The sequence below is a fragment of the Burkholderia sp. DN3021 genome, assembly GCF_049805555.1.
GTDB classification, from domain to species: domain Bacteria; phylum Pseudomonadota; class Gammaproteobacteria; order Burkholderiales; family Burkholderiaceae; genus Burkholderia; species Burkholderia pyrrocinia_C.
This window is the reverse complement of the sequence record NZ_JBNCAB010000002.1, coordinates 112,847-169,105: the sequence shown is the minus strand read 5'-3', so window position 1 is coordinate 169,105 and position 56,259 is coordinate 112,847. Positions and strand designations below refer to the sequence as shown.

53 protein-coding genes, 1 tRNA gene and 3 pseudogenes (2 of these 57 only partly in view) are annotated in these 56,259 nt (G+C 64.2%); 27 read left to right on the top strand and 30 right to left on the bottom strand.

Going from position 1 to position 56,259, the window contains the following annotated elements:
* Both ACPUER_RS01970 and ACPUER_RS01965 read left to right on the top strand, forming a co-directional pair.
* On the top strand, nucleotides 1-384 hold the 3' portion of the coding sequence (locus tag ACPUER_RS01970; RefSeq protein ID WP_425130226.1) for an MFS transporter. 933 nt of this gene lie to the left of the window's left edge; the window shows 384 of its 1,317 coding nt (coding positions 934-1,317); its start codon lies beyond the left edge, outside the window; its stop codon occupies nucleotides 382-384.
* A 12-nt stretch (nucleotides 385-396) separates the two neighbouring features.
* Entirely contained in the window at nucleotides 397-1,638 is a 1,242-nt protein-coding gene (locus ACPUER_RS01965; protein WP_425130225.1) for an amidohydrolase family protein, read from the top strand.
* A gap of 260 nt (nucleotides 1,639-1,898) precedes the next feature.
* Here ACPUER_RS01965 and ACPUER_RS01960 read toward each other — a convergent pair whose 3' ends face one another.
* Nucleotides 1,899-2,195: a hypothetical protein gene (locus tag ACPUER_RS01960; RefSeq protein ID WP_034182176.1), complete on the bottom strand. Its 297-nt coding sequence runs from the start codon at nucleotides 2,193-2,195 to the stop codon at nucleotides 1,899-1,901.
* A 771-nt stretch (nucleotides 2,196-2,966) separates the two neighbouring features.
* Between ACPUER_RS01960 and ACPUER_RS01955 the strand changes: the two genes are divergently transcribed.
* Nucleotides 2,967-4,142 carry a hypothetical protein gene (locus ACPUER_RS01955; RefSeq protein WP_425130224.1) on the top strand — a complete coding sequence of 392 codons (1,176 nt, stop codon included), beginning with the start codon at nucleotides 2,967-2,969 and terminating at the stop codon, nucleotides 4,140-4,142.
* Nucleotides 4,143-4,586: 444 nt separating this feature from the next.
* On the top strand, nucleotides 4,587-6,275 hold the full coding sequence (locus ACPUER_RS01950) for a hypothetical protein (RefSeq protein ID WP_425130223.1): 1,689 nt from the start codon (nucleotides 4,587-4,589) through the stop codon (nucleotides 6,273-6,275).
* A gap of 419 nt (nucleotides 6,276-6,694) precedes the next feature.
* Here ACPUER_RS01950 and ACPUER_RS01945 read toward each other — a convergent pair whose 3' ends face one another.
* The 9 genes from ACPUER_RS01945 to ACPUER_RS01905 form a co-directional block, all read right to left on the bottom strand.
* Nucleotides 6,695-8,650, bottom strand: coding sequence for a DUF3732 domain-containing protein (locus ACPUER_RS01945; RefSeq protein ID WP_425130222.1), 1,956 nt, complete (start codon nucleotides 8,648-8,650; stop codon nucleotides 6,695-6,697).
* Nucleotides 8,650-9,159: a three component ABC system middle component gene (locus ACPUER_RS01940; RefSeq protein ID WP_425130221.1), complete on the bottom strand. Its 510-nt coding sequence runs from the start codon at nucleotides 9,157-9,159 to the stop codon at nucleotides 8,650-8,652. The genes ACPUER_RS01945 and ACPUER_RS01940 overlap by 1 nt, the downstream gene beginning before the upstream one ends.
* On the bottom strand, nucleotides 9,156-10,319 hold the full coding sequence (locus tag ACPUER_RS01935) for an ABC-three component system protein (RefSeq protein WP_425130220.1): 1,164 nt from the start codon (nucleotides 10,317-10,319) through the stop codon (nucleotides 9,156-9,158). Before ACPUER_RS01935 ends, ACPUER_RS01940 begins: the two co-directional genes overlap by 4 nt.
* A gap of 210 nt (nucleotides 10,320-10,529) precedes the next feature.
* Complete coding sequence (locus ACPUER_RS01930; protein WP_425130219.1) at nucleotides 10,530-11,318, bottom strand: hypothetical protein; 789 nt, start codon at nucleotides 11,316-11,318, stop codon at nucleotides 10,530-10,532.
* 103 nt (nucleotides 11,319-11,421) lie between these two features.
* Nucleotides 11,422-13,284, bottom strand: coding sequence for a methyl-accepting chemotaxis protein (locus ACPUER_RS01925; RefSeq protein WP_425130218.1), 1,863 nt, complete (start codon nucleotides 13,282-13,284; stop codon nucleotides 11,422-11,424).
* A gap of 158 nt (nucleotides 13,285-13,442) precedes the next feature.
* A complete protein-coding gene (locus tag ACPUER_RS01920) occupies nucleotides 13,443-14,102 on the bottom strand; it encodes an OmpA/MotB family protein (protein WP_425130217.1) in 660 nt (219 codons plus the stop codon).
* A gap of 39 nt (nucleotides 14,103-14,141) precedes the next feature.
* Nucleotides 14,142-14,906: a flagellar motor protein gene (locus tag ACPUER_RS01915; protein WP_175960529.1), complete on the bottom strand. Its 765-nt coding sequence runs from the start codon at nucleotides 14,904-14,906 to the stop codon at nucleotides 14,142-14,144.
* Nucleotides 14,907-14,918: 12 nt separating this feature from the next.
* Nucleotides 14,919-16,157: a cyclic nucleotide-binding domain-containing protein gene (locus ACPUER_RS01910; protein ID WP_425130216.1), complete on the bottom strand. Its 1,239-nt coding sequence runs from the start codon at nucleotides 16,155-16,157 to the stop codon at nucleotides 14,919-14,921.
* 238 nt (nucleotides 16,158-16,395) lie between these two features.
* The gene (locus tag ACPUER_RS01905) at nucleotides 16,396-17,058 is read right to left on the bottom strand and encodes a glutathione S-transferase family protein (RefSeq protein WP_425130215.1); all 663 of its coding nucleotides are present in this window, start codon (nucleotides 17,056-17,058) and stop codon (nucleotides 16,396-16,398) included.
* 288 nt (nucleotides 17,059-17,346) lie between these two features.
* Here ACPUER_RS01905 and ACPUER_RS01900 point away from each other — a divergent pair, with 288 nt between their 5' ends.
* Nucleotides 17,347-18,684, top strand: coding sequence for a polyhydroxyalkanoate depolymerase (locus tag ACPUER_RS01900; protein ID WP_425130214.1), 1,338 nt, complete (start codon nucleotides 17,347-17,349; stop codon nucleotides 18,682-18,684).
* Nucleotides 18,685-18,823: 139 nt separating this feature from the next.
* Here the strand turns inward: ACPUER_RS01900 and ACPUER_RS01895 are convergent, their stop codons facing one another.
* The 8 genes and pseudogenes from ACPUER_RS01895 to ACPUER_RS01860 all read right to left on the bottom strand — a co-directional run.
* Entirely contained in the window at nucleotides 18,824-19,294 is a 471-nt protein-coding gene (locus tag ACPUER_RS01895; RefSeq protein WP_425130213.1) for a DUF3761 domain-containing protein, read from the bottom strand.
* Nucleotides 19,295-19,356: 62 nt separating this feature from the next.
* Nucleotides 19,357-19,494: an HHHH-motif protein gene (locus tag ACPUER_RS01890; RefSeq protein ID WP_175960536.1), complete on the bottom strand. Its 138-nt coding sequence runs from the start codon at nucleotides 19,492-19,494 to the stop codon at nucleotides 19,357-19,359.
* Between the two features lie 313 nt (nucleotides 19,495-19,807).
* Nucleotides 19,808-20,242 (bottom strand): cupin domain-containing protein, encoded by a 435-nt coding sequence (locus tag ACPUER_RS01885; RefSeq protein ID WP_072439159.1) that lies wholly within the window; start codon nucleotides 20,240-20,242, stop codon nucleotides 19,808-19,810.
* Nucleotides 20,243-20,456: 214 nt separating this feature from the next.
* Nucleotides 20,457-21,224 (bottom strand): ABC transporter ATP-binding protein, encoded by a 768-nt coding sequence (locus tag ACPUER_RS01880; protein WP_175960538.1) that lies wholly within the window; start codon nucleotides 21,222-21,224, stop codon nucleotides 20,457-20,459.
* A 24-nt stretch (nucleotides 21,225-21,248) separates the two neighbouring features.
* Nucleotides 21,249-21,962, bottom strand: coding sequence for an ABC transporter permease (locus ACPUER_RS01875; RefSeq protein ID WP_425130212.1), 714 nt, complete (start codon nucleotides 21,960-21,962; stop codon nucleotides 21,249-21,251).
* Nucleotides 21,959-22,648, bottom strand: a complete 690-nt coding sequence (locus ACPUER_RS01870; RefSeq protein ID WP_175960539.1) for an ABC transporter permease — start codon at nucleotides 22,646-22,648, stop codon at nucleotides 21,959-21,961. The genes ACPUER_RS01875 and ACPUER_RS01870 overlap by 4 nt, the downstream gene beginning before the upstream one ends.
* 68 nt (nucleotides 22,649-22,716) lie before the next feature.
* A complete protein-coding gene (locus ACPUER_RS01865; RefSeq protein WP_175960541.1) occupies nucleotides 22,717-23,490 on the bottom strand; it encodes an ABC transporter substrate-binding protein in 774 nt (257 codons plus the stop codon).
* A gap of 309 nt (nucleotides 23,491-23,799) precedes the next feature.
* Nucleotides 23,800-24,054: pseudogene (locus ACPUER_RS01860) on the bottom strand (winged helix-turn-helix domain-containing protein); the annotation flags it as partial.
* Between the two features lie 172 nt (nucleotides 24,055-24,226).
* On the opposite strand from ACPUER_RS01860, the gene ACPUER_RS01855 reads away from it, so the two are divergent.
* The 3 genes from ACPUER_RS01855 (at nucleotide 24,227) to hutC (ending at nucleotide 26,708) form a co-directional block, all read left to right on the top strand.
* On the top strand, nucleotides 24,227-24,541 hold the full coding sequence (locus ACPUER_RS01855) for a hypothetical protein (protein WP_310131494.1): 315 nt from the start codon (nucleotides 24,227-24,229) through the stop codon (nucleotides 24,539-24,541).
* 161 nt (nucleotides 24,542-24,702) lie between these two features.
* Nucleotides 24,703-25,830, top strand: a complete 1,128-nt coding sequence (locus tag ACPUER_RS01850; protein WP_425130211.1) for a porin — start codon at nucleotides 24,703-24,705, stop codon at nucleotides 25,828-25,830.
* 182 nt (nucleotides 25,831-26,012) lie between these two features.
* Entirely contained in the window at nucleotides 26,013-26,708 is a 696-nt protein-coding gene (gene hutC / locus ACPUER_RS01845) for a histidine utilization repressor (RefSeq protein ID WP_011548284.1), read from the top strand.
* Between the two features lie 9 nt (nucleotides 26,709-26,717).
* Here the strand turns inward: hutC and ACPUER_RS01840 are convergent, their stop codons facing one another.
* Nucleotides 26,718-27,959 (bottom strand): glycosyltransferase, encoded by a 1,242-nt coding sequence (locus ACPUER_RS01840; RefSeq protein WP_425130210.1) that lies wholly within the window; start codon nucleotides 27,957-27,959, stop codon nucleotides 26,718-26,720.
* Nucleotides 27,960-28,056: 97 nt separating this feature from the next.
* On the opposite strand from ACPUER_RS01840, the gene ACPUER_RS01835 reads away from it, so the two are divergent.
* Nucleotides 28,057-28,677, top strand: coding sequence for a TetR/AcrR family transcriptional regulator (locus tag ACPUER_RS01835; RefSeq protein ID WP_175960546.1), 621 nt, complete (start codon nucleotides 28,057-28,059; stop codon nucleotides 28,675-28,677).
* A 286-nt stretch (nucleotides 28,678-28,963) separates the two neighbouring features.
* Nucleotides 28,964-29,317 (top strand): hypothetical protein, encoded by a 354-nt coding sequence (locus ACPUER_RS01830; protein WP_425130209.1) that lies wholly within the window; start codon nucleotides 28,964-28,966, stop codon nucleotides 29,315-29,317.
* A gap of 37 nt (nucleotides 29,318-29,354) precedes the next feature.
* Here the strand turns inward: ACPUER_RS01830 and ACPUER_RS01825 are convergent, their stop codons facing one another.
* From ACPUER_RS01825 to ACPUER_RS01810, 4 genes are all read right to left on the bottom strand, one after another.
* Complete coding sequence (locus tag ACPUER_RS01825) at nucleotides 29,355-30,200, bottom strand: alpha/beta fold hydrolase (RefSeq protein ID WP_425130208.1); 846 nt, start codon at nucleotides 30,198-30,200, stop codon at nucleotides 29,355-29,357.
* Between the two features lie 109 nt (nucleotides 30,201-30,309).
* On the bottom strand, nucleotides 30,310-31,227 hold the full coding sequence (locus ACPUER_RS01820) for a LysR family transcriptional regulator (RefSeq protein ID WP_034182148.1): 918 nt from the start codon (nucleotides 31,225-31,227) through the stop codon (nucleotides 30,310-30,312).
* 184 nt (nucleotides 31,228-31,411) lie between these two features.
* Nucleotides 31,412-31,657, bottom strand: coding sequence for a DUF3717 domain-containing protein (locus ACPUER_RS01815; RefSeq protein ID WP_034182147.1), 246 nt, complete (start codon nucleotides 31,655-31,657; stop codon nucleotides 31,412-31,414).
* 262 nt (nucleotides 31,658-31,919) lie between these two features.
* A complete protein-coding gene (locus tag ACPUER_RS01810; protein ID WP_425130207.1) occupies nucleotides 31,920-33,455 on the bottom strand; it encodes an amino acid permease in 1,536 nt (511 codons plus the stop codon).
* Nucleotides 33,456-34,042: 587 nt separating this feature from the next.
* Here ACPUER_RS01810 and ACPUER_RS01805 point away from each other — a divergent pair.
* The 5 genes from ACPUER_RS01805 to ACPUER_RS01785 all read left to right on the top strand — a co-directional run bounded on the left by ACPUER_RS01805 (nucleotide 34,043) and on the right by ACPUER_RS01785 (nucleotide 39,599).
* A complete protein-coding gene (locus tag ACPUER_RS01805) occupies nucleotides 34,043-35,590 on the top strand; it encodes a sensor domain-containing diguanylate cyclase (RefSeq protein ID WP_175960552.1) in 1,548 nt (515 codons plus the stop codon).
* Between the two features lie 165 nt (nucleotides 35,591-35,755).
* Nucleotides 35,756-36,826, top strand: a complete 1,071-nt coding sequence (locus ACPUER_RS01800) for an FUSC family protein (RefSeq protein ID WP_175960553.1) — start codon at nucleotides 35,756-35,758, stop codon at nucleotides 36,824-36,826.
* Between the two features lie 329 nt (nucleotides 36,827-37,155).
* The gene (argG, locus tag ACPUER_RS01795) at nucleotides 37,156-38,490 is read left to right on the top strand and encodes an argininosuccinate synthase (protein ID WP_321802450.1); all 1,335 of its coding nucleotides are present in this window, start codon (nucleotides 37,156-37,158) and stop codon (nucleotides 38,488-38,490) included.
* 217 nt (nucleotides 38,491-38,707) lie between these two features.
* Entirely contained in the window at nucleotides 38,708-39,205 is a 498-nt protein-coding gene (locus ACPUER_RS01790; protein WP_425130206.1) for a shikimate kinase, read from the top strand.
* Between the two features lie 97 nt (nucleotides 39,206-39,302).
* Nucleotides 39,303-39,599 (top strand): hypothetical protein, encoded by a 297-nt coding sequence (locus tag ACPUER_RS01785; protein ID WP_175960559.1) that lies wholly within the window; start codon nucleotides 39,303-39,305, stop codon nucleotides 39,597-39,599.
* 91 nt (nucleotides 39,600-39,690) lie between these two features.
* Here the strand turns inward: ACPUER_RS01785 and ACPUER_RS01780 are convergent, their stop codons facing one another.
* A complete protein-coding gene (locus ACPUER_RS01780) occupies nucleotides 39,691-41,001 on the bottom strand; it encodes an MFS transporter (protein ID WP_425130205.1) in 1,311 nt (436 codons plus the stop codon).
* A gap of 219 nt (nucleotides 41,002-41,220) precedes the next feature.
* Nucleotides 41,221-42,303 carry a tartrate dehydrogenase gene (locus ACPUER_RS01775; RefSeq protein ID WP_425130204.1) on the bottom strand — a complete coding sequence of 361 codons (1,083 nt, stop codon included), beginning with the start codon at nucleotides 42,301-42,303 and terminating at the stop codon, nucleotides 41,221-41,223.
* A 108-nt stretch (nucleotides 42,304-42,411) separates the two neighbouring features.
* Between ACPUER_RS01775 and ACPUER_RS01770 the strand changes: the two genes are divergently transcribed.
* The 3 genes from ACPUER_RS01770 to ACPUER_RS01760 all read left to right on the top strand — a co-directional run bounded on the left by ACPUER_RS01770 (nucleotide 42,412) and on the right by ACPUER_RS01760 (nucleotide 44,309).
* Nucleotides 42,412-43,371: a LysR substrate-binding domain-containing protein gene (locus ACPUER_RS01770; RefSeq protein ID WP_175960566.1), complete on the top strand. Its 960-nt coding sequence runs from the start codon at nucleotides 42,412-42,414 to the stop codon at nucleotides 43,369-43,371.
* A 161-nt stretch (nucleotides 43,372-43,532) separates the two neighbouring features.
* Nucleotides 43,533-44,045: a helix-turn-helix domain-containing protein gene (locus ACPUER_RS01765; protein ID WP_072439119.1), complete on the top strand. Its 513-nt coding sequence runs from the start codon at nucleotides 43,533-43,535 to the stop codon at nucleotides 44,043-44,045.
* 9 nt (nucleotides 44,046-44,054) lie between these two features.
* On the top strand, nucleotides 44,055-44,309 hold the full coding sequence (locus ACPUER_RS01760; protein ID WP_208457415.1) for a hypothetical protein: 255 nt from the start codon (nucleotides 44,055-44,057) through the stop codon (nucleotides 44,307-44,309).
* Between the two features lie 11 nt (nucleotides 44,310-44,320).
* Here ACPUER_RS01760 and ACPUER_RS01755 read toward each other — a convergent pair whose 3' ends face one another.
* The 3 genes from ACPUER_RS01755 to ACPUER_RS01745 all read right to left on the bottom strand — a co-directional run bounded on the left by ACPUER_RS01755 (nucleotide 44,321) and on the right by ACPUER_RS01745 (nucleotide 46,741).
* A complete protein-coding gene (locus ACPUER_RS01755; RefSeq protein WP_175960570.1) occupies nucleotides 44,321-45,313 on the bottom strand; it encodes a LysR family transcriptional regulator in 993 nt (330 codons plus the stop codon).
* Between the two features lie 95 nt (nucleotides 45,314-45,408).
* On the bottom strand, nucleotides 45,409-45,828 hold the full coding sequence (locus tag ACPUER_RS01750; protein ID WP_425130203.1) for an ATP--cob(I)alamin adenosyltransferase: 420 nt from the start codon (nucleotides 45,826-45,828) through the stop codon (nucleotides 45,409-45,411).
* A gap of 112 nt (nucleotides 45,829-45,940) precedes the next feature.
* The gene (locus ACPUER_RS01745) at nucleotides 45,941-46,741 is read right to left on the bottom strand and encodes an AraC family transcriptional regulator (RefSeq protein ID WP_425130202.1); all 801 of its coding nucleotides are present in this window, start codon (nucleotides 46,739-46,741) and stop codon (nucleotides 45,941-45,943) included.
* 170 nt (nucleotides 46,742-46,911) lie between these two features.
* On the opposite strand from ACPUER_RS01745, the gene ACPUER_RS01740 reads away from it, so the two are divergent.
* From ACPUER_RS01740 to ACPUER_RS01730, 3 genes are all read left to right on the top strand, one after another.
* Nucleotides 46,912-47,538 carry a LysE family translocator gene (locus tag ACPUER_RS01740; protein WP_425130201.1) on the top strand — a complete coding sequence of 209 codons (627 nt, stop codon included), beginning with the start codon at nucleotides 46,912-46,914 and terminating at the stop codon, nucleotides 47,536-47,538.
* A gap of 13 nt (nucleotides 47,539-47,551) precedes the next feature.
* Entirely contained in the window at nucleotides 47,552-48,313 is a 762-nt protein-coding gene (locus ACPUER_RS01735) for a class I SAM-dependent methyltransferase (protein WP_425130200.1), read from the top strand.
* 98 nt (nucleotides 48,314-48,411) lie between these two features.
* Entirely contained in the window at nucleotides 48,412-48,993 is a 582-nt protein-coding gene (locus ACPUER_RS01730; protein WP_425130199.1) for a nuclear transport factor 2 family protein, read from the top strand.
* Between the two features lie 61 nt (nucleotides 48,994-49,054).
* Here the strand turns inward: ACPUER_RS01730 and rtcR are convergent, their stop codons facing one another.
* Complete coding sequence (gene rtcR / locus ACPUER_RS01725) at nucleotides 49,055-50,674, bottom strand: RNA repair transcriptional activator RtcR (RefSeq protein ID WP_425130198.1); 1,620 nt, start codon at nucleotides 50,672-50,674, stop codon at nucleotides 49,055-49,057.
* 337 nt (nucleotides 50,675-51,011) lie between these two features.
* Here rtcR and ACPUER_RS01720 point away from each other — a divergent pair.
* From ACPUER_RS01720 to ACPUER_RS01700, 5 genes and pseudogenes are all read left to right on the top strand, one after another.
* A tRNA-Phe gene (locus ACPUER_RS01720) sits at nucleotides 51,012-51,084 on the top strand.
* A 258-nt stretch (nucleotides 51,085-51,342) separates the two neighbouring features.
* Nucleotides 51,343-52,482: a slipin family protein gene (locus tag ACPUER_RS01715; RefSeq protein WP_425130197.1), complete on the top strand. Its 1,140-nt coding sequence runs from the start codon at nucleotides 51,343-51,345 to the stop codon at nucleotides 52,480-52,482.
* Between the two features lie 68 nt (nucleotides 52,483-52,550).
* Entirely contained in the window at nucleotides 52,551-53,774 is a 1,224-nt protein-coding gene (locus ACPUER_RS01710; protein WP_279610702.1) for an RtcB family protein, read from the top strand.
* A gap of 2 nt (nucleotides 53,775-53,776) precedes the next feature.
* Nucleotides 53,777-53,905, top strand: a pseudogene (locus ACPUER_RS01705) (nucleotidyltransferase); the annotation flags it as partial.
* A gap of 258 nt (nucleotides 53,906-54,163) precedes the next feature.
* Nucleotides 54,164-55,312 carry a DUF1176 domain-containing protein gene (locus ACPUER_RS01700; protein ID WP_425130196.1) on the top strand — a complete coding sequence of 383 codons (1,149 nt, stop codon included), beginning with the start codon at nucleotides 54,164-54,166 and terminating at the stop codon, nucleotides 55,310-55,312.
* 24 nt (nucleotides 55,313-55,336) lie between these two features.
* On the opposite strand, the gene ACPUER_RS01695 is transcribed toward ACPUER_RS01700, so the two are convergent.
* On the bottom strand, nucleotides 55,337-56,005 hold the full coding sequence (locus ACPUER_RS01695) for an O-methyltransferase (protein ID WP_310131374.1): 669 nt from the start codon (nucleotides 56,003-56,005) through the stop codon (nucleotides 55,337-55,339).
* Between the two features lie 115 nt (nucleotides 56,006-56,120).
* On the opposite strand from ACPUER_RS01695, the pseudogene ACPUER_RS01690 reads away from it, so the two are divergent.
* A pseudogene (locus ACPUER_RS01690) lies at nucleotides 56,121-56,259 on the top strand (PLP-dependent transferase); its annotated part runs 23 nt beyond the window's last position; the annotation flags it as partial.

The window sequence follows — 56,259 nt, the reverse complement described above, 5'->3', positions numbered from 1 at the left end:
CGCGTGTTCCTGTCCGGCTCGGCGCTCGCGATCCTCGTGCTTGCGTGGCCGATGTTCGCGTGGATCAACCATGCGCCCGGGTTCACATCGCTGATCGTGTTCCAGGCCGTGTTCGGCGTGCTGATAGCGACCTATACCGGGCCGATCCTCGCGGCGTTTGCGGAGCTGTTTCCGACCAAGGTGCTGTCGACGGGGCTTTCCGTTGCGTACAACTTCGCGGTGACGATCTTCGGTGGGTTCGCGCCGTTCCTGATCACGTGGCTCATCGCCCGCACGGGCAGCAACATGGCGCCTGCCTGCTACGTGATCCTCGCGGCGGCAGTCAGTTTCGTCGGGACGCGCTTCGTGAAGGATGCGAAGCGGGCTGCCGCCATGACTCGATAAGGATATTTCCTCATGACCATTACCGTGCTTCAGGGCGGCAACGTACTCGACCTCGAACGGGGCGTGTTGCTCGAACATCATCATGTCGTGATCGACGGCGAACGGATCGTCGAAGTCGCCGATCGGCCGGTGGATTTACCGAATGCGCAGGTGATCGACGTGCGCGGCAAGACTGTGATGCCGGGGTTCATCGATTGCCACGTGCATGTGCTCGCTTCGAATGCGAATCTCGGCGCCAATGCGGTGCAGCCGAATATTCTCGCGGCGATCCGGTCATTGCCGATTCTCGATGCGATGTTGTCGCGTGGGTTTACCAGTGTGCGGGATGCCGGGGGGGCGGATTGGGGGTTGATGCAGGCGGTCGAGACAGGGCTGGTTTCGGGGCCGCGGATTTTTCCGTCGGGGAAAGCGTTGTCGCAGACCGGCGGGCATGGGGATTTTCGGCCTCGGGGGGATTTGCTGGAGCCGTGTTCGTGCTGTTTTCGGACGGGGGCGATTGCGCGGGTCGTGGATGGCGTTGAAGGTGTGCGGCTCGCCGTGCGCGAAGAGATTCAGAAAGGCGCGACGCAGATCAAGATCATGGCTTCCGGTGGGGTTGCTTCGCCGACTGATCCGATTGCCAACACGCAATATTCGGAGGACGAGATTCGGGCGATCGTCGACGAGGCCGAGGCCGCGAATACTTATGTGATGGCGCATGCGTATACGGGGCGGGCGATTGCGCGGGCTGTGCGATGTGGCGTGAGGACGATCGAGCACGGGAACCTCGTGGATGAAGCGGCGGCGAAGCTCATGCATGAGCACGGGGCGTTTGTGGTGCCTACGCTTGTTACTTATGACGCGCTTGCCAAACATGGGGCGGAGTTCGGGATGCCGGCGGACTCCGTGGCGAAGGTGGCTTCCGTGCAGCAGAAAGGACGCGAGTCGCTGGAGATCTATGCGAACGCCGGCGTGAAGATGGGGTTCGGGTCGGATCTGCTTGGCGAGATGCACGCGTTTCAGTCGGGCGAGTTTCGGATTCGGGCTGAGGTGCTGGGGAATCTGGAAGCGCTCAGGTCGGCGACGACGGTGGCGGCGGAGATTGTGAACATGACGGGGCAACTGGGCGTCGTAGCCGCCGGTGCGATCGCCGACATGGTCGTGCTCGACGGAAACCCGCTCGCCGATATCGGCGTCGTGGCCGGTGAAGGCGAGCACGTCGCCTATGTGATGCAGCGCGGGCGGATCGTGAAGGCGCGGGACGGCGGGCGTTGATGCGTCGTTCGGATGCACGGGAATATTCGGGCCGTCGCTTGAATCCGGATACCTCCGAGTCAATCGAATCCATTCGCTTGTTTCGGCACGCACGGAGCGGCCTCACGGCCGCTGCGGTCGTGACAGTTGTTGAAGGTGGCTGCGGGCGCGAATCACGATATCCGAGGCGATGGCCAGGGCGGCATCGCCCCGGCGGTCAGTCGCGTTCGTGCAAACCCTGCAATCCACTCGCAAGAGCCACATCAAGCGGCCCTTGCTCGTTATGCCGGCGTGTCTTCCGGTTCTGGGTCGTGGTAAGGCTGCTCTCGCAGCGCTAGCTGGCTGTAGTCCGGCGAGATCGTGATTTTCCGGGTGACGTAGTTGACGTCGAGGTAGACGCGATCGCCCGGTTTGAATCCAAAGATCTTGAAATCCAGATCGATTGCCTTCATCCACGGCAGGTAAGGCCAGCCGCGCTTGGGAAGGTCCGGGTAGTTGCGGAGGACCAGCTCAAACGTCTTTTTCATATCGACCGGTTTGTTCTTCCTGCGACGTGTCTTACTATTGGCGTCAGCCATTTCCGACTCCTTGGGTGAGTTGGTGGTGGTCAGCGGGTCGTATGGGTTGCCGCCCATGCGGCCCGCGCTTTTTGTTGCCGTGGATTTCCCTTCTCTCTCCCCCTTCGCTGCGTCTTGTTGGGCAAGACGGTTTTTTTTCGACCATCGATGCGAAGGGTGCTGCGTTCAACTTCCGATGGGCGAGAAGCAAGGCTTCATGACCAGTGTAGTCGTGCTGGCATCTCAGAAATGGGGAATTGGGGGGGATTGGCCGTTAGGCATAGGGATGGGCGGGATGCGGGATTGAGGCATCCCTCTGTGCCCTTCGAATCGCTAAGGCTGGCCGGCTCTGGGCCATTTCAGTCGTGGGAAACGGCCTCGACCATCGCCCTTCTCAAGACCTACGGTACGCGACCGCTAACGCTCTACGCGTTGACGTCGATCGAGCGATAGTGATCGAATCCGGAAGTGCGTCACAGGAATGCCGGTCGGGTGCGGCTGCTTCAAGTGCAAACGCCGGTAGTCGACCCGGAGCCGCCTGTCGTCAATTCGAAGGCCGACGGCGGATTCCGACCCGATAGCAGCCGAATAGCTTCATATTTGGACTGAGGACGTAAAAGCACAGCTCGCCCGTAGCTCCCGCGTCCGCGACGACGGAAGCTACCTGCAAGCAATTGCTGACTTTCGCACTTGCCTTTCGCAGCCGATTTTCATATTGAAACTAGCGCATCAATCTACACTCAGCGTATGACCTCGATATAATCAGCTCTTTACGGCTCGATAGCGTAGATCATGTCGCTGAACGTTTTTTACGAAGGCCTGAACGACTTTTGCCGAAAATTTCTGGTCATCGGCTCACCTACCCAGTCCAATGATCCAGTGCAGTTCATGCGCCAATGGGAAGATGTTGCCGGGACTCTGTTCGAGAGCTTCTTGTTGTTTGACACAGTCTCATTAAAAGTTCACGGTGAAAATCTTCCGTTGGCGATGCTCCTATCCCTGATGGGGGATAGAGCGGTCCTCGACCTGGCCGAAAGCGGCTCTCTCCGATTTGTACTTTGGACGCCCATGGTTGCGCACATCACGGACGACATTCCGGGCATTGACCCGCTGACCTATGGCAATCTTTCCTCAGCTGCACATAGCGACCCTGAGGAATCTCTTGCTCTAGGTTTGTCGCGCTACACCAAAAAGCTAGATCGTTCAAATCGACGTGCGCTCATCCGAAAGCTCCGAGACACTTATACAATTCCCGACATGCAATTGGCCGCTGAGGTTGTAGAGATTTCCAAATCGGCGTACGAAAGCGGTCGACTCAAGGGATATGGCCTTGACCCGAGTGAAATTGCCTACCGGGACATACCGTTGAAGAAAAGGGAAACGCTGTCGAAGTGTGCGGGAAGTTTGCTTGAGTACAAATTTGCGATGTCGAACAACATGACATCGTATTCGAATCGCGACTTCTATGAGTTCCTCAGCCAGTCTTGCGGGCGACTCTCATCCGTGGAAACTCGTCTCTCCGGATTCACTACCCTGGCGCGCCTAGAGAATATACCGGACTTGAAGCAACTGTATGCTCAAATCGAAGTGCCATTTTCGAAGATGATTGCGCTCCGGAAGAAACGAGCTTCCCGCAATTTCCGGGAGTGGCTCTCTCTCGCACCATGCGATGTCGCAGCACCGGAGGGGCTGTCCAAATACTATTTGGATGCACTCATGCAGCCCGTTGGACTCTTTCAGTCCACTGGTGGAAAGCTCGCGAAATCAATTGCCATGACGGCTATCGGCGCTGGCATCGGCATGGCAACCGAATCGCCATACGCTGGCGCCCTCTTGGGCGGCCTTGCGGGCATCGCGTCCGTAGGCGCCGGTTTCGGTTTGGATCTCGTCGACCAGTTTTTGCTCGAGGGAATCACAAAGGGTTGGACTCCGCGAGTGTTCTTCGACGGCGTCCGGACGCTGGAATAGCTTAGACGAAGGGTGTTCATGAACTCCTCTTGCTCGAAAGGATCCTTGAGCAAGGATGGCATAACGAATGTCCGCTGTCAGTGTGCGGATTCAACCCGTCGCTGGCGCATTGCGGGCGGTCGGTAAATTGTCGGCCGAAGCGGCGATTGACCGATCAGCGAAGGCATGTCCGGAAGAAACTTTTGCATGGACGGTCATATCAATCAAGCCGCCACTGCCCTTTCTTGACGCCTCTCGTTCGCCGATCCGTCACTGAGCGTTCAGCGTGGGCCTCTGAACCTCACACTTGACGTGCGGGGAAGACAAAAAAGTGCTGCGCGTACCTCACGGACCAGAATATGTACTATGATTAAAATTTAAAAGTTTGACGATCTTTAACTTCGTCGAAATAACCGATATGATGGATCACGCGCAATTCAATAAACAACGGGAGAGGGGGCGCACATGACCGAGGTAATGGGGCCGAAGCAAAATACCAATTATCTAAAATCGGCGGTGGCACAAATATATGGCGACGACGACGACTTCATCGTAATCGGCCTAACTGGTCGGACGGGTAGCGGTTGCAGCACAGTCGCCAGGATTCTTCAATCTAGACAAAATCAAATTCGCCATAGTCTTTTTTCTGGCAGCGATGCCCACACCAATGAACAGCGAAAAGAGCGCATTTTACTGAGACATTTCGCAGCCACCTGGACTCCGTTCCTCCTCCTGCAAGTTAGAGCCATAATTACCACCTTTCTTTTGGATCAGGAGGGCAGCTTTGCAGCCGACAGATTTTCAAATCTCTTTGAGTCCGATGCTAAACGGGTGGCTTTTGCAGATCTCCTTGATGAACTTCGAACACCTTATATTGCAATAAAATCCGACGACAAATCCACGGATCCCATCGCATATTACACGCAAACACTTCCCACCAGGTGCGAGGCGCTTCGAGAAATTCTAGGGGAAAGCTCTTTTGTACAACTATATCAGAGTATCGGAAAAAATATTCGATTGTCCGGGGACCCTTATACCAAGACCCTAAAGGAAGGTTGTTTTTTTGCATTAGCGGAGCGGATCAACTCCATCATCAAAATAATTCATGATGCGAGAAAACAAAATAAAGAACCAACATATATCGTCGTAGATGCAATTCGAAACCCTCTGGAGGCAGTTTTCTTTCAGGATAGATATTCCGCCTTTTATCTACTCGCAGTCTCCACACCGGAGAATGATCGACTGATGCGTCTCCGTGAATTGAAGTACTCGGACTCCGACATCGAATCAATCGACAAGATCGAATATACGGCACACGACCTAGACGACCCTGATTTTTATTCAGTTCAAGATATTCAATCCTGTCTTCAGCGCGCCGATTTATACGTAAGCAACCCAAACGTTGCTAGCAAAGTTGCTGAATTCCAAGAATTATCGAATCAACTTATAAAATTTGTTTCATTGATTAGACGCCCTGGAATTGTCACGCCCTCTGCAGTGGAGCGATGTATGCAGATGGCATACACCGCGAAGCTAAATTCCGGCTGCATTTCTCGCCAAGTGGGCGCCGTGGTTACTGATCCGAACTATTCCATCAGATCTATCGGTTGGAACGATGCGCCACATGGCCATGTACCCTGCAACCTTCGAAGCCGCGACGACCTTCTTCACGGGGACGATAAAATTGCTTACAGCACTTTCGAGAAAACCGACGAAAAATACCTTGGCCACTTCGAAACTCGAAGCGAACGATTCAAGATAGTTTCTTCGACTGGGCGCAATAATGCTTTTTGCTTTAAGGCAGAATATAACACCTTCAAGGGCGACAGAAATCAAGTTCACACACGTTCGTTGCACGCCGAAGAAAACGCGTTCTTGCAAGTTTCAAAGTATGGGCTTGCATCAATAGAAGGTGGACTGCTTTTCACCACCGCCAGTCCATGTGAGCTTTGCTCGAAAAAAGCATATCAACTTGGCATTAGAAGGATTTACTATATCGACCCTTATCCTGGCATCGCCCTAGATCACATACTTAAGGGCGGGGCGAATAATCCCGAGCTTTTACTGTTCTCGGGCGCAATTGGCCGAGCGTTTCATAAACTTTATTCTCCAATAGTCCCATACAAGGACGAGCTGAATGCCGTTACCGCGTGATCGTTGAAATTTCTCAGCGCCGCGCTGGAGCGTATGCTCAGATCGCTGAGGATTTAACCAGCGACCGCCGATGACCGCTTAGGTAAATAAAATTATGTGCGCCATCGGGCATTTAATGGCGGTTTTCTGGGCGGAACCAGCGTTTAAATGCCAGCGCGACGGTTCAGGAGACGACACTTCATGGCCGGCAAGCGATTGCTGTCGGTCGTGGTCGCAGATGAACTATCGGTCTTGCTTCGCAGCGGTCGCCCGAGAGCCAGCGCCCTCGCCTGCCCGACGGCAGATAGCACGCGTTGGCGTCGCTCTGCTGCTCGGTGGCATTTTAATGGTCTGCCGTTCGCGAGTGCGACACATGCTCTCTCCCAGATGCAGGAATTTGCCGTCGAAGCTGGTCATCGCAGTAGGCATCGCCCTAGAACCTAGATCCATTCAGTCGGCACTAGGCCTTGCCCGCGCCACTCTTCAACACGATGGACATTGGCCAGCCCCCCCCAGACTTCTTCGTCAGCGTGATCAAGTACGACGATCTGTAATCGGCCTGAGGTTTTTGTGATAATGCGATCGAAAAGTGTGAATACCTTTCGTACCGCAGCCACGTCCTCGTTGTTCCATTCCGGATCTAGGTTCTCTTCTAATGCCTTTCCCGCTCGTAGGGTTGGAAAGTAAACTTGGCTTGGTTGATCGTATATTAGCAATCCCGGCACCGGATGATTCAGCTTGCTAAGAAAATAGCCTTGCAGGGAAAGGGTGAGCGCCACATGGTATGCAAGCCAATTTGCACCGCTACCAATCTCCCAAAGGAAATCATCGCGCGTACCACGAATAACCTTTACCGTGAGATCTTGGATATTGAGCCGAATAGGGGCATCTGGCCACTCCCCATCAAGCTGTGGAACTAGCCGCGAAGAAATGGACTGAATCGTATCCAGAGCGTTTTCCGTTTTCCGACCTATTTCGTGTTCAGATATCAGTTTGTTCAGGTCCTCAACTTGCGTCCTCAGCGTTGAAATCTCTTCATTAAGCGCTGAAGACGTGTCGAGCGTTTCATACAACCTCAGAGCTTCTTGCAGGCGGCCAAGGAAACGCGAGATTTCCTCTCCACGAGTTGTCACCTTGCGAGCTTCTTCCGACTGCCCTTCCAATGTCCGTATTTCTTGGCGCACTGCCGCGAGATCCGCAAGGATCGTATCCACTGCTTCGCGCAGACGAAGCGTTTCTCTTCCTAGGGATTCCGTCACTCCCGGGTGCGATCGCAGCCGGAGTTCTATGCCCTCAAGCGCCTCACAGAGTTGATCAATCCGCACTCGTCCAGCATCGCTCGGTTCAAGTACCGCCGCGGGACGTTCAGTTGCCAGTTCGCGAATCCATCTCGATAATTCCAACCGATCGCGCTGGACGTGGAGGCCGTCCCGATACGTGTCACTGCTCTCATCCAGGCGCCGCAGTTCGTGCAGCCGATTACGAGACTGATTGAGATCCATCCCAAGCTTGGACTCAGCCGCTCGCAGTTCCGTGAGCCGCGCCATTATGACATCCATGGAAGCCAGCGTTGGGGTCGCGGCTTGAGCGTCACTTTGCATTGCGGCTCGAAGTAGGTCTACGATCGAGGGCCAGTCGTTCGGCACAGTCGTATGCGTCGGCAGTAGTCCGTACTCAATCGCGAGACGTACCCAAGCGAAGCCCTCTCGTTGCCAAGATGCGCCAGAAGCCTGCCGGGCCTTCAACTCGCCTTCCTTGCGGCGAAGCAGCCGGGCGATGCGCTCCAACTCATGGCGTGCGTGCAGAAGCTCTGGGCTGATTGCACCAAGCACATAAGGAAAGATGGTTTTTAGTTTTTCGCGATGCTCCGTGGTGTCAGCCTTGAAGAACATGACGTCGGGGTTTGCAACGATGTTCTGAGGCTGAAAAATGAAAGCCATCAGATCTCGAAAGCTTGGCCGTGACTTGAACCGATCATCGCTTCCTGGCTCAAATTGCAGGTTTGACAGGCCTGCAAGGCGATTCAGGACTGCCTTGACGTAGTCAACCGTTTGGTTCTTCTCTTGGATGACAGGAGGCGGCTCGACTTCCGCTCCCTCCAAAAGGAGCATGTCGCCAGAGGCCTTCAAATCGCCGGGTTCCCGGCGGGCAATAAGCTTTTGCCCCTCAAGGGTATCGACCAGCACACCAAACCAGGAACAACTCTCGCGAATCACGCCCACCGGAATAGCGCATTTTTCTGACCCTAGGCAGTAGTCAATTATCGGTATCACCGACGACTTGCCGGTCTTCGACGCCCCGCTGATGACGTTGACCACGCCGGGTTCAAACTTCACAATGCGTGGTTCGCCACCGCGTCGTGGCCATAAAATGACTTGTCGCAGTTGGAAATACATCAAAACTCCACTTTCAGTGTGTGCACTACCTGCTGATCGGTGAGACCCGCAAACCAGTAGCCGATCCTTTCACAAGCCGGCCCAAGGCGTCGAATTCGCTCCGGCAGCACAGGTATGCGTAAGTCGTCGTACGGACCGTTTGACCGGATCTTGGCTGTCATCGGATCGATCTGAACGAGACCTGACTGCTCCGCGGACACTAGTGAGTTCAGGGTCAGCCGTCTTAACGCCATCGCTCGACTGTGAATTGCAATGAGATCTTCCCGCTTATCCCCGAGCTTGCCGGCAAACAGATGCAACCCCGATGCTTTATGCGTGCTCAGCACCATCGTCAAGGTCGGGCTATGCAGGATCAGCGGAAGGACAAGAAATGCAAGGGGTAGCGTCGCTGCGAGGCCATCACGATCTTGGTATCCGAGGCCAAACTGCCACAGCGCGTAGGCACCCAGCGCCTCGTTCTGAACCAGCGCCGCCTCGCTAAGGCGGCGTGGCTGAACGACTTCGCTCATGCTTCATCCTCCTTATCCAGAAGGACTTTATGTTCCGGATGCCAGCCAAGCTCTCGCTTGTCCGCCAGATCATTGAACGCTCCGTGGGTGAAATAGTCCGGTACCGTGCGGCTACCTATAGGCACCTGCAAGACCGAGCATCGGCCGTAGACGAGTCGACCTCGCACGGCTTCCGGCTTGTCCGAATGGAGGTCTTTGACCTCGCTGGCAAACGCTTCGTGCCGACGCAGCAGCGAGTCCTCCCAATCCTTAAATGTATCGTCGTAGATAAATCCGGCTTCGGCCCACTTCACCTTGTCGCCGGACGTTCGCATGAGATCACTTGCCGCCCGAAGTTGCTGCGCCTCCGTGGCTTCGATTAACTGCAGTTGCCGTACGAACATCGGTCTACTCGTCAGTACTGCCTTGGTGTCAGCCGTCGTCGGAATCGCAGATAACGAGGCAAGGTAGCCGGGCATATTGTTCTGCTGAACGAAGGCGTGAAAGCTTTTCCGAAACTCTCTGACACCAATCAATGCCGGCATACCATCGCGGATAAGGCGGTCTGCCCGCGCCTGTGCCATACCGATGGCGGCTTCGCAAATGACGTCAATTGATCCGTCCGGAACAGTTGGCTCCAGCAGAGCTCGCAGAGGTTGCACCGGATCTGCATCGCTGCTGAAAACCGAGGTCTTGCAAATGACCTGATTGCGAAGGGCACTTGCCACATCAAGAAATCTCTGTACGTGCGGCATGCATTTTGGTGGTTCGGCCTTCTTGTTGAGCTTGTCTTTGACCTGTTTGAGCAACAGGTCTACGGCATCTGCAGACGTTGCGTCATGAATAGCTGAACTTACCTTTCCGAACTTCGGTGGTGTCACGTACAAGCGAAACGTTGCTTTGCTCCCGTCCACCTTTTTTGATTCGATCGCGTCAAGCCAATTCGCAATGGTCTTCCAAAGGTCCTCGGACCAATCAGAGAGAGGGTTATGGGACAGCGCGCTCTTGCACTGTTCCAAAAGAACATTTCCATCGGAGTAGTGAACGGCGACATCATCCAGAAACTCTAAGGAAACTATGGAATCCGACGGACTGCTGAGCAGGTGATAGCAGAGCCGGACCGGCTGCAATGAGAAACCCAGATAAGGGCCAGGCGCGCTGTGCTTGACTAATGCTGTCATTCACTCTGCTCCAAGTCTTCCCGACTATGGAAAGCTACCCACCTGCAATTCGCGAACTCCATGGTTCTCCCCGCATGTCAGCGTAATTCAGCCTATGGCTGGTCTGCACGTTTTATAACGCGTTGGGTAGTAGCAGCAACGAACAGTTTGAGTTAGACAGCATATTACAGGGAAATTACCAATACCCAACACCCCCGAGACGATTCATTCCTATTGAACAACGTCATCCACCATCGCCGGCCCTTCGGACACAAGCCGCGGATAGCCCTTCTGCCCCGGAAAATGCTTTGCGAAACACTCCTGCCGCTTTTCCTCGGCAACACGCCCGGCACTACAAGCCGCAATCCCAGGCACAGTCACATCCCTCCAGAGGATATAAACCCGCTCCCCCTGCCTGACCGCCACCGCCAACGTATTCGGCCCCTCCGGCACCCCATCCTGGCTTTCACCCAGCAGCAACGCCTTCAACATCGCATCAGCCGGCGTCCGCTTCACCGGCAACTCAGCAAACCAGAACGCGGCTGCATCATCACTGAACACGTTCGTATAAAACGTCTCGTTATCGAAGATAACGGCAACATCATCCGTCGGCTTGAGCCCCGCATCCGCCGTCGTCACCCAAACCTTCAAAAGTGGAACCGTCGTCACAACAAGATTCACCTTCCCGTCATCCGACTTGAAGGACAGCCCGTCCGGCCCCGGCGTCATCCCGTCGTCGGAAACGACGCTTTCCACGGTACTCCCCACCTTCCCGGAAAACCCTTTCGCCTTGACCGTCCCGACAAGCTTTACCAGCTTCGCATTCAACTCGGCGGTGTATTTCCCGTCCAAATCCGCCCGATCTTCCATCCGAGCCGCATTAACTGCCTCGGCAGTCTTCTTCCGATCCGCGAGATAAGAATCGGTCGGCGACGTAACCGCCTTCGCCCCGACAACAGCGATCGGAGCCAGGAGCACAACCGCCCCCACCCCAACTGTCAGTTTGGAAATGCTTTTCATTCTTCTATGACGTCCCGAAACCAAGCCCGGATGCAAAACGGCTGCCGTGACCCCACGGCAGCCGTCCCTCAGAAACGCCTCATTCTAAAACGCGAAGCAGACTTTATTCATCCACCTTGAACGCCGACACCAGCTTGGTCAATTCCGCCGCCTGCTGTTTCAAACTCTCGGCCGCCGCCGCGCTCTCCTCGACCAAAGCCGCATTCTGCTGCGTCATCTGATCGAGCGACTGTACCGCATCCCCAATCTGATCGATCCCGGCACTCTGCTCCAGGCTAGCCTCAGCAATCTCGCTCATCATCGCGCTAACGCCTTGAACCTGCGAGACGACATCCCTCATCACCTTCCCCGCCTCACTAACCAACCGCGACCCGGTATTCACCGTCCCCGCGCTATGTTCGATCAGCGCCTTGATCTCCTTCGCCGCCTGCGCGCTACGCTGCGCCAGATTCCGTACCTCCGAAGCAACGACAGCAAACCCACGCCCCTGCTCCCCCGCCCGCGCCGCCTCCACCGCGGCATTCAACGCCAGAATATTCGTCTGAAACGAGATGCTATCTATCATCACGATGATCTCGGAGATCCGCTGCGACGCGTCGCTGATCTGCTCCATCGTGCTCACCACCTCACCCACCACCTGCCCGCCGCGCGCCGCCGCATCCGAAGCACCGTTGATCATCTGCGCGGCCGTCGTCGCCGTCTCGGTGTTGTTCCGCACCACGGCCGTGATCTCTTCCATCGACGAAGCCGTCCGCTCCAGGTTGCTCGACTGCCCTTCGGTGCGTTCGCTCAGATCCGCATTCCCCGAAGCGATCTGCGCCGACCCGGTTGCAATCGACGCGGAAGCCGCCCGAATCCGGTGAACCAGCGTCGACAGCGACGACACGAACCGGTTGAACGCATCCGACAACTGCCCGATCTCGTCCTGGCTCTCGACCGTCATCCTGCGCGTCAGGTCACCCTGGCCGCTCGCAATCCCCGACAGCAACGTAGCCGCACGCCGGATCGGCGCGGCAATCGCGCGCCCGACCAGCCAGATCACGAGCAGCGCGACACCCAGCCCCACCACGGCCGCGACCAGCGCCGCGCTGCGGATCGCACTCGTCACCGGCCCGAGCAGTTCCGCCTGCGGCACCTCGACGACGACATACGCATTCAACTCCGGAATGAACGACGTCGCGATGAAGCGCGCGCCGCCGTCGCCGTTGTAGCTCAGGTACGCATACGGCTTGCCGGCCAGCAGCGTCGACGACGCATCGTCAGGCAGCCCCGGCTGATCCTTCATGAAATGCTTGCCGTCGATCAGCGACGTATCGCGATGCATCATGATCGCGCCGTCGGGACGCACGAGATACGCGAATCCGGTCTCGCCGATCCGGTAAGCGGCAATGCCCTTCGCGAGCGCATCGACGGACAGGCTCATGCTCGCCGCGCCGACCGGCACGCCGTCGAGTTCGACGCGGCTGTTGATGAACATCATGTAGCCGCCGACGGTCACCTCGTGATCCATGTTCACGTCGAACGCCTTGCCGGACGACAGGAAACTGGTCAGCCACTGATCCTTGTCGGTCACCTTCCGCTGCAGGCCGGCTTCGTTGTAGTAGTTGCCGCTCTTCACCGACACCCACTGCACGGACGCCGCCTTCTGCTCGTCCTTCACGTTCTTCGCGAGCTGGATCCAGTTGCGCGTGCCGGCGTCGGGCTCGCCATCTGCTTCCCATTGCAGCAGGAACGCATCGCGCGCGAGAATGCGGGACGCGGCGATCGGCCCGGCCATCTGACGCTGCACGTCGGCGCGAATGCCGCTCACGGCGGTCGGCAACTCTTCGCGGACGACGCGGTCACGCACCGCGTTGCCGATCAGGCGGATGCTCAGTCCGCTCGAAATCGCGACGAACACGAGCAGGCAACTCGTCATGCTGAGAATCAGCTTGTTCTGAATGGAAAGCTTGCGCCAGAAATGCATGGGGAACCCTCGATAACCGCTCGGTCTGAGCCAGTTTGGGTTATCGGCATGCACGCGCAGAAGCGCATCGCTGATTTCAGATGTCGATCATGCGAGATTCGTTATGTCGTTGACAGGCGGGCATATGCGGCCGCCTATACGTGCACGATCAGCGCGAATCAATACGCAACAAAGATCGTCACGCGCCGATTCCGCGCCCGCGCGGCGGCATCGTCGCCCGTCACGAGCGGCTGCGTATCGGCCCGCCCGATCGCCGCGAGCCGGTGCGGCGCCACGCCGCGCTCGGTCAGATAGCGCACGACACTCCCCGCGCGCGCCGACGATAGCTCCCAGTTCGATTCGTATTTCGCGTTCGCAATCGGCACGTTGTCCGTATGCCCTTCGACGAGAATGTCGCCGGTCGCGTGCTCGCTCAGTGCCTGCGCGATCTGATTCAGCACGGGCGGCGAATCGGGCAGCAAGTGCGCATCTCCGACGTTGAACAGAATCTTCGCGTCGATGCCGATCTCGACGCCGTGCGGTGCCTTCACCAACGAAATCCTGCCGTTCGCCTTCAACTTGTCGAGCAACGCGAGCCAGGCCGGCGCGCGCTCGGGCAAAGCAATACTCGCAGCGCCACCGGCATGTCGCGCGAGCGTCTGGTATCGCGCGTCGAGCGCGTTGTATTTCGCGAGCTGGAGCACATACAGCGCGAGAAACAGCACCATCAGCGTCGTGATCAGATCCGCGTATGAAATCAGCCAGCGCCCGGAGTGCGCGCCTTCGGCTTCATCGTCGTCGCGATCGGCGGTAGCCGCGCCGTCAGTTCGGGCTGTCATACCGAAGATCCCTGTTTGTCGTACCGCAAACGCAGCACATCACGCGAGCGACTCGGCCGCACGCCCGCGCACATCACCGGTCAGCCGCGTTTCGATCGTATGCGGCGACTCCTTGCGCGAGATCGCGAGCAATCCGTCGAGATACAGCTTGCGAAACCGCAGCTCGCTATCGATCTGCGCGCGCAGCTTGCCGTAAAGCGGCAGAAACACGAGGTTCGCAAACGCCAGCCCGTACAGCGTCGCGATGAATGCAACCGCGATGCCCGGCCCGAGTTGCGCCGGTTCGAGAATATGGCTCGTCACCTGCACGAGCCCGAGCACCGATCCGAGAATGCCGAATGTCGGTGCATAACCGCCGGCCTGCTGCCATACGCGCACGGCGGCCAGCCGGCTGCGCTCGTATGCGTCGAGTTCGCGCTGCAATGCATCCTCGAGCACGGCGGTCGACACGCCGTTCGCCAGCAGTTCGAGCCCGCGGCGCGCAAACGGATGAATGCCGCTCACGTCCATCGACTCGAACGCAAGCAGCCCGTCGAGCTTCGCGCGGTCGCCCCATTCGAGCAGGTCGGACAGGTGCTTGCGATCGACCTCTCTCGCGCGCACGAACGCGAGCCGCAACTGCTTCACCGCGTCGAAAAAACGTGCCCAGGTGTTCTGGATCATCACCGCGCCGAGCGTGCCGCCGAGCACGATGACGAGCGCCTCGAACTGGAACAGCATCGAAAAATGCCCGCCTTCCAGCGCGAAACCGAACACGATCGCCGCGCCGCCCAGCACCACACCGGCCAAGGTCAACAGATCCATACGCCTCCCGTGTCACGCATCCGACGCCACGGACGCCGCGCCCGTCGCCGGCGCCTTGGCCGCGCGCACGGCATCCAGCACGCGCTGCTCGATATCCTCGATCTCGATCGGATCGAGCTTGAGCTCGCGGCGCATCACCCACGACACCTCGTTGCGCCGCGCCTCGGTCATCACGGAAAACAGCTTGTCGGCCACCGCGCGATCGTCGAGGTTCGCGATCAGCTTCGCGAGATCGTACGTATCGAACGCGCTGATCACGTCGAACAGCGTGCGCTGGTCGACCCACACGAGATCCTCCAGCGCGCGCACGTCGCCGCCGCGACGCGCGTTGCGCCGCGAGAAATACGCGACGCCCTTTTGCTCGACGTAACTGAGCACCTTCGATTTGCGGAACGCGAACACTTCGTCGGCGATCTCGCCGTTCGACAGCTTGTTGAGCAACAGCGTCTTCTCGACACCGATCAGCGATTCGAGATCGGCCAGTTCGATGAGCTCGAGTTCGCTGTTGATCGACAGGTCGAGATCGTGGTCCGCGACCTGCTGCGCGCGATCGATCACGCGCGAGGCATCGAACGTGACGACCTGGCGCGCATCCGACGAAGCCGCGTAGTCGGCTGCACCGCCGACATGGTCGGCCTGCGCGGCTTCGATCGTGACGAGATTGAGCTTCTCCATGCGTCGCAGCATCGCGAGCACGTGCGGTCGCGAGTGGCCCGCAATCGCGCGGCATTTGCGGATCACTTCGGCGAGCGGCACCGAGGTTGCGGTCGCATGGGCCTGCATCGGCCTGCGCGCCCACCCATCGCCGGATTCGCGCGCATCGGCGCCGGCCATCAGCGACAGCACATGCGCATACGACAGCACGCCGGGCATGAAGTCCGCATGCGTGTAGGTCGCGAGCTGGTCGTCCTTGCGCTTCACGCGCCGGATCATCGTTCGCACGATATGGCGCAGCAGCGCGGACACGCGCTCGATTTCTTCATCGAGCATGCCGGCCGGCACGACCGTGAGTTGACAGAACGAAAGCGCCTTCGCGGTATGGGCGCGCGGCTCGGCGGCGAGCAGCGCCGACTCGCCGAAGAACTCGCCGCGGCCGAGCGTCGCGACGATGACGCGCTTGTCGTCGCATCGCGTGGACAGCTCGACCTTGCCGTCGGTGATCAGAAAGATCACGGGCTCGCCCGCGAAGCCCTCCGAGTAAATGATTTCTCCGGGCGCCGCTGTACGCGTCCACGATTGCTGACGATTCACGTCGATTCCCCTGCTGCGCTGGTTATTGCAGACTGCGCGCCGCACGTCGAAAGCATGCGTGTCGCGAGTCGTCCCCGTGACTCGTTTACGTCATCGGGCTCAACATCCTTTAGGGAATTCGCACTCGGTCTAACCCGGAATCAAGGTAAAACGTTTGCGCATTGCGCAGCTGCATCGAAAACCCAATTTCGATGCTTGCGCGTGTAGTGCAATTGAAAGCACGCCGCGATCGCGCGCATCAAAACTCCATGTCGAGTTCGTCGATGTCTTCCTGCTCCGCCTTCGCCGCGTCGATCCACTCGGCGACGAACGGATGCGCGAGCACACGCATGCAGTACTCGGCGATATCCGGCTCCAGCTTCACGTCGTAGGTCAGGAAGCGCGTGACGACCGGCGCATACATCGCGTCGGCAATGCCGATCTCCGCGCCGAACAGCCAGGGCCCGCCATACGCGGCCAGAGACTCGTGCCAGATCGTCACGATCCGCTCGATGTCGTGCTGCGCGCGCGACCAGATCCGGAAGCCGGGGAAATGCGCGCGCAGGTTCATCGGCAGCGCGGATCGCAACGCGCTGAAACCGGAATGCATCTCGCCGCAGATCGACCGGCAATGCGCGCGCGCATGCCGGTCTTCAGGCAGCAGCCGCGCCTGCGGCCGGATTTCGTTCAGGTATTCGGCGATCGCGAGGGTATCCCACACCTTGTTGCCGTCGTGCGTCAGGCATGGAACGAGGATCGACGGCGACAGCAGCAGCAGCTCCGCGCGCGACGCGGCATCGATCGGTACGCTGACGGTGTCGAACGCAAGCCCGCTCAGCTTCGCGAGCAGCCAGCCGCGCATCGACCACGACGAGTAATTGCGGCTGCTGATGGTCAGCGTCGTCTGTCCGGTGGATTCCATGTCGCTCCCCTGCTGAAAGCCGTTCGTGCCCCTGCACCGAAAGCGGACGCCGCACCCGTCACCCGCACCACGCCTGTGCGGCATATTCGCCGAACTGGCGCGGCGCCGCACGGTATTGCAGCACGGGCCGCGCGCCGGACCGGCGTGGCAATGCATCGCCTTCTGCCGTCCGTCGTCGCGCGCCACCTGCGCCACCGCGTTCCCGAACCGCACGCAACGCGCGTGCCAATCGGACGCTGGCACACGGCTTGCCTCGTTTATTGCAACGCAGCGCAACGAGCGACGGTCATGAACCTGCTTGCCTATCCGTTCTACCAATGGTCTGCAGAATGCCTGCGCCCGGCGCGCGCATGGGCGGCCACCACGCGCGCGACGATGTCGCTGTGGCCGGCCTCCACGTCGACACCGACAGGCCGCATGCTCGACGCGCTGTGCGAACTGCTCGAATGCTGCGCGTTCTCGCACCGGCGTCCGCCGTTCGGGATCGACTCGATCGTCGTCGACGGAGAAACGGTGCCGATCGTCGAGGAAGCGGCCGCGGCCACGCCGTTCGGCACGCTGCTGCATTTCCGCAAGGCGCTGCCGGTCGCGCGCCAGCCGCGCGTGCTGATCGTCGCGCCGATGTCCGGGCATTTCGCGACGCTGCTGCGCGGCACGGTGCACACGATGCTGGCCGACCACGACGTGTACATCACCGATTGGCACAACCCGCGCGACATCCCGCTGACGGCCGGGCGCTTCGGTTTCGACGAATACGTCGAGCATGTGATCGACTTCATCCGCCAGGTCGGCCCGGACACGCATGTGCTCGCGATCTGCCAGCCGACCGTCGCCGCGCTCGCGGCGGTCGCGCTGATGGCCGCCGGCGGCGATCCGGCGCAGCCCGCGAGCCTGACGCTGATGGCCGGCCCGATCGACTGCCGCGTGAATCCGACGAAGGTCAACGCGCTCGCCACGAGCCAGTCGATCGAATGGTTCGCGAAGAACCTGATCAGCGTGGTGCCGACGGGCTTCGTCGGTGCGCAGCGGTGCGTGTATCCGGGCTTCGTGCAGGTCGGCGCGTTCATGTCGATGAACCCCGACCGGCATGCGGCGTCGTTCGCCGATTTGTATTACCAGCGCGCGAAAGGCGACCCCGCGAAAGCCGACACGCTGAGGCGTTTCTACGACGAATACTTCGCGACGGCCGATCTCACCGCGGAGTTCTATCTGGAAACGGTCGAGAAGGTATTCCAGCAATACGCGCTCGCGCGCGGCGAACTGACGGTCGGCGACACGCTCGTCGAACCGGCGGCGATTCACCGCACCGCGCTATTGACGATCGAAGGCGAGAAGGACGATATCTGCGCGGTGGGCCAGACGGTGGCCGCGCAGGAGCTGTGTTCGGGGTTGCCGTCGTATCTGAAGACGCACCACGTGCAGACGGGCGCGGGCCACTACGGCGTATTCAACGGCAGTCGCTGGGAAACGCAGATCTATCCGATCGTGCGCGCGACGATCCACGACAACGAACCGTACGATCGCACCGCGGATGCGGAAGGCGACGCGAACGGCGCGCGCTACGTCACGTTGCGTGCGCTGCTCGATGCGCGCGCAACCGAGCACGATACGGCGACCGAAACATAATCGCATCGTGCGCACTGAACCGGTGCTGCGACGCAACCGCCGGCGTTGCAAATGAATCGCCCCGCCGGGGCGGCGGGGCGTGATTTCGTGCAGCGTTCAGACGACGCGCAAGCGAATGAACTCGCGCGCCCTGCCCGCGTTACGAACAGGCCTTGCCGTGCGACGCGTGGAAGCCCTTCGCCTTCGCATCCGCTTCCGACATGTAGCTGCCGTGCTTCGTCTTGCCGTAGTACTTGTCGGTCGAGCAGTGATAGACCTTCGTGCTGTCGTTGGCCCACACCTTGCCCGCGCCGCCGCCCGGCGCCGCTGCGGCGGTCGTCGCGGGGGCGCTCTTCGCGGGCGCGGAACCGGACGCGGCGGCAGCGGAAGCCGCCGTCGCAGGCGCCATCGCGGCCGGCGCGCTGGCCGCAGCCGACGACGATGCGCCGTACCAGGTCTTCACACCCTTGTGGCCTGCACATGCGCCCTTCTTCGATGCGCCCGAGTAGAACGAGCCGTCCTTGCACAGACCGGTCGTGCCGGCCGGCGCGCTGGCCGGAACCTGCGCGAACGCACCGATCGACACCCCCATGCCGGCGACGAGCGCGGCGATCAACATTGTCTTTTTCATAGTCCTCTCCTGATTTGCCTGAATGGTGAAAGCGTCCCGGGCATCCCCGGGGAAAGCCACGGTTACCGCACCCAGCGGCACATGCGATGGTGGTGATGATCGAAATGGCACACACGGTGCGAATGGGCTTCGGCAAGCGCCGGAGCGAGAACGGCGCATGTCACTGCGGTGGCCGTCAGGATCTTCGCGATGCGCTTCATGGAACTCTCCCGGGTAGTCAGCCGGTAATCCGGCTGGTACCTCCTTAACGCCGGCCGTCGACGGGCCGTGCACCGCGCAGCCCGCAATTGACGATCTTTGACACCACGTAACAATCCGTCACGCGAAGCTGACGAATCTCTTTCCTTTCTTTCCGGATCTTCAGCTTCCCGCCCCTTCGGAATTCGAATGGTCAGCGGAGCACGCGGCGGCTTCCGGGAAGGATCAACAAAAAAACCGCCCGAAGGCGGTCTGTCGCAAACGTGCGCACGATGCGCGTCGGTCGGTGCACGCGCGCGTCGGAAAACCGCGCAGCTACGCGCCCGTCTCGCCCCACGGCGTCGGGGGGGGCACGGCGCACGGCCCTTCGACGTCGATCGACTTGAAATCGGCGGGCCCGACGATCTCCAGATACTCCATGTCCGGCGAGTAGTCGAACAGGTAGTGGACGATCCCCGGCGCCTGATGCACGCAATCGCCGGCGGACACCAGCGTTTCCTGCTCGCCGTACATGAAGCGCGCCCAACCCTTCAGCATGAACACGATATGGAACTCGGCCTCGTGACGGTGCCAGCCGGTGCCCGCCGTCGGTGCATGATTCGCCCTGACGAGTTGCGCGACGACCTTGCCGTTCGTCGCGGCCGCGATGCCGAGATCGCGATACAGGAAGAAGTCGCGCAGGCCTTCGCCTTGATACGCGGTGTCCTGCGGCTTCACGTGGGAAAAATGGGTTGTAGTCGGTGTGCTCATCGTGGTGCTCCTTCATCGAAAGGATCAAGCCTGACAAGCACTTAGCGTTCCAGTTTGCGACGGCGCGAAGCCGTGCAGGTTACCGCTCGTGCGTGCCGCGCAGCGGCCCTTGACGGACGCGCTCGCGCAACTGTAAGCGTACTTCAATCTCCGCATCGCCCGGGGACGCCATTGCGGCTTCACGGGCGATGCACAACGCTGCCTGCTTGCTTACTTACTTCAACCGCCCCGACAAAAACTGCCCGAGCCGTTCGCTCTTCGGATTCACGAGAATCTCCTGCGGATTCCCTTCCTCCTCGATCTTCCCCTGGTGCAGGAAGATCACGTGATTCGACACGTTGCGCGCGAAGCCCATCTCGTGCGTGACGACGACCATCGTGCGGCCCTCCTCGGCGAGCTTCTGCATCACCTTCAGCACTTCGCCCACCAGTTCCGGATCGAGCGCCGACGTCGGCTCGTCGAACAGCATCACTTCCGGCTCCATCGCCAGCGCGCGTGCAATCGCAACTCGCTGCTGCTGGCCGCCCGACAGGTGCGACGGATACATGCCCTCGACGCGCGGCGCAAGACCGACCTTCTCCAGATACTTGCGTGCCCGCGCGACGGCCTCGTCCTTGCCGATCCCAAGCACGGCCATCGGCGCCTCGATCACGTTCTCGAGCACCGTCATGTGTGCCCACAGGTTGAAGTGCTGGAACACCATCGACAGCTTCGTGCGCATCCGCTGCAGCTGCTTCTGGTCGGCCACGCGCAGCGCCCCGTTGCGGTCGCGCGTGGTCTGGATCGGCTCGCTGCCGATCGTGATCTGCCCCGAGCACGGCTGCTCGAGGAAGTTGATGCAGCGCAGGAACGTGCTCTTGCCGGAGCCGCTCGAGCCGATGATGCTGATCACGTCGCCGGCCTTCGCCTTCATCGACACGCCCTTCAACACCTCGTTGTCGCCGAATTTCTTGTGCAGGTTATCGACTGTGAGCTTGTACATGCTTGGTCCTTCGTTGCGAATGCATTAATGGCCGCGCGACGAGAGGTACGCGAGCCAGCGCGTCTCGAGCTTGCGGAATGCCCAGATGAGCGCGAACACGACGGCGGCGTACAGCACGGCGGCGATGCCGTAGGCCTGGAACGACATGTACGTCGCCGAATTGACGTCGCGCGTGACCTTCAGGATGTCGGGAACGGTCGCGGTGAACGCGAGCGTGGTCGCGTGCAGCATCAGGATCACCTCGTTGCTGTAGCTCGGCAGCGAGCGGCGCAGCGCGGAAGGCAGGATGATCCGCGTATAGAGCTTGAAGCGCGACATCCCGTAGGCTTGCCCGGCCTCGATCTCGCCGGCCGACGTCGCCTTGATCGCGCCCGCGAAGATCTCCGTCGCATACGCGCATTCGTTCAGCACGAACGCAAGCAGCGTGCAGTTCATCGCGTTGCGGAAGAACGTGTCGAGCAGCACGTGATCGTGCACGACCTGCAGGCTATAGATGCCCGTGTAGCACATCAGCAGCTGCACGTAGAGCGGCGTGCCGCGGAACACGTACGTATAGAGCCACACGGGGCCGGAGATCCAGCGGTTCGACGATGCGCGCGCGATCGCGAGCGGCACGGCCAGCGCGAAGCCGAGCGCGATCGACACGACCAGCAGCCACAGCGTGATCGCGAGGCCGCTGAAGCGGTAGCCGTCGGTGTACAGATAGCTTTGCCAGTATTGGCCGATGAGTTCGATCACAGTGCGAGCCTCCGGACGCCGACGGAATAACGCTTCTCGAGGTGATGCAGCACGACGTTGGATACCGTCGTGATCGCGAGGTAGATCGCGCCCGCGGCCAGCGTGAAGAAGAAGAAATCGAGCGTGCTCTTGCCCGCGTCCTGCGACGCCTTGACCACGTCGGCGAGGCCGATGATCGACACGAGCGCGGTGGCTTTCACGAGCACCTGCCAGTTGTTGCCGATGCCGGGCAGCGCGAAGCGCATCATCTGCGGGAACAGGATGCGATGAAACACGCGCCAGCCGCCCATTCCGTACGCGAAGCCGGCTTCGAGCTGGCCGCGCGGCACCGCGAGGAACGCGCCGCGGAACGTCTCGGTGAAGTACGCGCCGTAGATGAAGCCGAGCGTCACGACGCCGGCCACGAACGGATCGATGTCGATCTGGTCCCAGCCGATCAGGTCGGTCGCGTTGTTCAGCAGGATCTGGATCCCGTAGAACAGCAGCAGCATCAGCACGAGGTCCGGCACCGCGCGGATCAGCGTCGTATAGAAAGTGCCGATCGACTTGAGCACGCGATTGGTCGACAGTTTCGCCGCCGCGCCGGCGAGCCCCAGCACGAGCGACGCGGCGAGCGACAGCACCGCGAGCTTCACGGTCTCGACCGTGCCGGCCCACAGCAGCGGGCCAAATCCCTGGAAAATCATGTCAGCGTATCCCGATCCGGAAAGACAGGCGGCGCAGCGCGGCCGAAGCCGCGTGCGCCGAAAAAGCGTCAGCCGCCGTAGACGTCGAACGCGAAGTACTTCTTCTCGAGCTTCTTGTACGTGCCGTCCTTCAGCATCGCGGCGATCGCCGCGTCGATCTTCGCCTTCAGGTCGGCGTCGTCCTTGCGCAGGCCGATGCCCGCGCCGTTGCCGAGCGTCTTCGGATCGTCGATGTCGCCGCCGGCGAACTGGAAGTTCGCGCCGCGCGGCGTCTTCAGGAAGCCGATATCGGCCTGCACCGCGTCCTGCAGCGCCGCGTCGAGGCGGCCGGACATCAGATCCTGGTACACGCCGTCCTGGTTCTGGTAAGGCACGACCTGCACGCCCTTCGGCGCCCAGTAGGCTTTTGCGTAGGTTTCCTGAATGGTGCCCTGCTCGACGCCGACCGACTTGCCCTTCAGCGATTCGGCCGTCGGCAGCAGGTTCGCGCCTTTCTTCGCGACGAGGCGCGTCGGCGTGTTGAACAGCTTGTCGGAGAACGCGATCTGCTCGGCACGCGCCGGCGTCATCGACATCGACGACAGTACGCCGTCGAACTTCTTCGCCTTCAGCGCCGGAATCATCCCGTCGAAGTCGTTCTCGATCCACACGCATTTCGCCTTCAGGCGGGCGCAGATCTCGTTGCCGAGATCGACGTCGAAGCCGACCACCTTGCCGCTTGCGTCCTTCGATTCGAACGGCGGATAGCTGGCGTCGACGCCGAACCGGATCGTCGACCAATCCTTGGCGTGGGCACCGACCGCGATGCAGGCAAGGGCAATACTGAGCGCGAGTTTCTTCATGGCGTTCCTGTCAGAGGCGAACTGGGCAGGGGTCCCGTCGGGCAGCCCGCACCGGCGCCGCCGGCACGGCGGCTTCGCCGCGACCCCTTCCAACCCGGAAATCGCCCTGTCTAGCGACGCTCCAAGTTGTACATACAACTTTGCCTTTTCACGGGCATCGCCAGCAATCCGTGTTTATCTCTAATTGTCGGACGATTATGATCATGCGTCGAAATTTTCCTTAAATTTCAATTAACTATGGATTCCGCGATGCTGAATTCCGGCTTTCTCGATGCGTAAGGGAGCGGCCGGAAGGCACGCAACACCCGTCTAGACCTCGCGGGTCGCGCCGACCGTTTCCAGTCCGACCAGCCGGTAGCCGAACTGCAGTTCCGTCAGCAGGTGCCGCGGCCTCGCCGACACCGGTTCGAGTTTCTGCCGCAGGTTGGTCATGTACACGCGCACGTAGTGCGCGCGGTCCGCGTCGTGAATGCCCCACACCTCGGCCAGCAGTTGCCGCGCGGCGATCACGCCGCCGCGCGCGCGAATCAGCGCGGCGAGCAGCCGGAATTCGAGGCGCGTCAGAAATAAAAAATCTGTAAAGACGAAAACCGGCGGGCATGGTGTTTTTTTATGCGTTCTTTTCAGGGCCAGTGCGAGTCTATACACCGTATCGTCACGGCGATTCCTAGAATGGGCGCCATGTCCACACGAGATCTCCGCGGCGCGGAGCACGATGCGACCCGGGGATGAACGCATGAAACCGACCAGAACCGAATCCGCTGCTTCACGCGAGCTGCCGCCCGTTCGTTCGCGGCGCCGGTGCCCCGCGGACGAACTCGTGCTGCTGTCGATCCACGTCGAATCGGACAATCTCGCCGTCGTGCGGCGCCTGCTGCATCAGGCTGTCGGCGCCGCGCTCAATTTCTATACGGCCGCGATCGACAAGCGCACCGGACGCGCGTGCATCGAGCTCGAAGTCGCGCGGTCGCAGGCGTCGCCGGCCATCATGGAGATACTCCGCCTGCTGCCGGCTGCCGAGTTCGGCACGATCCGCCTGTTGCAGCACTAGCCGGCAGCCGTTTCGGCTGCGCGACGCCTCCCTTTCATCGATTCGAACGCACGCATCCGGCACGAACGGGCGCGGTTCTACACGAACCGAACGCGTTCGCGCCGGCGCACGCGACGGATCGCCGTTCCCGTCGTTACGGGCCTTTCCAGGAAGCACAATCCATGAAAAAAGCAGTCGTCGGTACCCTCTCCCTCGCGTTATTCGGCGCCGCCGCGCATGCGCAAAGCAGCGTCACGCTTTACGGGATGCTGGATGCCGGTATCGCCTATACGAACAACCAGTCGGGCAAAAGCGTGTGGCAGCAAGGCAGCGGCCTGCTGTCGAATACGGTCTTCGGGCTGAACGGCAACGAGGATCTCGGCGGCGGCCTGCACGCGCTGTTCCGCCTCGAGAACGGCTTCAACCTGAACAACGGCACGCAGTCCTACCGGAACACGATGTTCGGCCGCCGCGCGTACGTCGGCCTGCAAAGCGACCAATACGGCGCGCTGACGCTCGGCCGGCAGTACGACTCCGTGGTCGACTATCTCGGCCCGCTGGCAATGGCGAACAACGGCGACGGCAACAACCTCGCGTCGCATCCGTTCGACAACGACAACATCGACGATTCGTTCTACATCGACAACGCGGTGAAATACACGAGCCCGACGCTCGCCGGCTGGCAGTTCGGCGGCCTGTACGGGTTCAGCAACGCGGCCGGCGGCTTCGCGAACAATCGCGCGTACAGTGCGGGCGTGTCGTATGCGAACGGGCCGGTCAGTCTCGGCGCCGCGTACCTGCAGCTCAACCGCGGCGGGCTGACGGCGAGCGGTGCGCTGTCGACGAACGATGGTCCGAACTTCCCCGCCGTGCGTCAACGCGTAGTGGGCGCCGGCGGCAGCTATGCGTTCGACCGGCTGACGGTCGGCGCACTGTGGACGCATTCGATGTTCGACGAAACGGCCGCGTCGTCGCTGCCCGGCGCGCTGAACGCGCTGCGCTTCGACAACTACGAGATCAATGCGCGCTATGCGCTGACCCCGGCGGTCTCGTTCGCGGGTGCCTATACGTTCACCGAAGGCCGCTACGACGACGCGGCCGGCAGCCACCGGCCGAAATGGCACCAGGTGACGCTGATGGCCGACTACGCGCTGAGCAAGCGCACCGACGTGTATGCGGAAACCGTGTACCAGCACCAGTTCGGCGTGCCGTCGGGCGCGCCGCTCGGGTTCGCGAACGTCACCGGGCTCGCGGCTTCGTCGACGAACACGCAGGTGGTCGCGACGGTCGGCATCCGGCATCGGTTCTGACCGCGCGCAGGCTATCGAAGGCCGGTCGCCCTGTGCAATCCCGCATGGACGCGCGCCGGCCGAACAGGGATCATTCGGGGAATCCGGGCCCGCGCGCCCGCGAAACCGGTACACTCGGCGCCGGGCGCGCGCCGGATCGGCATTCGGTGGCGGGCCGCTGCCGACTCTCGAATCGCGATCCCATGACCACACCGATCTATCAGGAAATCAAGGACTTCATCCTCGCGCGCATTCATGCCGGCGAATGGGCGGAAGGAGACCAGGTGCCGTCGGAGAACGAGCTCGCGCGCGAATTCAACGTCGCGCGGATGACCGTCAACCGCGCGCTGCGCGAGCTGACGGCCGAACAGGTGCTCACGCGCACGCGCGGCTCGGGCACGTATGTCGCATCGCCGAAGTACGAATCGACGCTCGTCGCGATCCGCAGCATCTCCGACGAAGTCGCCGCGCGCGGCCACGGCTATCGCGCGCAGGTGCTGCAGGTCGGCGCGGCCGTCGCCGATGCGAAGCTCGCCGACGAGCTGCAGCTCGACACCGGCAGCCCGATCTTCCATTCGCGCGTGCTGCACTTCGAGAACGACACGCCCGTGCAGCTCGAGGAGCGCTGGGTCAATCCGGCCTGCGCGCCCGAATACGCATTGCAGGACTTCACGACGACGACGCCGAACCAGTACCTGACGCGCGTGGCACCGCTGCAGCGCGTGGAATACCGAATCGAGGCCGCGATGCCCGACGCCGAAACGCGCCGCCATCTGACGATGGACGACCGCGAACCGTGCCTGCTGCTGCATCGGCGCACGTGGTCGCAAGGGTTGGTCGCGTCGGTCGCCAATCTGTGGCACCCGGGCAGCCGTTACCGGTTCACCGGGCATTTCTGACGCGCGGCCTCACCGCGCGCCGGGGCGCGCCCATCGCTCGAGCGCGCCGACCGCCAGCTTCAAGCCGTCCTCCTGAGCGATACGGGCACCGAGTGCCGTTGCTCGCGCCTTCGCGTCGCCGCGTTCGGCAAACGCGATCGCCCGCGCAAGCGCGGCCGCGTCCACGCGCCGCCCCGCGACCGGCGCATCCGCGATGCCGAGCCGCTGCAACCGGTTCGCCCAGAAGAACTGATCGCCCGCGAACGGCACGACGACCGACGGAATGCCGGCCCGCGCGGCCGAATGCGTAGTGCCCGATCCGCCGTGATGAATCGCCATCGACACGCGCGGGAACAGCCAGTCGTGCGGCGTATCGCCGATCACGCGTACATGCGCCGGCAGCAGCGACGCATCGATGCCGCTCCAGCCCGGATAGAACAGCGCGCGGCGGCCGTCGAGCGCACGCGTCAGCGCGTCGGCCATCGCGGCCCGGTCGAAACCGGCCATGCTGCCGAAGCCGATGTACACCGGCGGATCGCCCGAGTCCAGAAACGCGGAGAGTTCGGACGGCGGTGCCCATGCGCGCGCATCGATACGCCATTGCCCGCATGCAAGCACCTGCGACGGCCAGTCGGCCGGGCCGGACAGCAGCGCCGGCGATACGCCGTACAGCATCGGATGATCGGTCCATACCTGCTTGCGCGGCGGCAGCCCGCACACGCTTGCGCGCGCCGCATTCGTTGCCTCCCTGAACGCCTGCCAAAGCAACGCATTGACGAACCGGTGGCTCGCGCGGTTCAGCCAGCGCGGCAGCTTGCCCGACGGCAGGAACGGCGACGCGAATTCGGCAGTGGGCGTGATCGGGATCATGCCGGCGCCGATCGCCGGCACGCGACGATATTCGGCGACCGACAACCCGACGAACGAAGCGAGCCCCGACACGAGGATCGCGTCGCAACCGGCCGACACGTCGGCGACTTCGCGCATCCATGCAGCCGTGTTCGCATTCGCGATCGCCGCGAGCGCCTTCGACGTATCGTTGAAACCGCCGCTCCCGCGCACCGCGTCCGACAACGCGCCGTCCGGTGCGATCGCGCGGCGGATATCGCCGGACAACGGCGCCGACGGCACGCCGAGCGCGTCGGCCGAACCGAGCGTCGCGGCATCGGCCAGCAGCCGCACATCGTGGCCGGCATCCATCAGCGCGCGGCCGAGCGCCGCGAGCGGGCGCGTATCGCCTTCGGTGCCGTAGGTGGCGATGACAAGCTTCATGCGTGACTCCTCGTTCCATCGACGGGAATTGGTGGATCTCAAAAAATGCACGTCGTATACTAATGCAACTCATGCACGTTCAGCAGATCCCCCCATCATGCCGATTCCAACCGAAGATCCGGGCCGCCGCGCGCGCAAGCGCATCCAGATGCTCGCGCATCTCGCCGCCACCGGCGCGCGCCTGTTCGATGCGCACGGCTACGAAGCCGTCACGATGGAACAGATCGCCGCGCAGGCCGATGTCGCGAAGCGCACGCTGTACAACCACTTTCCGACGAAGGAAGCCGTGCTCGCGCACTGGCTCGAAGGCGAGCTCGCGCGTGACCTCGCGCATCTGCAACGCGACGTCGCGCGGCGCAAGACCTTTGCGTCGCGCATCGGCTGCGTGCTCGACGCATCGGCCGCATGGTGCGAGCAGCATCCGGTGTACCTGCTCGCGTATCTGCGGCACCGCTTCCTGAGCATCGGTACGGTCGATCCGGAAAACGGCGGGGAGAACGGCAGCGATATCGCGCTGGTGTGGCGGCAACTGATCGCCGCGGGGCAGCAATCCGGCGAACTGAACACAACGCTGCGGGCCGACCAGCTCGCGACGTGGTTCCATCACCTGTATCTCGCGGCGATGCTGCGCTGGTTGACGGTGCCGGGGCTGTCGCTGAAACGGGAGTTTCAGTCGGTCGCGAAGTTGTTTATTGAAGGCGCGCAAGCGAAAAGCTGAGCGCATTGGCCCGCGATCCGGAACAGTATCCGGAATGGTTGCTGCCGAATGCATCGGGCGCCACGCAACCCGTCGACATGCCGCATCCGGCGAGTGCCGCACGTTGAATGCGTCGCGCAGCGCATACGGTTTTTCACGATGAATGCACGCACTGCATGCCAAATGTGCCGCGCAGCAGTATGCTGGTGTCGAACGGCTGCGCACGGTGCATCGGGTAATCCCGTAATTCGCACGTTGTCGCGCCGCCGTCGCGACCGCAACCATGCGTTGCAAGGAGGGATTCGTGATGGCTACCACGCATCAGCACTTCCACCTCGAACTACGGCACGCCACCGCGCCGACCTATTTCATCAGCTACCTGTTTCCCGCCTTGCTGTTCATTTACGAACTGCTGCGCGTCGGCCAGTGGATCCGCGATCACGGGATGCAATTCGCCGCGTTCAAGCAGATGGGTTACGAGTATCTGCTGATGCTGCTGTTCGTCGGGCTGCAGATCGTCGTCGAGGCGATCTTCCTGCTCGGCGCCGCGATGCGCCGCGACAATCGCGACTTCGAGCACCGGCTGCCGAACGTGATCCTCGGCATCGGCTGCTCGATCGCGCTGCTCGCGATCGACCTCGCGATCCAGCTGGCGTTTTGACAGCCGGCGGGCACTGGGCCGCCGGTTGCATGGGCGCTCAGGCGCCCGCGTCGCGCAGGAACGTCGCCACCGCGGCCAGCACGTCGTCCGTGCGCTCGCGGTGCGGCATGTGCCCGCATCCGGCGAGCAACAGAAACGACGACGGCCCCGCGACGCGCGCGGCGATCCGCTTCGGATGCACGTCGGAGCCGTATTCGTCGTCTTCGCCGTGAATCGCGAGCGTCGCGCATTGCACGCGCGGCAATTCGTCGTCGAGATTCCAGTCGCGAAACGCCGGCGACAGCCACGTATCGACCCACGCGCGCAGCACCCACTCGGCCTTGTCGCCGTGATAGCGCGCGAGCCGGTCGAGCTGGCCCGGTTCGTCGAACTGCAGCGCCGCGTCGCGAATGCCGGCCAGCGTGCGATCCTCGACGAACGCCTGCGCGGCAACCGTCACGAGCGCGCGGCAACGATCCGGATGCGCGGCCGCGCAGCCGACCGCCATCCCGCCGCCGACGCTGTGCCCGAACGCGACGAACGCATCGACACGCAGTTGCTCGAGCACGGCATCGAACGATCGATCGGCCTCGTCGCGCACGAATGTCGTGCCGAGCTGCCCCGGATGACGATCCGAGCGGCCGAAGCCGAGGCGGTCGTATGCGATCACGTCGCGTTGCGTGGCGTTCGCGAGGTGCGCGGGAAAGTCGCGCCACAGGTCGACACAGCCGAGCGAATCGTGCAGCAGCACGATGGGCGCGGCCGGCTTGGGTGCGACCGACTTAGGCGCGGCCGCCCCGGACGTGCCCGTCTCATCTTGCACCGGACGAGCGCGCCAGCGTTTCGCGAAAAGACGCCCTTGCGGCGTCTCGACGATTGTCTCCTCGATCAGGCTATCGGTCATGTGTCGGTCGTCTGCATAAAAGCGGCCGCACGTCGGCGGCCCCATCGGATCCCCGCATGTTGGCCTGCCCGCGCGCGCAGCGTCAAGCAAGCCCCCACCGCCCGCGCGCTCATTCGGGCTGCGGCGGCAGATACTCCATCTGCGCTTCGTCGTACAGCCGGTAGATCAGCGCCTGCATCGCGCGGATGTCCTCCGATTCGTCGAGCATCCGCATGCTCATGATGATCGGCGACACGAGGTTCGGATCGTCGAGCGGCTTGTAGCTGATGTCGTCGCGCTTCAGCCCGTACACGCTGTGCGGCACGACCGACACGCCCTCGCCCATCGCGACGAGGCCGAGCGCGATCTGCAGTTCGCGCGTCTCGTAGATCCGCCGCGGCTGCAACGCGCGATCGTGAAAGGCCGCGAGCACCTGGTCCGCATAGCTCGGCCGCGGCGCCTTCGGGAAGATGATCAGCGTGTCGTTCACGAGATCGTGCAGCGACAGCACGGGCTTCGCACTGTCGAGCGGATGGCCGACCGGCAGCGCGACGATCATCCGCTCTTCGCGCAGCACGACGCGCCGCACGCTCGGATCTTCATGGCGGATGCGCCCGAACCCGACGTCGATGCGCCCTTCCTTCAGCGCCTTGATCTGGTCCATCGTCGACATCTCGTGCAGGCTCAGCTCGACGGCCGGATACTCGCTGCGAAAGCGCCGGATGATCTTCGGCAGCATCCCGTACAGCGTCGAGCCGACGAACCCAACCGACATGCTGCGCTCGATCTTGCCGACCCGCTTCGTCATCGATTCGAGCTCGGCCGTCTGCGCGAGCAGTTGCACCGCGTGCGAATAGAAGAAGCGCCCCGCGTCGGTCAGCTTCAGCGGCCGTGCATTGCGCTCGAACAGCGGCACGCCGAGCGCCTCCTCGAGCTGCTGGATCTGCCGGCTCAGCGGCGGCTGCGCGATATGCAGCCGTTCCGCCGCACGCGTGAAATTCCGCTCCTCGGCAACCGCGACGAAGTAGCGGAGGTGTCTCAACTCCATTTTCGATGCCTCCCGGACAGCGCCCCGACGTCAAACCACGGTCGGACGATGTCGTCACGATACCGCAGGCGGCGCAAACCTCCACGCACACGGCCACGCGCCGCCCAAAGCAAAACGGGAAGCCTGAAGGCTTCCCGTTTCCCGATCGACGCCGGCCGTGTCGCGGCAGCGTCGCGACCGCCCGTCACACCTCGGTCGCGTAGAGCGCGTCGCGCTGCTCGTTGCTCAGCGAGTCGAGCGGCACGTCCGGCAGCCGATAGCAGATCATCGTGCCGTACAGCTCGGCGAGACAATTGCTGCCGGCGTCGAGCGCGTAGCCGTCCTCGCCGTCCGGTGCCGGCGGGTACACTTCGCGCCACGCGTTGATCGCGGCTTCGATTCGCACGATGGAAACGGGTCCGGCCTTCCGCTCGGCGGGTGATGCGCTCATGGATTCCTCTGGGTTGCGCGCTCCGCGGGCCGTGCCGGCCCGGATGGAACGATGAAAACGCCGGGCGCCGCCGGCCGCCGCGCGCCATGCGCGCCGGATGCCGATCCGCGCTGCGCGTGTCGCGCCGGCCGGGCCGTGGCCCGGTAGGGTCGGGCAATATAACCGGCTTTGACCCCGTGCAGGCAAAAGCCGGGCAAAAAAAACGGGAAGCGCGAGGCTTCCCGTTTCATCGCATGTCGCGCGGCCGCCTGCCGCGCCCGCGTCAGCCCGCGGTTTCGCGATTCGCCACCGGCTGCGGCTGCGCGCCACGGCTCGCGGCGACCCACGGCGCGATCTCCATGTCTTCGTAGCGCACGAAGCGGCTCTTGTTCAGGAGCCGGAAGCCGAGCCACACGACGACGAACAGCGGAATGCCGACATAGGTTGCGGTCACGCCGGCCCAGTCGATCTTGTTCGCGAGGAACGCCTGATAGTCCTGCCCGAGCGCGATCACGAGGCACAGCACGAACGCGAACAGCGGGCCGAACGGGAACCACTTCGACTGGTACGGCAGCTGGTCGAGCGCATAACCCTGCTTCACGTAGCCCTTGCGGAACCGGTAGTGGCTGACCGCGATGCCGAGCCATGCGATGAAGCCCGTCATCCCCGACGTGTTCAGCAGCCACAGGTACACGGTCTTGTCGCCGTACAGCGACGTGAAGAAGCACAGCGCGCCGACGGCCGTCGTCGCATACAGCGCATTGCGCGGCACGCCGCCCGGCGACAGCTTCGCGAACACCTTCGGCGCGCGGCCTTCGGTCGCGAGGTTGTAGAGCATCCGCGTCGACGCGTACATGCCCGAGTTGCCGGCCGACAGCACGGCCGTCAGGATCACCGCGTTCATCACGCCGGCCGCGAACGCGAGGCCCGCATGGCGGAACACGAGCGTAAACGGGCTCACGCCGATGTCGGTCACGTCCGTCTTCAGCAGGTTCGGGTCGGTGTACGGAATCAGCACGCCGATCACGAAGATCGCGAACACGTAGAACAGCAGGATGCGCCAGAAGATCTGCTTCACCGCGCGCGGAATCGTCGTGCGCGGGTGCTCCGATTCGCCGGCCGCGACGCCGATCAGCTCGGTGCCCTGGAACGAGAAGCCCGCGATCATCGCGACGCCCATCAGCGCCGGCAGGCCGCCCGCGAACGGCGCGTCGCCGATCGTCAGGTTGCCCCAGCCGTTGCTCGGCGCGCCTTTCAGAATGCCGAAGATCATCAGCAGGCCGACGCCGATGAACGCGACCACGGTGACGACCTTGATCAGCGCGAACCAGTATTCGGCTTCGCCGAAACCGCGCACGGTGAGCGCGTTGAGCAGGAACATCACGGCGAGGAAGGCCGCGCTCCACCACACGCCCGGCACGTCCGGAAACCAGTAGTGCATCACGAGCTGCGCGGCGACGAGCTCCACCGCGATCGTCACGGCCCAGTTGTACCAGTAGTTCCAGCCGAGCGCGAAGCCGAAGCCTTCGTCCACGTATTTCGCGCCGTAGGTCGCGAACGAACCCGACACGGGCATGAACGCGGCCATTTCGCCGAGGCTCGTCATCAGGAAATAGACCATCAGGCCGATCAGCATGTACGCGACCATCGCGCCGCCGGGGCCGGCCTGCGAGATCGACGCGCCGGACGCGACGAACAGGCCCGTGCCGATCGAGCCGCCGATGGCGATCATCGTCAGGTGGCGCGCCTTCAGCGCGCGATGAAGCTTGGGTGGGTTCGCGGACGAACCGGGTTGGTCGGATTTCGGAATTGCGGACATAAACGAGACGAACGTTGAGCGGGCCGGCATCCGTAGCCGGCGCATGCGGAATCGGAGCGCGGTACGCGTCCTGCGATGCATTCGATGCGGCCCCGATACGCGTTGCGCGGCGGGCGCCTGCGGCGAAGCGCGGATTCTACCTGATTCGCCATGGAGGGAGCTCAGGCGCACATGCCCGCCGCGGCCGCAGAGATTTCGCAGAATCAAGGAGTTGGCTGCATCGGCGCAACCGCAGCCGCCTGCCGGCGCAAAAACCATGGATATGCCGGGGTTATTCGGCTTTTCATTCCGCCCGGTAAGCGGGTAATCCTGTCTCGATCCGCCAAATACCGCGCCGATACGAAAAATCGACCGGTCATCGCACCATTAATCAGACAAAACGACCGATACTGACAATTGATTCAAATCAAATCGCCCGCGCGCAATGCGGTAATGATGCGGAACCGTTTCGAATCGCCGTTTCCGCATGCATGTTTTGCATGCGCACGCGAATTGCAGGATTTCGCGAGATAATGCGGGTTAATTCGAAATAATCAGCGCGCGGAACCGTCGACAACACGAGTATCCGCCGCCCGCCGCCCCCGAGGATGAAGTCACTCCCGCTGCCCGCCACGCTGCGCCGCCATACCGCGTCGATCGTGGCACGCATTCTGTCGCCCCGCGGCGTGCTCGTCGCTGGCATCGTCCTGCTGATGTTCAGTTGGGGACTTTCGACGTCGCTTTTAATCGAGGCGCGACGCGACGCGTATGAGCACGCGGTCGAAAATGCACGCAACCTGATGCTGCTGATCGAACGCGATATCGCGCGCAATATCGAACTCTACGATTTGTCGCTGCAAAACGTCGTCGACGGCGTGGCCGATCCGGAACTGATGACATTGCCGCCGCGCCAGCGCCACCGGCTGCTGTTCGACCGCGCCGCCACCGGCGCGTATCTCGGGTCGCTTTTCGTGATGGATGCGCACGGCAATATCGTGATCGATTCGAGCGCGTCGCCCGCGCGGCAAGGCAACTATGCGGACCGCGACTATTTCACCGTGCACCGCAACGGGCTCGCGCAGGGCCTCTACATCAGCCGGCCCTACGCGTCCCGGCTGCGCGGCGGCGCACTGACGATCGCGCTCAGCCGCCGGATCACGCTGTCCGACGGCACGTTCGGCGGCGTGGTCGTCGGCACGCTCAGCATCGACTACTTTCGCGCGCTGCTCGACGGCCTCGCGGTCGGCAAGCACGGCAGCGCGGCAATCGCCGAGCTCAACGGCATACTCGTGAGCCGCCTGCCTTACGACGCGCGCGTGGTCGGCCTCGACCTGCACGATTCGCCGCTGTTCATCGAGGCGCTGCGCCGCCGCGAAGGCGTGCTGGCGGGCATCGGCAGCATCGACGGCGTGCGGCGCATCTATGTTTACAAGCATCTGCCCGGCCTGCCGCTGATCGTCGACGTCGCGCCGGCCGAGCTCGATGTCTACGCGCCGTGGCACCACCGCGCGATCTGGACCGTCGTACTGATGTTCCTGTTCACCGGGTTCATCGCGTGGGGCTCGCTGGCGCTGTCGCGCGAACTGAAGCGCCGGCAGATCGCCGAATCGAAGCTGTACCGGCTCGCGCACACCGATTCGCTGACGGGCCTCGACAACCGCGGCACGTTCGACACGGTGCTCGCGAAAGAAGCGCAGCGTGCGTCGCGCAGCGGCCGCCCGCTGTCCGTGCTGTTCGTCGACGTCGATCACTTCAAGGCGTTCAACGACTATTACGGCCACCCGGCCGGCGACGACGTGCTGCGCCGCGTCGCGCAATCCGCGTCGCGCTGCCTGCGCCGCGACGGCGACCACGTCGCGCGCTACGGCGGCGAGGAATTCGTCGTCACGCTGCCCGACACCGACGCGCATGGCGCGGCAACCGTCGCCGAAGGCATCCGGCGTGCGATCGCGGAGCTCGGCATAGAACACGTGAAGAGCCCGTACGGGCGCGTCACCGCGAGCATCGGCACGGCGACCGCCGCCGACGGCCGCGCGAACGCCGCAACGCTGCTGCGGCGCGCCGACGAGGCGCTGTACCGCGCGAAGTCCGGCGGACGCAACCGCGTGTCGGACGCGCAGCCGAGCGCGGCCGACGCATGGCGTGACATGGCGTGACATGGCGTGACGTGTCGTCGTGGCGCGATGCGGCAGCCGGCCACGCCGGACAGCCGCGCCGTGGACAGCCCGCGCGCGTTCGGCTAGCGTTACGTCTGCTGCGCATGCGGCGCGGCGCCGGCCCGCGCAAGCCGCCGTGCGCGTTCCGGCCACCTCAGCTCCGTCATGACCGCCTCGCTCCCTACCCGGCTGCCGCCACTCCTGCGCCACGCGCTCCGTCCGCTGCTCGATCCGTACCGTCGCTACCGGCACGCGAAGCTGATCCATGCGGCGCGCGTCGCGCTCGCGATTCTCGTGTCGATCGGCCTGTCCACCGGCCTGCGCGTGCCGCACGGAGAGTGGTCGACGATCACCGTGCTGATCGTCGTCGGCGGGCTGCAGCATCACGGCAACATCCGCAAGAAGGCGGCCGAGCGCGCGCTCGGCACGTCGATCGGCGCGCTCGCGGGGCTCGGGCTGATCCTGCTGTATTCCACCGCGCACGCACCGATCGCGATCTACCTGCTGATGGCGCTCGCGTGCGGCATCTGCGCGTATCACGCGATCGGCAAGGCCGGCTATATCGCGCTGCTGTCGGCGATCACGATGGTGATCGTCGCCGGGCACGGCGACAACGAGATCGTCGACGGCCTGTGGCGCGCGGTGAACGTGCTGATCGGCATCGCGATCGCGCTGGCGTTCTCGTTCGCGCTGCCGCTCTATGCAACCTACTCGTGGCGCTACAAGCTCGCCGACGCGCTGCGCGCGTGCGCGGCCGTGCATGCGCGGCTCGCCGGCGACCGCCACGTGAGCGACGACGCCCACCTGAAGGAAATGGCCGCGCTGAGCGCGCTGCTCGTGCAGCTGCGTTCGCTGATGCCGTCGGTGTCGAAGGAATGCGAGACGTCGATGACGCAGCTCGAGGCGATCCAGCGCAGCCTGCGCCTGTGCATCGGTTATCTGGAGATCCTGTCGAGCGCGGTGCCGGCCCGCGACGACGTGGCGGCCCGCGAATACATGCGCGTCGAGATGAAGGCCGTGAACCGGCGCATCCGCGACACGCTGGTCGGCGCGAGCCGCGCGCTCAAGTTCGGCAAGCCGAGCCGGCTCGCGCCGCGCCGCCGGCCGGCCGCCCCGCCGCACGACGCACCGCCGCCGCAGTTGTCCGGCTACGTGTCGATCACGGCGAAGCTGGCCGGCGAAGTCGATCAGTTGCGCGAGAAGCTGCTCGATACTGCACAGTCGTGGAATATCTGAGGTTCGCGGGATTCCGCGCTTCACCCGCCTGCCTTTCATATTCCTTTCGGATTGGCGGACCGCTATCCTGACGGCGACGAGTACGCCGTTCGACCGATCCGACCCCGGAAGCACCGCCCGCGACGGCGCACGTCCGAGCCCGTTTCGGCCGCCGATCGGCGCCGATTCGCGCCGCGTTCTCCGCCTGGTTAACCGCCCGCCGGGCCCGCCGCGACAGGCCGGACGACGTATCCGCGCGAAAATCAGCCCTTGCCCCAACTTCCCGGACAGCCGATACTCGCATATTCCGCGAAATACGATCCCACCGGACCCAATCCACGGTAATTCCTATGAGCACGATTCTCGAAAGCCTCCCGACCGGCCAGAAGGTCGGTATCGCCTTCTCCGGCGGCCTGGACACCAGCGCCGCGCTGCACTGGATGAAACTGAAGGGCGCCGTCCCGTACGCATACACGGCGAACCTCGGCCAGCCCGACGAAGACGATTACGACGCGATCCCGAAGCGTGCGATCGAATACGGCGCAGCCGGCGCCCGCCTGATCGACTGCCGCGCGCAGCTCGTCGCCGAAGGCATCGCGGCGCTGCAAAGCGGCGCGTTCCACATCACGACGGCCGGCGTCACGTACTTCAACACGACGCCGATCGGCCGCGCCGTGACGGGCACGATGCTCGTCGCCGCGATGAAGGAAGACGGCGTCAACATCTGGGGCGACGGCAGCACGTACAAGGGCAACGACATCGAGCGCTTCTACCGCTACGGCCTGCTCGTGAACCCGGACCTGAAGATCTACAAGCCGTGGCTCGACCAGACGTTCATCGACGAGCTCGGCGGCCGCGCCGAAATGTCCGAATTCATGAACCAGGCCGGTTTCGCGTACAAGATGTCGGCCGAGAAGGCCTATTCGACCGATTCGAACCTGCTCGGCGCGACGCACGAGGCGAAGGATCTCGAAAGCCTCGAAAGCGGCATCAAGATCGTGAACCCGATCATGGGCGTCGCGTTCTGGCGCGACGACGTGAAGATCGCCGCCGAGGAAGTGACGGTGCGCTTCGAAGCCGGCCAGCCGGTCGCGCTGAACGGCGTCGAGTTCAAGGATCAGGTCGAGCTGCTGCTCGAAGCGAACCGCATCGGCGGCCGCCACGGCCTCGGCATGAGCGACCAGATCGAGAACCGGATCATCGAGGCGAAGAGCCGCGGCATCTATGAAGCCCCGGGCCTCGCGCTGCTGTACATCGCGTACGAGCGTCTCGTCACCGGCATCCACAACGAAGACACGATCGAGCAGTACCGCGAGAACGGCCGCCGTCTCGGCCGCCTGTTGTACCAGGGCCGCTGGTTCGATCCGCAGGCGATCATGCTGCGCGAAACGGCCCAGCGCTGGGTCGCGCGCGCGATTACCGGCGAAGTGAAGATCGAACTGCGCCGCGGCAACGACTACTCGATCCTGAGCACGAAGTCGCCGAACCTCACGTACCAGCCGGAACGCCTGTCGATGGAGAAAGTGGCATCGACGTTCTCGCCGCGCGACCGGATCGGCCAGCTGACGATGCGCAACCTCGACATCACCGATACGCGCGACAAGCTGCGCGTGTATTCGCAAGTCGGGCTGCTGACGCCGGGTGAATCGTCGGCGTTGCCGCAGATCAAGGGCGACGACAAGTAAGTCGCTTCGTTCGACGCCGTGCCGCATCGCTGAATGCGGCACGGCCGGGCAGGCTGCGTGTACCGATCATCACGCACGCAGCCTGCTTCTCCTTCCGCCGCTCCCCGCTTTTTCGCTTTCCCTCCGCAATCGCACGACGCTGCGCCTCGCGCAAACGGCACTGCAACGCCGCACCGCTCATGGCAAGCTGCGAGTCGTTCGACTTCCGCCTTTCCTTATGACTACCCTTACCGTCATTCACCTGAACGGCCCGATCAACAGCGGCAAGACGACGATCGGCAGCGCACTCGCACGCACGCTGCCCGATGCGCGCTTCATCGACGGCGACGATCACGATGCGCCCGACGACGCACCGTTCGACGTGCAGTGGGCGATCGCGCTGGAGCGTCTCGTCACGCAAATCACGCAGGCGCGCGAGCGCCATCTGGTGATCGCCTATCCGATCGGCGACGCGGAATTCGAACGGCTGCGCGCGGCTTGCGATGCGCGCGATGCGCGGTTGTTCGTCGTGACGCTCGCGCCGCCCGAAGCGGTCGCGGCTTCGAATCGCGGCACGCGCGCACTGACGGATTGGGAGCGGCAGCGTATCGCCGAGATGTATCGGGAAGGGTATGCGGCGCGCGCGTTCAGCGATTGCGTGATCGATACGTCGAAGGCATCGGCCGATGCGTGTGCGACGGAGATCGCTCGCCGTGCGGCGCTTCCCGCACATTGACGCGGCCGCTTCGATCGCGCACCGTCGCGAAGAACCTCACCGCAGTCCCGTGTATCCTCTGGACTTTTCGCCAACCGGGAACGACACCCGAGACAACATGACGACACGATGCGGCTCTATCCTCGCGTGGATCGCGGTCATTGAAATCATCGCGATGGTGATGTGCTACGGCTATGCCAGCTCGATGGCCGATCCCTATGCGGGCGTCGGCGTTCTCGGCTTCGGCCTGCGGAGCATGGCCACCATCTCCGTCCTGGCGCTTGCCGTCGGTATCGTTTGTCTCGCGGCCGACGCGTCGAAAGCGGACCAACCTCCGCGAGCGTCATTCCGTGTTGCGCTCCCGCTGCACCTTCTGCTCTGCATCCCGGGCCTGTGGTTCTGGTTCAATGCGTAAGCAATACCCCGGCCGGGGAATCCGCGCGCGCTCACCGTCGTGACCGCACGGCGTGCGCGTCCGGATGCATGATCGCGGGCGCGCGCCGCCTTCAATGATGCTGCTGCGCCCCCGCCACGACTTGCTCCCGCGCCCCCTTGCGGCTCAGCATCAGCGTGACGACTGCCGACACCGCAAGCGTACCGGCCACCACGTAGAGCCCCGCCGCATACCCGCCCGTCGCGTGCTTGAGCCAGCCGATCGCAAACGGCCCGACGAACCCGCCGAGGTTGCCGATCGAGTTGATCATCGCGATCCCCGCAGCCGCGCCCGCGCCCGACAGGAACGCGCTCGGCATCGCCCACAGCGGCGCCTTCGCGGCACTGATCCCGATGTTGACGACGACCAGCGCGAGCACGGTCAGGAGCGCGGTGCTCGCCTGCCCCGCGAACACGAAGCCGATGCACGCGAGCACACACGGAATCACCACGTGCCACGTGCGCTCGCCGGTGCGATCCGAATGCCGCGCCCAGACGATCATCGCGACGACGGCGGCGATGCTGGGGATGCCGGTCAGCAGGCCCGTCTGCAGCGCGGTGAAGCCGAACTGCTTGACCATCAGCGGCGCCCACAGCCCGAGCGTATAGAGCCCCGCCGACGTGCCGAAGTAGATCAGCGCGAGCGCCAGCACGCGCGGATCGCGTAGCGCCTGCCACGCGCCGGCCGTATGCCCGGCATGCGTGTGGCGCACGTCCGCTTCGGCCTTCAGCTTCGCGATCAGCCAGTCGCGCTCGTCCGGCCGCAGCCATGCGGCCTTCGACGGCGAATCGGTCAGGCACTTCAGCACGACGAAGCCGAGCGCGACCGCCGGCAGCGCTTCGACGATGTACAGCATCTGCCAGTCGGCGAGCCCGAACATCGGCGGCATCTGCATGATCGCGCCCGACAGCGGCGAGCCGATCGCGGTCGAGATCGGCGCGGCCGCCATGAACCACGCGGCGGCCACCGCGCGCTGCTTCGCGGGGAACCACAGGCTGAGATACAGGATGATGCCGGGGAAGAACCCGGCTTCGGCCACGCCGAGCAGGAAGCGCAGCACGTAGAAGCTCGTCGGCCCGGCCGCGAACGCGGACACGGCCGACACGAGGCCCCACGTGATCATCACGCGCGCGATCCAGATGCGCGCGCCGACGCGGTGAAGGATCAGGTTGGACGGCACTTCGAACAGGAAGTAGCCGATGAAGAACAGGCCGCCGCCGAACCCGAACGCGGTCGGCGACAGGCCGATCGCCTTGTTCATCGTCATCGCGGCAAAGCCGACGTTGACGCGATCGAGAAAGCTGACGAAGTAAAGCAGCATCACGAACGGAATGATGCGCCACATCAGTTTCCGCGCGACGCGGGTTTCCAGATCCGTTTGCATGTGTCTCCTCCTTCGAGGTCGAGCCGTGCTCTGTCCGTGAATACTCGCCGGCGCCGCGACGAAGTGCGCGGGTCGGCGCCCGGCTCGCGTCGGACGCGCGAGTCGCGGGCATAAAAAACCGGTGGGACGACGAACGGGTGGCGGCCGGCTACCGGTTGCCGGTTGCGCATGCGCGCCGCCGCTACGTTGCGGCGCGCATGCACAGCGCCGCGTCGATCGTCAGGCCGCGACCGCCGCGTTCGCGACGCGCTCGCACACGGCCGCCGTCACCTGCGCGGTCGTCGCGCTGCCGCCGAGGTCGCGCGTATGCAGCGACGGGTCGGCCGTCACGGCCTCGATCGCCTGCATCACGCGCGCGGCGGCTTCCGTTTCGCCGAGATGCTCGAGCAGCATCACGACCGACCAGAACGTGCCGACCGGATTCGCGAGCCCCTGCCCCATGATGTCGAACGCGGAGCCGTGGATCGGCTCGAACATCGACGGATAACGACGCTCAGGATCGATGTTGCCGGTCGGCGCGATGCCGAGGCTGCCGGCGAGCGCGGCGGCGAGATCGCTGAGGATGTCCGCGTGCAGGTTGGTCGCGACGATCGTGTCGAGCGACGCCGGCCGGTTGACCATGCGCGCGGTCGCCGCGTCGACGAGCTCCTTGTCCCACGTGACGTCGGGGAATTCCTGCGCGATCTGCTTCGCGATCTCGTCCCACATCACCATTGCGTGCCGCTGCGCGTTGCTCTTCGTGATCACGGTCAGCAGCTTGCGCGGACGCGACTGCGCGAGCCGGAACGCGAAGCGCATGATGCGTTCGACGCCGGCGCGCGTGAGGATCGACACGTCGGTCGCGGCTTCGATCGGATGGCCCTGGTGCACGCGGCCTCCGACGCCCGCGTATTCGCCCTCGGAGTTCTCGCGGACGATGACCCAGTTCAGGTCGTCCGGCCCGCAGCGCTTCAGCGGCGCGTCGATGCCGGGCAGGATGCGCGTCGGGCGCACGTTCGCATACTGGTCGAAGCCCTGGCAGATCTTCAGGCGCAGCCCCCACAGCGTCACGTGATCGGGCACGTCGGGGTCGCCCGCCGAGCCGAACAGGATCGCGTCCTTGCCGCGCAGCGCGTCGAGGCCATCGGCCGGCATCATCGCGCCGTGCTGGCGGTAGTAATCGGCACCCCAGTCGAAATCCTCGAACTCGAACGCGAAACGATCGCAGCCGTGGGCCAGCGCTTCCAGCACCTGCTTGCCGGCCGGCACCACTTCCTTGCCGATGCCGTCGCCGGGAATCGTTGCGATACGGTAGGTCTTCATGCGGACATCCTCGATTGATCGTGAGCGTGAACGCACTTTACCGAACCAGGAGTGCAGGAACCGGCGCTAGAATCAAAGCATCTTTAACTTCAATTCACGAATCCCATCATGGCGGATACCGTTCAGCCGGCCGATCTCGGCTTCTTCTCGACGCTGGCCGCGTCGGGCAGCCTGAGCGCGGCCGCGCGCGAACTCGGGCTGACCGCGGCGGCCGTCAGCAAGCGGCTCACGCAGATGGAGCGGCGCGCGGGCGTGACGCTCGTCAACCGCACGACGCGGCGGATGATGCTGACGCCCGAAGGCGACGTGTATCTCGACTACGCGCGCCGGATCCTCGACCAGATGGACGAACTCGGCGAGCTGCTCGGCAGCGCGAAGCAGCGCCCGAAGGGGCTGCTGCGCGTGAACGCGACGCTCGGTTTCGGGCGCAGCCACGTCGGGCCCGCGATCTCGCGCTTCGTCGCGCGCTATCCGGAGGTGTCGGTGCAGCTGCAGTTGTCGGTGATGCCGCCGCCGCTGACCGACGACGCGTTCGACGTGTGCATCCGCTTCGGCGAGCCGCCCGACACGCGCGTCGTCGCGCGGCGGCTCGCGCCGAACCGCCGGCTGCTGTGCGCGGCGCCCGCGTATCTCGCGCGGCACGGCACGCCCGGCACGCCGCACGACCTGACGCGGCACAACTGCATCGGCATCCGGCAGGGCGACGAAGGTTACGGGATCTGGCGCCTGACGAGCGGGCGCGGCGCGGCACGCCAGACGGAAGCCGTGCGGATCAACGGCAACCTGACGACGAACGACGGCGAGATCGCCGTGAAGTGGGCGCTCGACGGGCACGGAATCCTGATGCGCGCCGAATGGGACCTCCGCGACTATCTCGCCGACGGCCGCCTCGTGGTCGTGCTGCCCGACCACGAAACACCGGGCGCCGATATCTATGCGGTGTACGCGCAACGTCACCAGATGTCCGCGCGGATTCGCGCGTTCGTCGATTTTCTGGCGGACGAGTTGGGGGCGGTTGAGGACGGTGTAGGAATCGGAATGGGGCGCACGACCGCTCCGCGCGCATGAAGTGGATGCCAGAAAACCAATTATTTTGGCGAATTCATCCGCTAATCGCCAAAATATTTACATTCCCACATATCGACCAAGCCTCAAAGCCGCCCGCGCGCCGAATTGATTGTGCTAATATTCTGGCATCTTCGTTAGCAAAACATTGAAATATTAGCCTTATGGCACAAAAGACGGCTCCGCTCCTGCCAGTATCGAACCAACTGCTCGCCGAATTCGGCGAGCGGCTGAAGCTTGCGCGCCTGCGCCGGAAGCTGACGGCCAAGCAGGTTGCGGAACGCGCCGGCATGTCGCCGATGACGCTTCGTTCGCTGGAAGCCGGCGGGTCGGGCGTCACCATCGGCGCCTATCTGTCCGTCATGCAGGTGCTGGGGCTCCAGCACGATCTGGAAAAGCTGGCCGCCACGGACGAATTCGGCCGCCAGCTTCAGGACGCCCGTCTCGTCAAACCACGATCCGCCCGACGAACCGCGCCGTCTCTTTCCTCCGCCACGTCGCCCACGCCCGATCGGCGCATGCGCGCAAGCGCTCCCTCCGCCACGAAAGCGGCCGAAGCAGGCACGGCGGCATCCGAAACCACCGAACCCGGCGATACCCGCGGCACGACGGCAGCCGATCTTGTCGCATTGCTGAAGCCGGCACGAAAACGGCATGGGGAGCATCGCGGGAAATGACGACGATCGGTGTCTACGCAGATTGGGACGGTTTGCCTGAACCGCGAAAGCTCGGACTCCTGCACAGCCGCAAGAGCAGACAACACACTCGACCTCGCCCGCGAGGTGTGCGAATACTTTCGGCTCAAGCTGCAGGACGCCGACGAGATCATCGACGACTTCCGCGGCGTCGTCAGCCAATGGAGAACGCTAGCGACGCGACTCGCACTTCCCGCCCGGGAGCAGGAGCGCATGGCCGGCGCGTTCCATCTCGCGAACGATTGATCGCCCTTCGTTCACGCCATCGCCACCTGACTACCCTCGCGATCGTTCATCTCGACGGCTTCCGGCACCGGCTGTCGCGCCATGGCCCCCGCGACAACCACGCCTTCCCGGTCCTGCGCAAACCGCTCGGCGATCCAGTCGACGAACGCACGCACGCCGGGCGACACATGCGGGCGCTTCACGTAGACGGCCGACACGGCGACCGCATCGGGCCGCCATTGCGGCAGCACTTCCCGCAAGCGCCCCGCGTCAATGAGCGGCTGCGCGACGACACGCGGCGGCTGGGTCAGCCCAAGGCCGGCCACGCCGCACGCGAGATACGCGTGCTCGTCGTCCACGCTGACGATGGCGTCAAGCCGGACCTTGCGTACCGCGCCATCCACCGTGAAATCGAGTTCGGCCGTGCGCTGGCCGGAAACGGACGCCACGCCGACCGCGCGATGCGCGGCGAGATCGTCGAGTGTGCGCGGGACGCCGTGGCGGTCGAGATAGGCAGGGCTCGCGCACGTCACGCGCTCGAGCATGCCGAGCCGGCGCGCGACGAGCGACGAATCGGGTAGCGCGCCAAGCCGGATGCTGCAGTCGACCGCGTCGCCGACCATGTCGGCCGCGCGCCCGGACACGCCGAGCATCAGCACGAGATCGGGATGCCGCGCATGAAATTCGCCGAGCGCCGGCAGCACGATCGCGCCCGCCACCGATCCCGGCAATTCGACGCGCAGCGGCCCGCTCGGATGCAGCGCGGCGCCGCGGATGCTGGCCTCGAGCTCGTCGACGTCCGCCGTGATGCGCAGGCAGCGCCGGTAATACGCGTCGCCTTCGGGCGTCGCCCGCAGCGCGCGCGTCGTGCGCACCAGCAGCGGCATGCCGAGCGCCGCTTCGAGCTCCTGCACGGTCCGCGTCGCGGTCGCGCGCGAAATGCCGAGCGCCTGCGCCGCGCGCGTAAAGCTGTTCATTTCGACGATGCGCGTGAAGATGCGCATCGCGCGGATCGGATTGTCCACCGGACACCCCTGCGTGGTTGCAGCATGCCGCGGCACGCATTCGTGCGCCGTGCATGCATGTCGAGGAAAGCCGCGCCGCCGGCGCAGCAGCCGGTTCAGCCGTTCGCCGCCGTAGCGCCGCGCGCCGGTACGTCGAGCAGCCGTTGCGCCAGCGCAAGTGCGTCGTCGCGGGTCGCCGCCGCGTTCAGCGGATAGCCCCAGACTTTCTCGAACGCGCCCGAGAATGCGTCGAGCGCCGCACGCCGCAGCGCGTCGGGCTCGATCGCGATCATCGCGGGGATCCATTCGCGCGACTGCGCGCGGTTGGCCTTGCTCCACTTCGCGAGTTGCTTGCGCAGTTCGTGATCGCCGGCGCCGCGATCGTCGCCGGACGGCGCGTCGTCGGTCAGGAAAACGAAGCGTTCGCGGCGCGCCAGCAACGCGTCGAGTTCGGCGAGCAGGTGGGCGGGGTCGGTGTGCGTCGAGCCGCTGTAACGCAACCAGACAAACGGGAATTCAGTCGTGACGATCTGCATGTCGGCCTCCAGATGAGAACGATTCTCATTTTATGGGTCGAGGCCGACCGCGTCATTTTTCATCCCGGCCAACTGCTTTCTCATTTCAGCCAAACGTGCGCACGGCGGCCGTTCAGCGTTGCCGGTCGGTCAGGAATTGCGTCGGCGACTTGCCCGTCGCCTTGCGGAACATCGTCACGAAGCTGCTCGCGCTCTCGTAGCCGAGATCGATCGCGATCTGGTGCACGCGGCGGCCGGTCGTCATCATCCGCAGCGACAGCGCGACGTGCAGCCGCCGGCGCCAGTCGCCGAGGCTCATCCCGAGCTCCTTCGTCGCGAGCCGTGTCAGGCTGCGCTCGCTGATGCCTGCACACCGCGCGAGTTCGGGCAGCGACGACTTGTCGGCCGGATCGTCGAGCAGATGGTCGATCAGCTTGCGCAGCCGGCGGTCGGCCGGCATCGGCAGGTACAGGTCCTCGACCGGCGCCGCGACGAGTTCGTCGAGCAGCGTCGCCATCAGCCGCCCTTGCGGACCGTCGACGTCGTACAGGTTCGGGAAGCTCGCCGCCTTCAGCAGCAGTTCACGCAGCAGCGGCGACATCGACAGCGTGCAGCAGTGCGCGGGCAAATCCAGCGCGGCATCGGGTTCGACCAGCACCGCATAGAAGGTCGCGCCGGCCGAACCGCGCGCCGCATGCGGGACGTCGCCCGGAATCCACACGGTGCATTGCGGCGGTGCGCTCCACACGCCGCCGTCGATCTCGCAATAGATGACGCCGCTCAGCGTGTAGAGCAACTGCGCCTGGCGATGACTGTGCCGCTCCAGCCGCCACTCGGGCTCGACGACCGAGCCGCCGAACACGACGAGCGGACGCGGCACGTGGTAGACGTCGGCGTCCGCGGCGGGATCGGTGGTCGGTGGAAGCTTGCGCATGAAACGGTAGGCGGTGGAGGAAGCGGACGCCGTGCCCGCGCGTCGTTTCGTGCTTATACCAGAAAGGCAGCGGCGCAGCCGGGCGGTTCGCGGGATGCGTCGGCAGACGCGCGCCGAACCGAATACAATGCGCCGATCCCCCGCCACCGTGCCAACCTGCCGGAGCCGCCATGTTCGACCTGACCACGCTGACCACCTTCACGGCCGTCGTTCTGGGCCTGTTCCTGATCCCCGGCCCCGCCGTGCTGCTCGTGCTGAGCCGCACCGTGCAGGGTGGCCGCAGGACCGGCATCCTGACCGGCCTCGGCGTCGCGAGCGGCGACTTCGTGCATACGCTGTTCGCGGCGGTCGGGCTGTCCGCGCTGCTGATGACGTCGGCGCTCGCATTCAACGTCGTGAAGCTGGTCGGCGCCGCATACCTGATCTATCTCGGCGTGCGCGCGCTGCTCGACAAACCGTCCGATCCGTCGCTGCCGACGGTGTCGCCCGTCACGCCGCTCAACGCGTACCTGCAGGCGATTCCCGCCGAAGTGCTGAATCCGAAGACCGCGCTGTTCTTCCTCGCGTTCATGCCGCAGTTCGTGCATCCGGAACGCGGCTCGACGTTCGTGCAGTTCGCGGTGCTCGGGCTGATCTTCGTCGTCCTCAGCTCGCTCTATACGTCGCTGATCGCATGCTCGATCCGCCCGCTCGGCCGCATCGTGAAGCGGCTCACGTGGCTCACGCGCTGGCAGGGGAAGATCATCGGCTCGATCTTCATCGCGCTCGGGCTGCGTGTGGCCGTGCAGCAGCGCTGATGCACGCGGCCGCATGACGTCCCGCGCGGCGCCCGCCGGCGAAGCCCTCTACACCGACCCGCGCCTCGTCGCGGTCTACGACCTGTTCAACGCGGGCGATCGCGACTTCGCGTTCTACGCATCCGTGATCGGCGCCGCGCGGCAACGCATCCTCGATCTCGGCTGCGGCACCGGCACGTTCGCGCGCCGGCTCGCGGCGACCGGGCACGACGTCGTTGCGATCGATCCCGCGCCGGCGATGGTCGATTACGCACGACGCCAGCCGGGCGCCGACGCGATACGCTGGATCGCCTGCGATCTGGTCGGCCTGCCGCCCGGCGCGTCGTTCGATGTCGTCGTAATGACCGGGCATGCATTCCAGTGCCTGCTGACCGACGACGACATCGACGCAACGTTGCGCGGCGTGCGACGCGTGCTCGCTGACGGCGGCCGTTTCCTGTTCGACACCCGCAACCCGTGCGTCGAGCCGTGGCGCGCCTGGACGCCGGAGCATTCGACATGCAGCGTCGAATCGCGCGAATCAGGTGGCGTCGATCTCCATCATGCGGTGCGCGCGGTAGACGGCGCGATCGTGACGTTCGACACGTACTACCGTTTCCGTCGCGACGACATGTTGCTGAAGAACACGAGCCGGCTGCGCTTCATCGCACAGCCCGAATTGCAGGCGCGCGTCGCTGCGGCCGGATTCGCGTCGGCCGACTGGTGCGGCGACTGGCAACGCGCACCGTTCGACGACGCAACCAGCGCGGAAATCATCGCGATCTGCCGCGCGTGAGTGCGCGTTCGATTACGTCAGCCCGCAACCGGCAGCGTGGCCACCGCTTACGCATGCCGGAGCGTGCGGCCCGATAACCCGATACTGGAGGCTCGACCATGCCCTTCCCGCTTCATCCCGCGCAGGTTCGCGCGCTGCTCGAATGCTATCTGCGCGCGAAGGACCTGAACCGGCCCGCGCTGATCGCCGACTGCTTCGCGGCCGATGCCGAGCTGAGCTTTTCGCTCGCGAACGACGACATCGATTTTCCGCCGCGCGTGACGGGCACGGCGGCCATTGCGCGCACGCTGGTCGAGGAATTCGGCGAGCGGTTCGAGCGGTGCCGGACCTATTACGTCTGCACGGAACCGGCCGTCGACGAACACGGCGAAAGCGGAATGCCGTGGCTCGTCGTGATGCGGCAGAAGGACAACGGTGCGCTACGGATCGGGCACGGCACGTATCGCTGGCAGTTCGCGTGCGATGGCCAAGGCGTTGCGCGGGTTGCCGCGCTGCACATTCATATCGCGCGGATGGATACGATCGACGACCCGCAGTCGGTGAAACTCGATGCGCTGCACGCGGCGTTCGGGTATCCGTGGCTGCCGGTGCAGGCGTTCGCGCGCGGGCTGGCGGATGTTGCCGCGGCGCAGCCGGAATGGGCGTTCCTCGCGCCGTTCCGGGAGGCGGCAGCGGCGTGACCGAACCCGCCCGCGTGCTTGCGGGGCCGTTCGGCTCCGCGCGGCATCCGCGCCGCCGCGCTCACCGCGCCACGTCGAGCGCCAGCCGCACCCCCTCCCAATCCAACCCGAAGCGCGCGAGATACTTGCGCAGCCGATCCGCATCGTTCGGCTGCTTCTTGCTCTGCCGCGACACCGCGAACAGCGTGCGTCCGGCTTCCGACAGGCTCGCCGACACGCGGCACACGTCGAGCACGCGTTCGAGCTGCGCGCGGTCGAACAGGTCGAGTTCCGCCGCACGCGCACCGAACACCGCATCGACCCACGTATCGGACGCGCCCGCGCCGCCCGGCGACGACCACGTGCGCGCCAGCCGCTCAACCTCCTGCTCGGCAAGTTCCTCGGTGATCCGTCCCGCATCGGCCAGCGTCGCCATCCGCGTGACCGACGCCGACAACTCGCGGAAGTTACCGGCCCACGCCGCGCGCGGCGACGCGGCGAACGCGAGATAACGCCGCTTCGCCTCGACGTTGAACCGCACCTGCTCGCCCTGCTCGCGGCCGAAACGGTCGAGCTCGAATTCGAGGTTCGGCTCGATGTCCTCGCGACGCTCGGCGAGCCCCGGCAGTTCGTACGTCCACAGATTGATCCGCGCATAGAGATCCTCACGGAACGTGCCGGCCGCCACCATCAGCCGCAGGTCGCGGTGCGTGCCCGCGATCAGCTCGAAATCGCTGGCCACCTCGACGTCCGCGCCAACCGGCAGGAAGCGCTTTTCCTCGATCGCCTTCAGCAGCATCGCCTGTTCGTCGAGCCCGAGTTCGCCGATCTCGTCGAGAAACAGCAGGCCGCCATCCGCCGCGCGCAGCAGCCCCGCGCGTGCCGACTGCGCGCCCGTGAACGCGCCCTTCACGTGGCCGAACAGTGTCGACATCGCCGCGTCGCCGCGCAGCGTCGCGCAGTTGATCTCGATGAACGGCCCCGCGAGCCGATGGCGGCCGCGCTTCAGCTCGTACACGCGCTTGGCAAGAAACGACTTGCCGGCGCCCGTCGGCCCGACGAGCAGCATCGGCGCGCGCGAGCGCACGGCCACACGCTCCAGTTGCTCGATCAACGCATTGAAGCGCGCGTTGCGCGTCGCGATGCCGGCCTTCAGGAACGACACCGTTTCGTCGCGTTCGCGCGTGAAGCGCTGCGCGATCCGGTTGTAGCGCGACAGGTCGAGATCGATCACCGACACCGTGCCCGGCCCGCTCGGCCCTTCGTCGGTCCGCTGCGGCGGCCCCGTCTGCACGAGGCGCGCGGGCAGGTAGCGCGCTTCCGCCAGCAGGAACCAGCAGATCTGAGCGACGTGCGTGCCGGTCGTGATGTGGATCAGGTAATCCTCGTGTTCGAGGTCGAACGGATAGGCGCGCGCGTAGTCGTGCAGCGTCGCATAAACCTCCTCGAAATCCCACGGGTCGTGGATCATGAGCGGCGTGAGCCGCACGTCGGTGCGCGGCGACAGGTGCGCGAGATCGTCCCGCACCTGGTTGGCGAGGCGCGTATAGCTCGGCGGATGCAGCAACTCGAGCCGGTCGATCGGCAGGTCGGGCTGCTCGCACAACGAGATCGTCGGCCGCCATTTGCGGTAGCGGCGCGGCGCGCGGCCGCCCTGGTCGAGCACGGTGCCGAGAAAGCCGATTGCGACTGTCTTTCGCATGTTTATCTCATCGGATAAGAAGCGATCCGATTGTATCGGATTTTCTTGATTCTTCCGTGGAGGCAAGACCGGCGCGAATCAAGACGACCCAATAAATTCCCCTTTACTTTCAATGATCTAGAATTTTCTTCGAGCACCAAAGCCCCCCACTGGCACGCTCCTCGCTAAATAGGAAGCGCCGGATGTCCCGCTGGCCCGCGAGCCAGGGTTCACAAAGCCCTGCTGGTGCGCCGCCGCCGAACCTCGTTCGTCGCGGCAGCGCATGCCGCCATGGACAGACGAAGGCAAAGGGGCGCGCACTGGAGCCTCGCCTGGGTTCGAATCCCGGGGCGCCCACCGTTCGGTAGCTCATTCGGGTAGAGCAGCCGGCGAAAGCCGGTGTGTAGCGGGTTCGAATCCCGCTCGAACACTGTCCGCAACGACAGTCTCTTGATGGAAGCAGTACCCGCCGGTGCGGGCCGCGAGGCCCGCCGCGCGTCGGACCGGTCATGGTTCCGCGCGATCGGCCAGGCGGCCGGACGGCCCGCGCGAACGCGCACGACGACGCGATGCAGGATGCGTCGCCGTGCCGCGCCCGCGCCGGCCCCCGTGCCGCCCGCCCGATTGCGTCGCACCGCGATCCGCACGATGCGCGTCACCCGGCGGTCATTGAAGAAAAGGACAAGAATATGTGGAAGCGTCATGTAGTGAAAAAGAACGAACGCGCGCTGCTGATGAGCGAGGGCGATTTCGTGAAGGTGCTGGAACCGGGCGTGTTCAAGGCCTTCGATCCGTTCAATCGCCTGTCGGTGCAGACCGCGCGTCTCGACACGCCGCTCGCCGACCAGGCGCTGGCCGACTACTTGCGTCACGACGCGCAGGACGTGCTCGCGCACTATTTCGTCGCGATGGATCTGGCCGACGACGAAGCGGGCCTGCGCTATGAAGACGACGTGCTCGTCGAGATCCTGGCGCCAGGCACGCGCCGGCTGTACTGGCGCGGCCTGATCGCGCATCGTCTCGAACGCGTCGATCTCGCGCAGCACAGCATGCTGCCGGCCGCGCTCGTGAAGCGCATCGCGCAACCGGCGCTGCGTGCGCGCGGCGTGGCGGGCCTGACGGGCGTGCTGCTGGCGCAGGTGCCGGCGTATCACGTCGGCGTGCTGAAGATCGACGGCAAGATCGAGCGGCTGCTGGAAGCAGGTGTATCGGCGTTCTGGCGCTTCAACCGCGACGTCGCGGTCGAACTCGTCGACCTGCGCGTGCAGGCGCTCGAAGTCGGCGGACAGGAAATCCTGACGCGCGACAAGGTCGCGCTGCGGCTGAACCTGTCGGCGACGTGGTGCTATGCGGACGTGCTGCATGCGTTCGGCCAGTTGCAGAAGCCGGTCGAGCACCTGTATCGCGAGCTGCAGTTCGCACTGCGTGCGGCCGTCGGTACGCGCTCGCTCGACGAGCTGCTGGAAGACAAGCAGTCAATCGACGAGGTCGTGATCGCACAGGTGCGTGCGCGCCTCGAAAACTCGGGCGTGGACGTGCGCAGCGTCGGCGTGAAGGATATCGTGCTGCCGGGCGACATGAAGACGATCCTCGCGCAGGTGGTCGAAGCCGAAAAAGCCGCGCAGGCGAACGTGATTCGCCGCCGCGAGGAAACGGCGGCGACGCGTTCGCTGCTGAACACCGCGAAGGTGATGGAAGAAAACCCGACCGCGCTGCGGCTCAAGGAGCTGGAAACGCTCGAGCGCGTCGCGGAACGGATCGACCGCATCTCGGTGTTCGGCGGTCTCGACCAGGTGCTGAACGGACTCGTCAGCATCAAGGGCGCTTAGGGTATGAAACGGCGCGGTGCATGTGCGCATGTGTACCGCGCCGGGCAAATGAATGAATGGTGAAGCAAATGAGCAACATGGATTATCAGGTGATGGAACTGGCGAACGGCAAGCCGGTGAAGATGTGGACGCAAGGCGTCGCCGTCGAGGACGAAGCGCGCGCGCAACTGCGCAACACCGCGCAGATGCCGTTCATCTTCCGCCACGTCGCGGTGATGCCGGACGTCCACCTCGGCAAGGGCTCGACGATCGGCAGCGTGATTCCGACGAAGGGCGCGATCATTCCGGCCGCGGTCGGCGTCGACATCGGCTGCGGGATGATGGCCGCGCGCACGACGCTGACGGCGTCCGACTTGCCGGACTCGCTCGCCGGGCTGCGCAGCGCGATCGAACGCGCGGTGCCGCACGGCCGCGCGCCGGGCCGCCGCGATCCGGGCGCGTGGGGCGATCGCACGCCGGCCGCCGTGACCGAATCGTGGAAATCGCTGCTGCCGGGTTTCCAGCGAATCGTCGACAAGTATCCGAAGCTGGAAAAGACGAACCACTACGCGCATCTCGGCACGCTCGGCACCGGCAATCACTTCATCGAAGTGTGCGTCGATGAAGCGGACCACGTGTGGTTCATGCTGCATAGCGGCTCGCGCGGCGTCGGCAACGCGATCGGCAGCCTGTTCATCGAACTCGCGCAGGCCGACATGCGGCAGCACATCGCGAACCTGCCGGACCGCAACCTCGCGTATTTCACCGAGGGCAGCCGGCACTTCGACGATTACGTCGAAGCGGTCGGCTGGGCGCAGGACTACGCGCGGCGCAACCGGCAGGCGATGATGGACGCGGTGATCGGCGCGGCGCGCGGCGTGATCGGCAAGCCGTTCGCGGTCGACGAGCACGCGGTGAACTGCCACCACAACTACGTGCAGCGCGAACGCCACTTCGGCGAAGACGTGCTCGTGACGCGCAAGGGCGCGGTGTCCGCGCAGAAGGGGCAGCTCGGGATCATTCCGGGTTCGATGGGCGCGAAGAGCTTCATCGTGCGCGGGCTCGGCAATCCGGAAAGCTTCTGCTCGTGCAGCCACGGCGCGGGCCGGACGATGAGCCGCACCGAAGCGAAGCGCCGCTTCACGGCCGACGACCAGGCGAAGGCGACGCAAGGCGTCGAATGCCGGAAGGACGCGGGTGTCGTCGACGAGATTCCGATGGCCTACAAGGACATCGACGCGGTGATGGCGGCCCAGCGCAGCCTCGTCGAAGTGGTGCATACGCTGCGCCAGGTGGTGTGCGTGAAAGGATAGCGCGTCCCGCGATCCACGCGCTCGTCGAGACGATGCTCGCCGATGCCGAACACGATCGCGAATACAAGCGGCCGTGGGGCGACGTGGCGATGCTCGACACGTTCCTGCGCGACGTGGTCGACGGTCGATGAAAGACGAACGGCGCGATGCCTGTGGGCATCGCGCCGTTTGCACGTCCGCACGCGCCCAGCCGCTGCCGGTGAGCAACGTGCGTGCCCGCATACCACGTGTCGTCGCGTCCGCCGCCATCCGTTGCGGCGGTATACTTGATCCGTTCTGCAAAGCCCACCGCGTCATACGCCGCTGCACTCCATGTGCACCGCTTGCCGACGATGCGCCTGCAGCGCCGACGTCTTCCGCCCGCCCGTTCACAGCCGATACGAACCGTCATGTCGCACCGCCTTTCGCTCGCCCTCGCCGCCCTCCTCGCCGCTTCCCCGCTCGCCGCACAGGCACGCCCGCTCGCGCGGCCGCCGGTCGAGCGCGACTTCAAGAGCTGGTCGGTCGTCTGCGACAACGGCAACCGCTGCATTGCCGAAAGCCACGCCGACGATATCGACGATGCGCGCACCAATCTCATCCTGCGCGTGACGCGCGATGCCGGCCCCGATGCGCAACCGTCGCTCGACATCTTCGCGTCGGCACCACTGGATCTGCGCACGGCACGCACCGATGGCCGCCCGTTCGATGCGATGCCGGCCCAATGGCATGCGTTCGGCGACAAGCCGGACAATGACGACGCGCACCCGTTCCGGATCCGGACGAGCGATCCGGCAACGGTTGCCGCGTGGCTCGCCGCGTCGCGCAATGCACAACTGCTGAGCTTCGGCGATCCGGCGTCGGCGCAAACGCCGCGCACGCCGCTGTCGGGATTGAATGCGGCGCTGCTGCTGATCGACGACACGCAGGGCCGCGTCGGCACGGTCACGGCGCTGCTGCGCCCCGGCAACCGGCCCGCTTCGTCGGTGCCGGCCGCGCCGGCACTGCCGCCCGCCGTCGTTCCGGCGCCGCCCGTCGCCGGCCTGTCGGCCGCCGAACAGCGCCCGCTCGTCGATGCCGTGCTCGCGAAGTTCGGCACCGACGTGAAGCAATGCGCGGCCGATGTCGAAGACGAAATGTCGGCCGGCGATCGCAGGAAGGCGTCGCGCGCCGTGGCGATCTCGGCCGACGAGGCGCTCGTCGCGATCCCGTGCCAGACCAGCAGCCTGTATAACCACACCGACCTGTGGTACCGCGTGCGACGGTCGGCGCCGTATGCGCCGATGGCGATGAACTTCGGCGAGAACGCGAACGCGGGTCTCGATTCGGCGTCGTTCGCGAACGAACTGACCGACGCCGGCTACGATCCCGCCAGCGCGATGCTGTCGAGCAAGGTCCGCTTGCGCAGCGCCGGCGATTGCGGCTCGACCGCGTCGTGGATCTTCGACGGCCGGCGCTTCCTGCTCGCCGACATCGCGACGCACGGCACCTGCAACGGCCTGTTCCAGGATCAATGGCCACGCCTGTATCGCCGGGCCGACGCGACGGGAAAGCGCTGACGCGCGTGGCGCGCCACCGTCACGTCACTCGCCGACGATCGAGATCGAGAACCCGTCCCAGCCCTTCTGCCCGACCGTCTGCACGGCCGTCGTCGTGAGCTTCGGCTCGGCCGCGAGACGCGCGAAGCCTTCCCGCACGCCGACCACATCGGGCTCGCGATTGTCCGGATCGGCCACGCGCCCGCCGCGCACGACGTTGTCGACCACGATCACCGTGCCGGGCCGCGACAGCTTCAGCGCCGCGTCGAGATAGACCGGATTGTTGTCCTTGTCCGCATCGATGAAGATGAAATCAAACGGCGCGCCACCCGCATCGACGAGCCGCGCGAGGCTGTCCTTCGCGCTGCCGACGATCACCGACACGACCTCAGCAAACCCGGCGCGCGCGATATTCCGCGTCGCGACCTTCGCATGCTCGGGGTTCAGTTCGAGCGTCACGAGCGTGCCGCCCGGCGGCAACGCGCGCGCGAGCCAGATCGTGCTGTAGCCGCCGAGCGTGCCGACCTCCAGGATGCGCCGCGCGCCGCGTATCGTCGCGAGCAGTTGCAGCAGCTTGCCCTGGTTCGGCGCGACGTTGATCGCGGGCAGCCCGGCCGCGTTACTGACCGCCAGCGCGGCATCGAGCGCATCGTCGGACGGCACGAGCGTCGCGGAAAAATACGCATCCATCCGGTTCCATTGGTCCTGATCCATCGCGCGCCTCCTGTCTGCGGAAAACCGCATTTTATGCGCGGCATCCCCATAAGCAACACACCATTCGTTCTAAGGGCAGCAGCACACGTGCTCCTATAATCGCTCGACATCACAACAACAGCTCGCGACGCACCCGGCATCGACAACGCACCGGCAACTGTCGCCGGCCGAGCTCGCGAAGGCCGGCGTGAAGGAGGAAACGGTGCGGCTGTCGATCGGCATCGAGCATATCGACGACCTGCTCGCCGATCTCG

Coding starts and splice junctions, on each gene's coding strand:
- ACPUER_RS01965 (WP_425130225.1), top strand. CDS start 397: ATGACCATTACCGTGCTTCAGGGCGGCAACGTACTCGACCTCGAACGG.
- ACPUER_RS01960 (WP_034182176.1), bottom strand. CDS start 2,195: ATGGCTGACGCCAATAGTAAGACACGTCGCAGGAAGAACAAACCGGTC.
- ACPUER_RS01955 (WP_425130224.1), top strand. CDS start 2,967: ATGTCGCTGAACGTTTTTTACGAAGGCCTGAACGACTTTTGCCGAAAA.
- ACPUER_RS01950 (WP_425130223.1), top strand. CDS start 4,587: ATGACCGAGGTAATGGGGCCGAAGCAAAATACCAATTATCTAAAATCG.
- ACPUER_RS01945 (WP_425130222.1), bottom strand. CDS start 8,650: ATGTATTTCCAACTGCGACAAGTCATTTTATGGCCACGACGCGGTGGC.
- ACPUER_RS01940 (WP_425130221.1), bottom strand. CDS start 9,159: ATGAGCGAAGTCGTTCAGCCACGCCGCCTTAGCGAGGCGGCGCTGGTT.
- ACPUER_RS01935 (WP_425130220.1), bottom strand. CDS start 10,319: ATGACAGCATTAGTCAAGCACAGCGCGCCTGGCCCTTATCTGGGTTTC.
- ACPUER_RS01930 (WP_425130219.1), bottom strand. CDS start 11,318: ATGAAAAGCATTTCCAAACTGACAGTTGGGGTGGGGGCGGTTGTGCTC.
- ACPUER_RS01925 (WP_425130218.1), bottom strand. CDS start 13,284: ATGCATTTCTGGCGCAAGCTTTCCATTCAGAACAAGCTGATTCTCAGC.
- ACPUER_RS01920 (WP_425130217.1), bottom strand. CDS start 14,102: ATGACAGCCCGAACTGACGGCGCGGCTACCGCCGATCGCGACGACGAT.
- ACPUER_RS01915 (WP_175960529.1), bottom strand. CDS start 14,906: ATGGATCTGTTGACCTTGGCCGGTGTGGTGCTGGGCGGCGCGGCGATC.
- ACPUER_RS01905 (WP_425130215.1), bottom strand. CDS start 17,058: ATGGAATCCACCGGACAGACGACGCTGACCATCAGCAGCCGCAATTAC.
- ACPUER_RS01900 (WP_425130214.1), top strand. CDS start 17,347: ATGAACCTGCTTGCCTATCCGTTCTACCAATGGTCTGCAGAATGCCTG.
- ACPUER_RS01895 (WP_425130213.1), bottom strand. CDS start 19,294: ATGAAAAAGACAATGTTGATCGCCGCGCTCGTCGCCGGCATGGGGGTG.
- ACPUER_RS01890 (WP_175960536.1), bottom strand. CDS start 19,494: ATGAAGCGCATCGCGAAGATCCTGACGGCCACCGCAGTGACATGCGCC.
- ACPUER_RS01885 (WP_072439159.1), bottom strand. CDS start 20,242: ATGAGCACACCGACTACAACCCATTTTTCCCACGTGAAGCCGCAGGAC.
- ACPUER_RS01880 (WP_175960538.1), bottom strand. CDS start 21,224: ATGTACAAGCTCACAGTCGATAACCTGCACAAGAAATTCGGCGACAAC.
- ACPUER_RS01870 (WP_175960539.1), bottom strand. CDS start 22,648: ATGATTTTCCAGGGATTTGGCCCGCTGCTGTGGGCCGGCACGGTCGAG.
- ACPUER_RS01865 (WP_175960541.1), bottom strand. CDS start 23,490: ATGAAGAAACTCGCGCTCAGTATTGCCCTTGCCTGCATCGCGGTCGGT.
- ACPUER_RS01855 (WP_310131494.1), top strand. CDS start 24,227: ATGAAACCGACCAGAACCGAATCCGCTGCTTCACGCGAGCTGCCGCCC.
- ACPUER_RS01850 (WP_425130211.1), top strand. CDS start 24,703: ATGAAAAAAGCAGTCGTCGGTACCCTCTCCCTCGCGTTATTCGGCGCC.
- hutC (WP_011548284.1), top strand. CDS start 26,013: ATGACCACACCGATCTATCAGGAAATCAAGGACTTCATCCTCGCGCGC.
- ACPUER_RS01840 (WP_425130210.1), bottom strand. CDS start 27,959: ATGAAGCTTGTCATCGCCACCTACGGCACCGAAGGCGATACGCGCCCG.
- ACPUER_RS01835 (WP_175960546.1), top strand. CDS start 28,057: ATGCCGATTCCAACCGAAGATCCGGGCCGCCGCGCGCGCAAGCGCATC.
- ACPUER_RS01830 (WP_425130209.1), top strand. CDS start 28,964: ATGGCTACCACGCATCAGCACTTCCACCTCGAACTACGGCACGCCACC.
- ACPUER_RS01825 (WP_425130208.1), bottom strand. CDS start 30,200: ATGACCGATAGCCTGATCGAGGAGACAATCGTCGAGACGCCGCAAGGG.
- ACPUER_RS01820 (WP_034182148.1), bottom strand. CDS start 31,227: ATGGAGTTGAGACACCTCCGCTACTTCGTCGCGGTTGCCGAGGAGCGG.
- ACPUER_RS01815 (WP_034182147.1), bottom strand. CDS start 31,657: ATGAGCGCATCACCCGCCGAGCGGAAGGCCGGACCCGTTTCCATCGTG.
- ACPUER_RS01810 (WP_425130207.1), bottom strand. CDS start 33,455: ATGTCCGCAATTCCGAAATCCGACCAACCCGGTTCGTCCGCGAACCCA.
- ACPUER_RS01805 (WP_175960552.1), top strand. CDS start 34,043: ATGAAGTCACTCCCGCTGCCCGCCACGCTGCGCCGCCATACCGCGTCG.
- ACPUER_RS01800 (WP_175960553.1), top strand. CDS start 35,756: ATGACCGCCTCGCTCCCTACCCGGCTGCCGCCACTCCTGCGCCACGCG.
- argG (WP_321802450.1), top strand. CDS start 37,156: ATGAGCACGATTCTCGAAAGCCTCCCGACCGGCCAGAAGGTCGGTATC.
- ACPUER_RS01790 (WP_425130206.1), top strand. CDS start 38,708: ATGACTACCCTTACCGTCATTCACCTGAACGGCCCGATCAACAGCGGC.
- ACPUER_RS01785 (WP_175960559.1), top strand. CDS start 39,303: ATGACGACACGATGCGGCTCTATCCTCGCGTGGATCGCGGTCATTGAA.
- ACPUER_RS01780 (WP_425130205.1), bottom strand. CDS start 41,001: ATGCAAACGGATCTGGAAACCCGCGTCGCGCGGAAACTGATGTGGCGC.
- ACPUER_RS01775 (WP_425130204.1), bottom strand. CDS start 42,303: ATGAAGACCTACCGTATCGCAACGATTCCCGGCGACGGCATCGGCAAG.
- ACPUER_RS01770 (WP_175960566.1), top strand. CDS start 42,412: ATGGCGGATACCGTTCAGCCGGCCGATCTCGGCTTCTTCTCGACGCTG.
- ACPUER_RS01765 (WP_072439119.1), top strand. CDS start 43,533: ATGGCACAAAAGACGGCTCCGCTCCTGCCAGTATCGAACCAACTGCTC.
- ACPUER_RS01750 (WP_425130203.1), bottom strand. CDS start 45,828: ATGCAGATCGTCACGACTGAATTCCCGTTTGTCTGGTTGCGTTACAGC.
- ACPUER_RS01745 (WP_425130202.1), bottom strand. CDS start 46,741: ATGCGCAAGCTTCCACCGACCACCGATCCCGCCGCGGACGCCGACGTC.
- ACPUER_RS01740 (WP_425130201.1), top strand. CDS start 46,912: ATGTTCGACCTGACCACGCTGACCACCTTCACGGCCGTCGTTCTGGGC.
- ACPUER_RS01735 (WP_425130200.1), top strand. CDS start 47,552: ATGACGTCCCGCGCGGCGCCCGCCGGCGAAGCCCTCTACACCGACCCG.
- ACPUER_RS01730 (WP_425130199.1), top strand. CDS start 48,412: ATGCCCTTCCCGCTTCATCCCGCGCAGGTTCGCGCGCTGCTCGAATGC.
- rtcR (WP_425130198.1), bottom strand. CDS start 50,674: ATGCGAAAGACAGTCGCAATCGGCTTTCTCGGCACCGTGCTCGACCAG.
- ACPUER_RS01715 (WP_425130197.1), top strand. CDS start 51,343: ATGTGGAAGCGTCATGTAGTGAAAAAGAACGAACGCGCGCTGCTGATG.
- ACPUER_RS01710 (WP_279610702.1), top strand. CDS start 52,551: ATGAGCAACATGGATTATCAGGTGATGGAACTGGCGAACGGCAAGCCG.
- ACPUER_RS01700 (WP_425130196.1), top strand. CDS start 54,164: ATGTCGCACCGCCTTTCGCTCGCCCTCGCCGCCCTCCTCGCCGCTTCC.
- ACPUER_RS01695 (WP_310131374.1), bottom strand. CDS start 56,005: ATGGATCAGGACCAATGGAACCGGATGGATGCGTATTTTTCCGCGACG.